The organism is Pantoea rwandensis, from assembly GCF_002095475.1.
In the GTDB taxonomy this organism is placed as follows: domain Bacteria; phylum Pseudomonadota; class Gammaproteobacteria; order Enterobacterales; family Enterobacteriaceae; genus Pantoea; species Pantoea rwandensis.
Genome location: NZ_MLFR01000006.1, coordinates 115343 through 172232 on the forward strand (window position 1 = coordinate 115343; position 56890 = coordinate 172232).

The 56890-nt window shown below is 52.7% G+C and carries 48 protein-coding genes and 4 pseudogenes (1 of these 52 only partly in view); 24 read left to right on the forward strand and 28 right to left on the reverse strand.

The annotated features are described in order from the left end of the window. From HA51_RS08995 to rstA, 6 genes are all read right to left on the reverse strand, one after another. Nucleotides 1–232, reverse strand: partial view of a trypsin-like serine peptidase gene (locus tag HA51_RS08995; RefSeq protein ID WP_084934199.1) — the beginning only. The gene continues 575 nt to the left of window position 1, outside the view; only the first 232 of its 807 coding nucleotides appear in the window; its start codon is at nt 230–232; its stop codon lies off the left edge, out of view. 116 nt (nt 233–348) lie between these two features. After that, the gene (ydgU, locus tag HA51_RS27825) at nt 349–429 is read right to left on the reverse strand and encodes a small membrane protein YdgU (protein WP_021506117.1); all 81 of its coding nucleotides are present in this window, start codon (nt 427–429) and stop codon (nt 349–351) included. Between the two features lie 81 nt (nt 430–510). Beyond that, complete coding sequence (gene asr / locus HA51_RS09000) at nt 511–828, reverse strand: acid resistance repetitive basic protein Asr (protein WP_084934200.1); 318 nt, start codon at nt 826–828, stop codon at nt 511–513. A gap of 169 nt (nt 829–997) precedes the next feature. Then, entirely contained in the window at nt 998–2485 is a 1488-nt protein-coding gene (locus tag HA51_RS09005) for a carboxypeptidase M32 (protein ID WP_084934201.1), read from the reverse strand. A gap of 12 nt (nt 2486–2497) precedes the next feature. Further along, nucleotides 2498–3808: a two-component system sensor histidine kinase RstB gene (gene rstB, locus HA51_RS09010; RefSeq protein ID WP_084934202.1), complete on the reverse strand. Its 1311-nt coding sequence runs from the start codon at nt 3806–3808 to the stop codon at nt 2498–2500. Beyond that, nucleotides 3805–4530, reverse strand: a complete 726-nt coding sequence (gene rstA / locus HA51_RS09015) for a two-component system response regulator RstA (protein WP_084934203.1) — start codon at nt 4528–4530, stop codon at nt 3805–3807. The genes rstB and rstA overlap by 4 nt, the downstream gene beginning before the upstream one ends. Before the next feature lie 176 nt (nt 4531–4706). On the opposite strand from rstA, the gene HA51_RS09020 reads away from it, so the two are divergent. After that, entirely contained in the window at nt 4707–5120 is a 414-nt protein-coding gene (locus HA51_RS09020; protein ID WP_084934204.1) for a hypothetical protein, read from the forward strand. On the opposite strand, the gene HA51_RS09025 is transcribed toward HA51_RS09020, so the two are convergent. Both HA51_RS09025 and ydgH read right to left on the reverse strand, forming a co-directional pair. Beyond that, complete coding sequence (locus tag HA51_RS09025; protein ID WP_084934205.1) at nt 5121–6512, reverse strand: amino acid permease; 1392 nt, start codon at nt 6510–6512, stop codon at nt 5121–5123. 211 nt (nt 6513–6723) lie between these two features. Next, entirely contained in the window at nt 6724–7680 is a 957-nt protein-coding gene (gene ydgH, locus HA51_RS09030; RefSeq protein WP_084934206.1) for a DUF1471 family protein YdgH, read from the reverse strand. A 539-nt stretch (nt 7681–8219) separates the two neighbouring features. On the opposite strand from ydgH, the gene pntA reads away from it, so the two are divergent. Continuing rightward, complete coding sequence (gene pntA / locus HA51_RS09035; protein WP_084934207.1) at nt 8220–9752, forward strand: Re/Si-specific NAD(P)(+) transhydrogenase subunit alpha; 1533 nt, start codon at nt 8220–8222, stop codon at nt 9750–9752. A gap of 11 nt (nt 9753–9763) precedes the next feature. Next, complete coding sequence (gene pntB / locus HA51_RS09040) at nt 9764–11152, forward strand: Re/Si-specific NAD(P)(+) transhydrogenase subunit beta (RefSeq protein ID WP_084934208.1); 1389 nt, start codon at nt 9764–9766, stop codon at nt 11150–11152. Nucleotides 11153–11204: 52 nt separating this feature from the next. On the opposite strand, the gene uspE is transcribed toward pntB, so the two are convergent. Then, nucleotides 11205–12155, reverse strand: coding sequence for a universal stress protein UspE (gene uspE / locus HA51_RS09045; protein WP_084934209.1), 951 nt, complete (start codon nt 12153–12155; stop codon nt 11205–11207). A 118-nt stretch (nt 12156–12273) separates the two neighbouring features. Continuing rightward, on the reverse strand, nt 12274–13026 hold the full coding sequence (locus HA51_RS09050; RefSeq protein WP_084934210.1) for a fumarate/nitrate reduction transcriptional regulator Fnr: 753 nt from the start codon (nt 13024–13026) through the stop codon (nt 12274–12276). Between the two features lie 295 nt (nt 13027–13321). On the opposite strand from HA51_RS09050, the gene smrA reads away from it, so the two are divergent. Then, a complete protein-coding gene (smrA, locus tag HA51_RS09055) occupies nt 13322–13888 on the forward strand; it encodes a DNA endonuclease SmrA (RefSeq protein ID WP_084934211.1) in 567 nt (188 codons plus the stop codon). Here the strand turns inward: smrA and HA51_RS09060 are convergent, their stop codons facing one another. Beyond that, nucleotides 13889–14809, reverse strand: a complete 921-nt coding sequence (locus HA51_RS09060) for a LysR substrate-binding domain-containing protein (RefSeq protein ID WP_084934248.1) — start codon at nt 14807–14809, stop codon at nt 13889–13891. A gap of 319 nt (nt 14810–15128) precedes the next feature. Here HA51_RS09060 and HA51_RS09065 point away from each other — a divergent pair, with 319 nt between their 5' ends. Beyond that, the gene (locus HA51_RS09065) at nt 15129–16463 is read left to right on the forward strand and encodes an MFS transporter (RefSeq protein WP_084934212.1); all 1335 of its coding nucleotides are present in this window, start codon (nt 15129–15131) and stop codon (nt 16461–16463) included. Nucleotides 16464–16551: 88 nt separating this feature from the next. Beyond that, nucleotides 16552–17889, forward strand: coding sequence for a 2-oxoadipate dioxygenase/decarboxylase HglS (gene hglS / locus HA51_RS09070; RefSeq protein ID WP_084934213.1), 1338 nt, complete (start codon nt 16552–16554; stop codon nt 17887–17889). A gap of 68 nt (nt 17890–17957) precedes the next feature. On the opposite strand, the gene HA51_RS09075 is transcribed toward hglS, so the two are convergent. Then, entirely contained in the window at nt 17958–18392 is a 435-nt protein-coding gene (locus HA51_RS09075; RefSeq protein ID WP_084934214.1) for a DoxX family protein, read from the reverse strand. Nucleotides 18393–18584: 192 nt separating this feature from the next. Between HA51_RS09075 and HA51_RS09080 the strand changes: the two genes are divergently transcribed. Both HA51_RS09080 and HA51_RS09085 read left to right on the forward strand, forming a co-directional pair. After that, complete coding sequence (locus HA51_RS09080) at nt 18585–20102, forward strand: carboxylesterase/lipase family protein (RefSeq protein ID WP_084934215.1); 1518 nt, start codon at nt 18585–18587, stop codon at nt 20100–20102. 213 nt (nt 20103–20315) lie between these two features. Then, nucleotides 20316–21992 (forward strand): methyl-accepting chemotaxis protein, encoded by a 1677-nt coding sequence (locus tag HA51_RS09085; RefSeq protein WP_084934216.1) that lies wholly within the window; start codon nt 20316–20318, stop codon nt 21990–21992. On the opposite strand, the pseudogene HA51_RS09090 reads toward HA51_RS09085, so the two are convergent. Then, nucleotides 21950–22830 (reverse strand): annotated as a pseudogene (locus HA51_RS09090) (LysR substrate-binding domain-containing protein). The gene HA51_RS09085 and the pseudogene HA51_RS09090 sit on opposite strands and share 43 nt — an antisense overlap. 128 nt (nt 22831–22958) lie before the next feature. Between HA51_RS09090 and HA51_RS09095 the strand changes: the two are divergent. Further along, a pseudogene (locus tag HA51_RS09095) lies at nt 22959–24124 on the forward strand (methionine aminotransferase). Between the two features lie 14 nt (nt 24125–24138). Next, nucleotides 24139–24918 carry a transporter substrate-binding domain-containing protein gene (locus tag HA51_RS09100; protein ID WP_084934217.1) on the forward strand — a complete coding sequence of 260 codons (780 nt, stop codon included), beginning with the start codon at nt 24139–24141 and terminating at the stop codon, nt 24916–24918. Between the two features lie 105 nt (nt 24919–25023). Here the strand turns inward: HA51_RS09100 and pepT are convergent, their stop codons facing one another. Continuing rightward, nucleotides 25024–26250, reverse strand: a complete 1227-nt coding sequence (gene pepT, locus HA51_RS09105) for a peptidase T (RefSeq protein ID WP_084934218.1) — start codon at nt 26248–26250, stop codon at nt 25024–25026. A 113-nt stretch (nt 26251–26363) separates the two neighbouring features. Here pepT and HA51_RS09110 point away from each other — a divergent pair, with 113 nt between their 5' ends. Beyond that, a complete protein-coding gene (locus HA51_RS09110) occupies nt 26364–27959 on the forward strand; it encodes an ABC transporter substrate-binding protein (RefSeq protein WP_084934219.1) in 1596 nt (531 codons plus the stop codon). Here the strand turns inward: HA51_RS09110 and HA51_RS09115 are convergent, their stop codons facing one another. Then, complete coding sequence (locus HA51_RS09115; RefSeq protein WP_084934220.1) at nt 27960–28886, reverse strand: LysR family transcriptional regulator; 927 nt, start codon at nt 28884–28886, stop codon at nt 27960–27962. Nucleotides 28887–29034: 148 nt separating this feature from the next. Between HA51_RS09115 and HA51_RS09120 the strand changes: the two genes are divergently transcribed. Both HA51_RS09120 and HA51_RS09125 read left to right on the forward strand, forming a co-directional pair. Beyond that, nucleotides 29035–30456, forward strand: coding sequence for a M20 family metallopeptidase (locus HA51_RS09120; RefSeq protein ID WP_084934221.1), 1422 nt, complete (start codon nt 29035–29037; stop codon nt 30454–30456). Further along, complete coding sequence (locus HA51_RS09125) at nt 30453–31727, forward strand: MFS transporter (RefSeq protein ID WP_084934222.1); 1275 nt, start codon at nt 30453–30455, stop codon at nt 31725–31727. The genes HA51_RS09120 and HA51_RS09125 overlap by 4 nt, the downstream gene beginning before the upstream one ends. Nucleotides 31728–32383: 656 nt before the next feature. On the opposite strand, the gene aldA is transcribed toward HA51_RS09125, so the two are convergent. The 3 genes from aldA to HA51_RS09140 form a co-directional block, all read right to left on the reverse strand. Further along, the gene (gene aldA / locus HA51_RS09135; protein ID WP_084934223.1) at nt 32384–33820 is read right to left on the reverse strand and encodes an aldehyde dehydrogenase; all 1437 of its coding nucleotides are present in this window, start codon (nt 33818–33820) and stop codon (nt 32384–32386) included. A 199-nt stretch (nt 33821–34019) separates the two neighbouring features. After that, on the reverse strand, nt 34020–34118 hold the full coding sequence (locus tag HA51_RS26915; RefSeq protein ID WP_139810660.1) for a YoaK family small membrane protein: 99 nt from the start codon (nt 34116–34118) through the stop codon (nt 34020–34022). A gap of 14 nt (nt 34119–34132) precedes the next feature. Further along, entirely contained in the window at nt 34133–34456 is a 324-nt protein-coding gene (locus HA51_RS09140) for a hypothetical protein (protein ID WP_084934224.1), read from the reverse strand. 366 nt (nt 34457–34822) lie between these two features. Here HA51_RS09140 and rhaT point away from each other — a divergent pair, with 366 nt between their 5' ends. After that, entirely contained in the window at nt 34823–35857 is a 1035-nt protein-coding gene (gene rhaT, locus HA51_RS09145) for an L-rhamnose/proton symporter RhaT (protein ID WP_084934225.1), read from the forward strand. Between the two features lie 29 nt (nt 35858–35886). On the opposite strand, the gene rhaR is transcribed toward rhaT, so the two are convergent. Continuing rightward, on the reverse strand, nt 35887–36753 hold the full coding sequence (gene rhaR, locus HA51_RS09150; RefSeq protein WP_084934226.1) for an HTH-type transcriptional activator RhaR: 867 nt from the start codon (nt 36751–36753) through the stop codon (nt 35887–35889). A gap of 14 nt (nt 36754–36767) precedes the next feature. Continuing rightward, nucleotides 36768–37589: an HTH-type transcriptional activator RhaS gene (gene rhaS, locus HA51_RS09155; protein ID WP_084934227.1), complete on the reverse strand. Its 822-nt coding sequence runs from the start codon at nt 37587–37589 to the stop codon at nt 36768–36770. Between the two features lie 287 nt (nt 37590–37876). Between rhaS and rhaB the strand changes: the two genes are divergently transcribed. The 4 genes from rhaB to rhaM are packed head-to-tail and all read left to right on the forward strand — an operon-like array spanning nt 37877 to nt 41755. Next, a complete protein-coding gene (gene rhaB, locus HA51_RS09165) occupies nt 37877–39358 on the forward strand; it encodes a rhamnulokinase (protein ID WP_084934229.1) in 1482 nt (493 codons plus the stop codon). Continuing rightward, nucleotides 39342–40598, forward strand: a complete 1257-nt coding sequence (locus HA51_RS09170) for an L-rhamnose isomerase (RefSeq protein WP_084934230.1) — start codon at nt 39342–39344, stop codon at nt 40596–40598. The genes rhaB and HA51_RS09170 overlap by 17 nt, the downstream gene beginning before the upstream one ends. 10 nt (nt 40599–40608) lie before the next feature. Continuing rightward, on the forward strand, nt 40609–41451 hold the full coding sequence (gene rhaD, locus HA51_RS09175) for a rhamnulose-1-phosphate aldolase (protein ID WP_084934231.1): 843 nt from the start codon (nt 40609–40611) through the stop codon (nt 41449–41451). Further along, nucleotides 41441–41755, forward strand: a complete 315-nt coding sequence (gene rhaM / locus HA51_RS09180; protein ID WP_084934232.1) for an L-rhamnose mutarotase — start codon at nt 41441–41443, stop codon at nt 41753–41755. The genes rhaD and rhaM overlap by 11 nt, the downstream gene beginning before the upstream one ends. Nucleotides 41756–41798: 43 nt before the next feature. Here the strand turns inward: rhaM and HA51_RS09185 are convergent, their stop codons facing one another. Beyond that, nucleotides 41799–42452: a TetR/AcrR family transcriptional regulator gene (locus tag HA51_RS09185; RefSeq protein ID WP_084934233.1), complete on the reverse strand. Its 654-nt coding sequence runs from the start codon at nt 42450–42452 to the stop codon at nt 41799–41801. A gap of 293 nt (nt 42453–42745) precedes the next feature. On the opposite strand from HA51_RS09185, the gene bhsA reads away from it, so the two are divergent. Beyond that, a complete protein-coding gene (gene bhsA, locus HA51_RS09190) occupies nt 42746–43003 on the forward strand; it encodes a multiple stress resistance protein BhsA (RefSeq protein ID WP_084934234.1) in 258 nt (85 codons plus the stop codon). Nucleotides 43004–43062: 59 nt separating this feature from the next. On the opposite strand, the gene HA51_RS09195 is transcribed toward bhsA, so the two are convergent. The 3 genes and pseudogenes from HA51_RS09195 to HA51_RS09205 all read right to left on the reverse strand — a co-directional run bounded on the left by HA51_RS09195 (nt 43063) and on the right by HA51_RS09205 (nt 46290). After that, nucleotides 43063–44247 carry a sugar transporter gene (locus HA51_RS09195; protein ID WP_084934235.1) on the reverse strand — a complete coding sequence of 395 codons (1185 nt, stop codon included), beginning with the start codon at nt 44245–44247 and terminating at the stop codon, nt 43063–43065. Between the two features lie 364 nt (nt 44248–44611). Further along, nucleotides 44612–44868 (reverse strand): annotated as a pseudogene (locus HA51_RS09200) (hypothetical protein). 165 nt (nt 44869–45033) lie between these two features. Beyond that, complete coding sequence (locus tag HA51_RS09205; RefSeq protein ID WP_084934236.1) at nt 45034–46290, reverse strand: MFS transporter; 1257 nt, start codon at nt 46288–46290, stop codon at nt 45034–45036. 94 nt (nt 46291–46384) lie between these two features. Here HA51_RS09205 and HA51_RS09210 point away from each other — a divergent pair. The 4 genes and pseudogenes from HA51_RS09210 to HA51_RS09225 all read left to right on the forward strand — a co-directional run bounded on the left by HA51_RS09210 (nt 46385) and on the right by HA51_RS09225 (nt 50989). Then, nucleotides 46385–47280: pseudogene (locus HA51_RS09210) on the forward strand (LysR family transcriptional regulator). Between the two features lie 134 nt (nt 47281–47414). Further along, on the forward strand, nt 47415–48632 hold the full coding sequence (gene mlc, locus HA51_RS09215; RefSeq protein ID WP_084934237.1) for a sugar metabolism global transcriptional regulator Mlc: 1218 nt from the start codon (nt 47415–47417) through the stop codon (nt 48630–48632). A gap of 105 nt (nt 48633–48737) precedes the next feature. Continuing rightward, on the forward strand, nt 48738–49442 hold the full coding sequence (gene bioD, locus HA51_RS09220; protein WP_084934238.1) for a dethiobiotin synthase: 705 nt from the start codon (nt 48738–48740) through the stop codon (nt 49440–49442). A gap of 176 nt (nt 49443–49618) precedes the next feature. Beyond that, nucleotides 49619–50989: a nucleobase:cation symporter-2 family protein gene (locus HA51_RS09225; protein ID WP_084934239.1), complete on the forward strand. Its 1371-nt coding sequence runs from the start codon at nt 49619–49621 to the stop codon at nt 50987–50989. A gap of 249 nt (nt 50990–51238) precedes the next feature. Here the strand turns inward: HA51_RS09225 and osmV are convergent, their stop codons facing one another. The 4 genes from osmV to HA51_RS09245 are packed head-to-tail and all read right to left on the reverse strand — an operon-like array spanning nt 51239 to nt 54691. After that, complete coding sequence (gene osmV, locus HA51_RS09230) at nt 51239–52375, reverse strand: osmoprotectant ABC transporter ATP-binding protein OsmV (protein ID WP_084934240.1); 1137 nt, start codon at nt 52373–52375, stop codon at nt 51239–51241. Continuing rightward, nucleotides 52375–53022, reverse strand: a complete 648-nt coding sequence (osmW, locus tag HA51_RS09235; protein ID WP_084934241.1) for an osmoprotectant ABC transporter permease OsmW — start codon at nt 53020–53022, stop codon at nt 52375–52377. Before osmW ends, osmV begins: the two co-directional genes overlap by 1 nt. Nucleotides 53023–53031: 9 nt before the next feature. Beyond that, complete coding sequence (locus tag HA51_RS09240) at nt 53032–53958, reverse strand: glycine betaine ABC transporter substrate-binding protein (protein ID WP_084934242.1); 927 nt, start codon at nt 53956–53958, stop codon at nt 53032–53034. A 16-nt stretch (nt 53959–53974) separates the two neighbouring features. Next, nucleotides 53975–54691: an ABC transporter permease gene (locus HA51_RS09245; RefSeq protein ID WP_084934243.1), complete on the reverse strand. Its 717-nt coding sequence runs from the start codon at nt 54689–54691 to the stop codon at nt 53975–53977. Between the two features lie 383 nt (nt 54692–55074). Between HA51_RS09245 and HA51_RS09250 the strand changes: the two genes are divergently transcribed. After that, nucleotides 55075–56535, forward strand: coding sequence for an MDR family MFS transporter (locus HA51_RS09250; RefSeq protein WP_084934244.1), 1461 nt, complete (start codon nt 55075–55077; stop codon nt 56533–56535). Nucleotides 56536–56890: the final 355 nt, after the last annotated feature.

Genomic DNA, 56890 nt, shown 5'->3' on the forward strand with positions numbered 1-56890 from the left:
TTAACGCCAGATGTGCTGAAATAAGGGTTGCAGTACAGAGGTTGCCGCTTTCGGTTTCTAACTGGCCGATCGCGTCCCAAGGCGCGGCACTCACATCCGTGATCGCCTTGCGATGGTCTTTGCCAAAGAATAGCGTCTTGATGTCTTCCGGGCTTGGCCCATCTTCATCATCGGCATGTGCTGCGAGGTTAAAACTGAAAATACCAACAAGAAACAGGATAGCCAGGCGCATAGTTCTCTCAATGGCGAGAATAAGTAGGGGATATTGTCATCACGCTTGAGCGATAACTATAGTCGGAGAGCGGGAAAAAAGGGAGAAATATTGGAGTAATCAGCACGCTACAACGACTAGATAAAAAAACTGGCTGCAATAATGCCGCAGAGGATCATCACAATCAGGATAATTTCGAAGCGATAGCGACGCACCATTTTTCGCTACTCCAGTAAATAAACACCCGGCATAACCGGGTGTTTTAAAAATTAATGCGGTATTGGCGCTAAGAGACAGACTTATTTAGCTGCTTTTTTCGCTTTTTTGTGGTGCTTTTTAGCAGCCTGGGCTTTCTGTGCAGCTGGCTTGGTTGCTTTTTTGTGGTGCTTTTTAGCAGCCTGAGCTTTCTGTGCAGCTGGCGCTTTCTTCTCTACTTTTTTGTGTTTCTTAGCGGCCTGGGCTTTCTGGGCAACTTTTTTATGGTGAGCAGCTTTATGCTTCACTGGTGCAGCAGTAGTAGCGGCAGCAGTAGGAGCAGCAGTAGTGGTCTCAGCAGCGAAAGCAACAGAAGACATACCCATAGCAGCGGCGATCACCAGAGCAACTAATTTTTTCATCGCAAATCCTCGAACTATTTTTTCATGTGTAGCCCACTGCGGGGCCGGTGAAATCACTATATGAAAAACAATTCAGGCTTTCCGTGAGGGATTGGTATCGGCGTGTAACGGAATGTACAAAGTAAGGTAAAGGATGTGAAAAGGGCGGCCAGTAAGGCCGCCGCGCAGTTTACTCAGAGAGATAACGTTGTTCAAGATGCTGGCGGAAATAGTGCGGATTCAGCTTTTCGCCAGTGGCATTGACCAGTAATGTCTCCGTTGGGAAGCGGCTGCCGTGCTGCCAGATGTTCTGCTGTAGCCAGTCAAACACCGGCTGCAACTCGCCGTTAAGAATCAGATCGTCCACCTGCGGGATGGCTCGCTTTACGGCCTGGAACAGCTGTGCCGCATACATGGCGCCCAAGGTATAAGTCGGGAAGTAGCCAAAGGCACCGTCGGTCCAGTGAATGTCCTGCATGCAACCATCGCGATAATTACCACGCGTATCAATACCCAGCGACTGCTGCATCTTCTCATCCCACAGCGCAGGGATATCATCGACTTCAATTTCACCTTCAATCAACGCGCGTTCAATTTCATAACGCAGAATGACGTGTGCGGGATAGCTCAGCTCATCGGCATCAACGCGAATAAAGCCAGGCTTCACTCGCTGCGTCTGGCGAATGAAATTATCCAGCCCTAAAGCGGGCTGATCGCCGATTAGGGCGACAACTTGCGGGTGGATATGCTGCAAGAACGTTTTGCTGCGCCCTAACTGCATCTCCATAAACAGGCTTTGAGATTCATGGATCGCGGTGGATCGCGCAAGGGCTACTGGCTGCCCACGCCACTGCTGTGGCAGATTTTGCTCGTAACGAGCGTGGCCCGTTTCATGGATCACGCCCATCATAGCGCTGAGGAAATCATTCTCGTTGTAGCGGGTGGTAATGCGCACATCTTCGGGCACACCGCCGCAGAACGGATGAGCACTGACGTCAAGGCGGCCATGATTGAAATCAAAACCGAGGGTTTTCATCAGGCTCAGGCCCAGTTGCTTCTGTGCTTCGATAGCAAAAGGCCCAACGGGTGCTTCAATGGCGCTTTTCTGCTGTTTGGTGACGGCACGCTGCAACAGGTCAGGCAACCAGCTTTTCAGGTCGCCAAAGGTTTGGTCAAGCTGTGCACTGGTCATGCCAGGTTCGAACACATCTAAGAGTGCGTCGTAACGGGAAACGCCCAACGCCTCGGCACGCAATTGCGCCTCTTCGCGGCTGAGCTTCACCACTTCTTTCAGGTTGGTCGAGAAGCCTTTCCAGTCATTCGCTGGACGCTGTTGACGCCAGGCATGTTCACAACGAGAACCTGCTAACGATTTGGCTTCCACCAGCGAGGCAGGAAGAAGGGTTGCCTGTTGCCAGGCGCGTTGCATTTCACTGAGATTTGCTTGCTCGACGTCGTTTAAAGACTCTTGCTGTGCGGCATCAAACAGACCGCCGAGGCGCTTATCGGTCAACAGTTCATGCATAAACACACTCAACTCGGCCATGGCTTCACCGCGCGCCTGGCTGCCGCCTGGAGGCATTGTGGTTTGCATATCTACGCCAGCAATTGCACCAAGATGGCCAAAGCGAGAGAGACGCTGGAAAGTACGACTAAGCTGCTGATAAGCGGATGTCACGATAAAAGCTCCTTATGACGGTAAACGTGGCGTAATGTCTCGCAAGGGTAGATCAACCGGCCAGCAGAAGCGAACGCACGCCCCGCCTAATGGGCTGCTCTCAATAGAGACCTGCCCTTGCAGCGCCTGCGCGATGGAGTGCACAATGGCCAGTCCCAAACCGCAGCCGCCTGTGGCCCGGTCACGGCTGGGATCGAGACGGACAAAAGGTTCAAACACGCGCTCGCGTTCTTCCTGAGGGATGCCGGGACCATCATCTTCGACCTGCAAATTGCCGATGGCACCATCAAACCACAGACTGACTCGCAATCGCTGTTGCGCATAGCGCAGCGCATTGTTGACCAGGTTGTCCAGCACACGCTCCATCAGGCGGGTGTCAGCGGAACCGACGTTCTCCAGTTGCGGGATATCCAGCGTAATTTGTGCTTGAGGGTTCATGGTTTGCACATCATCAATGTGGAGGCGTAACCATTGGGCGAGATCAAACGACTGGAGATTCAGGTCAACGCGTGGGCGGTCAAGCCTTGCGTAGGTTAACAACTCTTCGATCAGGCTCTCTAACTGACCCACATCGCGATTGAGCGCAGCCGATTCGGTTTCACTCAAATTGTCACTCATTTCTAATCGGTAGCGCAGACGCACCAGCGGAGTCCGTAATTCGTGGGCGATACCGTCTATCAACTGCTTCTTGCTGGCCACCAACGTGTTGATGTTGTCTGCCATCTGGTTAAATGCGACCCCCAGACTGTGCAGACTGGACGTGCTTTCGAAATGCGTACGCACATCCAGTTCACCGCGACCAAAACGTTGCGCTGCCTTTTCGAGGCGCTGCATCTCCTGCCAGTGAGGTCGTAACCAGATAAAAACGGGCAACGCCAGCGACATGCCAATGAAGGCCAGCAGCGCGATATCGAGGATTCGCATCTGGTGGAGGTAGAACAGGTAAGGAATCGGCCCCACTGACAAAACATAGTGGCTGCGCGGAATGTGCTGCAGAAAAGTGTACTGATCATCCTGCGCGACAATCTCACCTGCGCGCAGGCGTCTCATGTCGGCCTCATCCAGCTGATATTTGCTCATCGGCTCGATATGCAGTTCAAAAGACAAATCGAGATCGAGATTGCGGATGGTCTTGTTCCAGTCTCGCGGGGGGATCTCGCGCAGTTCGCTACGCATCAAGAACAGCGAGCTGGCCATCAGATCGTTCATTGACTGACGTCCCGCGCGTTCTGCGGTGAATTTGTACACCAGCCCCACCAGCAACGTCATCACCAGAAAACAGACAAACAGCAGCAGATAGAACTGAATGAAGAGCTTTCTCATGCGGAGCGGGTATCCCAAGCCTGAGGTGCGAACAGATAACCTTTATTACGAATCGTTTTAATGCGGAAGGGCTCGGTGGCACTGTCGTAGAGCTTTTTACGCAGGCGAGAAATCGCCACGTCAATGCTGCGATCCATGCCGTCATAGCTCACGCCACGCAGCGTCTTCAGCAACGCATCACGATTCAGGATCTGGCCGGCATGTGTTGCCAGCTCCCACAGGAGATCGAAATCTGCGGTGGAGAGGGTGATATTCTCATCGAACAGCGTCACCTGGCGATTCAGTGAATCAATGGTGAGTGAACCAAAGCGTAAGACACGCTGCGAGCTTTGCACCGCTGGCGCGACTTCTGGCTGGACACCCTGAGCCTGCCGAAGATGCAGGCGCAAACGCGCTAATAAAACCGCCGGAGGCGTCGTTTTCAGGATGTAATCATTAGCCCCCATTTCTAGCGCCAGAATATGGTTCATGTCGCTGTCGAGTGAGGTCAGTAACACGATCGGCCCTTGCCAGTGCGCGCGCAGGTCGCGGCACACCGTCATACCATCTTTACCTGGCAACATAATATCCAGCAGAACCAGATCGGGATCGGCCTCAAGGATGGTGGCTTCAGCGCGGTCACCGCGCGTTTCAACAATCACTTCAATATCGTGGCGGCCAAGATAAGCGGCGATTAATTCACCCACCTCTGGCTCATCTTCCACATAGACAATTCTGTTCATATTTCTCTGCAAGTGATGAGAATGACAGCAGCATAACTTTTCCTGGACCTGAGCTCTACGCTATCGCACGAAATATCCCTGCCTGACTGGTATGTTCCTGGTGAAATGTGCCATTATTAGCGGCGCGTTGTAGCGCAAGGTTCGGAACCGTAATGAAAACCAGGAGGAGTGCGAGGGTGTCTGATAAAGAGCTGGCTTCAGCCAGATACAGTGACCGCATCTGCTTCAATTACAGCGATTTTCTTTCCGCTTCCTGCAAAAAACGCTGGAGTTTTGTTGACGCCATTTACGGTGTCATGCCGATTTTTGGCATGGTGACGCGGAAATCTGCTCAAGGCCTGGCGGCGAGCGACGAACACCTGAAAGAATTAGCATTACAAATCATTTCTACTCAGGTCAGTGATGAAATTAACATCGCGCGACTGATCACCTTGGCTGAACAACAACACATCAGCCGGTTCGATATTCAGCTGCCTTATCCACTGTCAGCCGAGCAACTTGACGCCATTCATCATGAATATCGTAAAGCGCTCAACCTGACACAGCAGGATGACCTGCTGTGTGTTTCCATCCCGATCCAACCCCACTAATTATTGCGTAAGCTGCCACATGGCGGGCAGTGACGCAGCAATCAGCAAGACAATCGCGATGCGTTCTAGCTGAGACAGTAACGTCTTGCTTCGGCCGCCGCGTCGCGCATAGAGAAACAGCAATAAACCTGGCGCATACAACACCACGGAAAGCAGCAAGTGCAGTGGGCCAGAGGCGTAAAGCAACCAAAGGCCGTAGGCACTGGCACCGATGCCCGTCAACATCGCCAACGGTTTATTCTGCCCGCGTACCACTTTGATCAAATACAAACCCACCAGCAGATAAGGCACCAGAATCATCTCTGAAGCGATGGTCAGCAAGGTATTGTAATCTGCGCCCGTCAACGCAATGAGGATTAGACACACCTGCACGCTACCGTTGGTGAGCCATAATGAGGCGGCAGGCGAGTTGTGGCGATTCTGTCGCGCAATGCTGCGCGGGAAAGCCCCTTGTTGTGCCGCGAGAAACGGTACTTCGGCGGCCATGATGGTCCAGCTGAGATAGGCGCCGCACACAGAAATGATCAAGCCCACCGCGATGACCGCGTCACCCCAATGCCCGAGCAAATGTTTCATCAAGCCCGCCATGGAAGGATTGCGCATTTGCGCCAGTTCCGCGCGGGGCACAACGCCCAATGCCAGTAATGTCACCAGCAGATAAACCAACAATGCCGCGATGACCGCCATCATGGTCGCGCGTCCTACATCTTTCTTATGACGCGCACGCGCAGAAACGACCACCGCACCTTCAACGCCAATAAACACCCATAAGGTGATCAGCATAGTTTGTTTCACTTGCTGCCACAGTGGCTGGCCAAGTGCCAGCCCGCTGAAATCGAAAGTAAAGCGATCATAATTGAATGCTATCAGTGCCAACACCACAAACAGCAGCAGCGGGACTAATTTTCCCAGTGTGGCTAACAAATTGATGCTGGCGGCTGTTTGTACGCCACGCAGTACCAGACAATGCACCAACCATAACAAAACCGAGGCCCCCAGCATTGCCTGCCAGGTGTTGCCATCGCCAAACACCACATGATCGGGGGTATCAGTGAAGAAACTCAGCGCGGAGAAAACGATCACCAGATAGGAGACGTTAGCGATGACCGCACACAACCAGTAACCCCATGCAGAACAAAACCCAACCAGTTCGCCAAAGCCTGCGCGAGCATAGGTGAAGATGCCGCCATCCAGTTCGGGCTTTAAGCGCGTCAAAAGCAGCATTGCCAGCGACAGAAAAATGATACCCACACCGGTAATCAACCAGCCAAGCAGCAAGGCGGCCGGACCGGCAACGGCAGCCATATTTTGTGGCAGGCTAAATACGCCTGCACCGAGCATTGAGCTAAGCACCAGCGCCGTGAGCGCACCAAGACCTAATTTTTTATCCAAAACGCCATTCCTGAACAGCAGACTATGCTGGGTGGTGATTATTCCGCTGGAGTGTAACGCGGTATTTGGCCGAGTTTAAAACGGAATACCCTGAAAACAGGCGAAGGATTTTACGGAGAGCAAATAGGGAAGGCAATGCGGGATTATGCAGATTTGCGCAGAGATTATGCAAACAGAAGAGCGGGGCGATGCATCTCGCCCCGCATCAGTATTATTTGAACAGGTCAGCAGTGACGGTGAGGTTACCGCCGCTCTGGCTCGACCACTGACGGGTGATGTGGTAATACTTCGCGCCTTTATCTGCAGCGCGTTTGGCAACGGCTTCAGACACTTCTGTAGGCGTACCGAAGTGATCAGAGAAGGTCACCGTATCAAATGGCTGCATTTGCGCTGCCGTGATGGCATTGACTTCCTGCACACTACGGCCATCGGCCAGTTTCACCGTGTAGCGCTGCCCCGTAGAGCTTTGCGTTTCAAAGAAGCGACCTACGCTACGGCTTGGTGTATCGGAAGAGGCAACACCCGGGATGGCCACTTTTTTCGCTTCCGCACCGCCAGCCGCCAGCGCCGCTTTACCTGCATCAGAATCTGCTGGGATGGAGTCGGAGACGTTTTGTACCTTACGCTCAGGCGCATCAGCTTTGTAAACATAAGCGGTAATGTATTGGTTGCCGCCGTTGTTGGCATCAACCTGACGCACAATAAAGAAGGAAGCAGCACCTTTGTCTTTTGCCTGTTTGGCAATGGCATCATTCACATCTGGCTGGCTAGAGAAGAATCCGCTGACAGAGACGGTATCGAATGGCTCTAAACGATACGCCTCTGCTTTCGGCAGCTCTTTAACACCATTGAACGTACGGTATTGGGTGGTGTCATCCGCTTTAGGTGCATTAGCTTTGTACAGGTCTGCCGTTACGCGCCAGTTACCACCATTACCGTTGGTGTCATTGATGCCTTGCACATAGAAAGAGTCAGCGCCTTTTTCATCGGCTGCTTTTGAGATGGCATCAGTGGCATCACCAATGGCATTAAAACGACCGCTGATATTAATACGTTCGAATGGCTTCAACGCGGCCGCTTGTTCTGGCGTCAACTCTTTGGCGGCAAATGCATTTGCTGCCAAAAGGGATAACAAGGTGGTCGCCAGAATGGTGTTCTTCAGCTTCATAAAAATGATCCTTCGCCTTACGCAAAATGAGTACGAAAACGTGCTGGACTCTTGATGTATAACAGATTAGCCGCTGATTATTGCATGTAATAATCAGCCTGTCTCAGCCAATTTATGCGCATAAGATTGACAATCTCCGCAAATTATTCATTGAGATGTCATTTGGTTATGTTATGGCGATTTTTTAATCAGGTTACCACTTATTGTGGTAACACATAGTACTATAATAGTTAACACATTGTTAAATATAGGTTTTTGAAAACACTTAATTCGACATGACACGATTTTGCGCAGCAGAATATTTTTTAATATGCCGTAAAACTAGTGGCAAAACGTGGCATTCAATCTTTGCATCTGAATATTTGTGTGAATGTCATAAGTGTGCGTTATCGCTGTGGATCACTTTTCACATTTTCAGTAGGTTATAAAGACTTTGTTACATTGCGCATTTTGCTCATAAAAGGCTGAAACGCTGTTTCAGTCTTATGAGCTTGTGCCACTTACAGAACCTCATCCTTTAATTGTTGAAAGGAAACAGTATGTTAATTGGGATACCCAAAGAACGGTTAGCTAACGAGTCGCGCGTCGCAGCTACGCCCAAGACCGTTGAGCAGCTGATCAAGCTGGGATTCAGCGTGACTGTCGAGCAGGGCGCAGGAATTCGTGCCAGCTTTGATGATGAAAGCTTTATCGCCGCCGGTGCTGCTATCACCAGCACCCACGAAGTCTGGCAGTCCGACATTGTGTTGAAAGTTAACGCGCCTGACGATCAAGAGATTGAACTGACGCGCGCGGGTAGCACCTTGGTGAGCTTTATTTGGCCAGCGCAAAATCCGGCACTGCTGGAAAAACTGGCGGCACGCCAAGTTACCGTGATGGCCATGGATTCTGTGCCACGTATTTCCCGTGCACAGGCATTGGATGCGCTGAGTTCAATGGCGAACATCGCGGGTTACCGTGCGATTGTAGAAGCGGCACACGAATTTGGTCGCTTCTTTACCGGTCAAATCACGGCGGCAGGTAAAGTGCCACCTGCCAAAGTGATGATTATCGGTGCAGGCGTAGCGGGTTTGGCGGCAATCGGCGCGGCTGGCAGCCTTGGGGCTATCGTTCGTGCGTTCGATACCCGTCCAGAAGTGAAAGAACAGGTGCAGAGTATGGGCGCCGAGTTCCTTGAACTGGACTTCGAAGAGGAAGCAGGCAGTGGTGATGGCTATGCCAAGGTGATGTCAGAAGCCTTTATTAAGGCTGAGATGGAACTGTTCGCGGCACAGGCTAAAGAAGTCGATATCATCGTGACCACCGCATTGATCCCAGGCAAACCGGCACCGAAGCTGATCACGGCCGAAATGGTTGCCAGCATGAAGCCAGGCAGCGTGATTGTCGATTTGGCGGCGGCCACCGGCGGCAACTGCGATCTGACCGTGGCCGATCAGGTGACTTTAACCAGCAACGGTGTGAAGATCATTGGTTATACCGATCTGCCTAGCCGTCTGGCTACACAGTCCTCTCAATTGTACGGCACCAATCTGGTGAACCTGCTGAAACTGCTGTGCAAAGAGAAAAACGGCGAAATCACCGTCGACTTCGAAGACGTTGTCGTACGTGGCGTTACCGTGATTCGCGACGGCGAAGTCACCTGGCCGGCACCGCCGATTCAGGTTTCTGCTGCACCGAAAACCGCACAGGCGGCCATTCAGCTAAAAGCTAAAGTGGAAGCCAAACCGGTTTCACCGTGGCGCAAATATCTGTTGCTCGCGCTGGCCGTGGTGCTGTTTGCCTGCCTCGCTAATGTGGCTCCGCCTGAGTTCCTCTCCCACTTTACTGTTTTCGCGCTCTCCTGCGTGGTCGGTTACTACGTGGTATGGAACGTCAGCCATGCATTGCACACACCGTTGATGTCTGTCACCAACGCCATTTCCGGCATTATCGTGGTGGGAGCGGTGCTGCAGATGGGGCACGGTGGCTGGGTCACCTTCCTTGCTTTCGTTGCCGTGCTGATTGCCAGCATCAACATCTTCGGTGGTTTCACCGTCACCCAGCGCATGCTGAAAATGTTTCGTAAGAATTAAGGGGTAACAACATGTCTGGCGGATTAGTGACTGCAGCATACATTGTTGCCGCGATTCTCTTTATTTTCAGCTTGGGCGGTCTCTCTAAACACGAGACGTCCAAGCAAGGTAACATCTTTGGTGTCAGCGGCATGGCGATTGCGCTGCTGGCGACCATCTTCGGACCTAACAGCGGCAACGTTGCGTGGATCCTGTTGGCGATGGTGATCGGGGGTGCGATTGGCGTCCGTCTGGCGAAGAAAGTCGAAATGACTGAAATGCCAGAACTGGTGGCGATTTTGCACAGCTTCGTCGGTCTGGCTGCGGTGTTGGTGGGCTTTAACAGCTACCTCGACCATGCACCAGGTCTGGTACCGGTCATGGAAAATATCCATCTGACCGAAGTGTTCCTCGGCATCTTCATCGGTGCGGTGACCTTTACCGGTTCCATCGTGGCGTTTGGCAAACTGCGCGGCAAGATCTCTTCTAAAGCGTTGATGCTGCCGCATCGTCACAAAATGAACCTGGCGGCCTTAGTGGTCTCTTTCCTGCTGATGCTTTGGTTCGTACAGACCGATAGCACGGGTTCACAAGTGGTTGCCTTACTGCTGATGACCGTCATTGCCTTGGTATTCGGCTGGCACCTGGTTGCCTCAATTGGTGGTGCAGATATGCCAGTTGTGGTTTCGATGCTGAACTCCTACTCCGGTTGGGCGGCGGCGGCGGCAGGCTTTATGCTGAGCAACGATTTGCTGATCGTGACCGGTGCGCTGGTGGGTTCTTCAGGTGCGATTCTGTCTTACATCATGTGTAAGGCGATGAACCGTTCGTTCATTAGCGTCATTGCTGGCGGTTTCGGTACTGACGTGAGCGTAGGCGGCGAAAGCGAAGAAGAGGGTGAGCATCGTGAAATCACGGCGGAAGACACTGCAGAGCTGCTGAAAGGTTCTTCTTCTGTGATCATCACACCTGGGTATGGGATGGCGGTCGCCCAGGCACAGTACCCGGTCGCGGAGATTACCGAGAAACTGCGTGCTCGCGGTATTAAGGTCCGTTTTGGTATCCACCCGGTTGCGGGTCGTTTACCAGGTCACATGAACGTGTTGCTGGCGGAAGCGAAAGTGCCTTATGACGTGGTGCTGGAGATGGACGAGATCAACGATGACTTCAGCGACACGGACACTGTTCTGGTGATCGGTGCCAACGACACGGTTAACCCGGCAGCGCAGGAAGATCCGCGTAGCCCAATTGCCGGAATGCCGGTGCTGGAAGTGTGGAAAGCGCAAAACGTTATCGTGTTCAAGCGTTCCATGAACACCGGTTACGCAGGCGTTCAGAACCCACTGTTCTTCAAAGACAACACACAAATGTTGTTTGGTGATGCGAAGGCCAGTGTTGAAGGCATTCTGCGCGCCCTGTAACTGAGTACAGAGGTAAAAAGAAGGGCGACCCTTGTGGTCGCCCTTGCTGTTTTTAATCGTCTTCGTCTTCTTCGTAATCGATCGGCGATTTGAAGTCATCCGGTTTAATCGCCAGTAAATCACAGCGCAGATGGTCGATCACCTGCTCAGCGGTATTGCCTAAAAAGGCGGCTGAGAGTCCGGTGCGGCCAATCGTCCCAAGCACGACAATCCCCGCTTCCAGCTGTAACGCGATATCGGGGATCACTTCCTCCGGCAAACCTTTCGCCACGTGGGTAAACTCTTCACCGATGGAGAATTTCTGTCGCAGCGCTTTCATCGCCACCAGATGCTGGCCGCGAATGGCGTCGTTATAAACGCTGGGATCAAAGTCAGGCAGTTCAATCGCAATATTGATGGGCGTGATGGGGTAAGCACCGACCAAGTGCACTTCGGTGTGATTGACCATATCCGCCAGAAGAGCCGTTTCACGAATCAACTTCTGATTCAGTTCATCATGATGGGGTTCTTCACTCGCCAGGTTCACCGCCACCACCGCTTTACCGCCTTCAGGCCAGGGCTGATCTTTTACCATCCAGACCGGTGACGGACATTTGCGTAACAGATGCCAGTCAGTAGGCGTGAAGATCACGGCCTCCAGACGGTCGTGCTGATGGGCCATCTTCAAGACCAGGTCGTGCTGGTGTGCCAGCACTTCCTGAATAATCGCTTCATAGGGGCGGTTGTGCCAGACCACTTTAATTTCAATATCGACACCGGCCTCAATGTACGCATGGGCCTGCTGGCGGATCCACTCAGTCCGCTGGCTAATGACACCTTTGCGCATGTTAGAGCGTTCATCCGGTGACAATAAGGTGGTCATTTCATAGGAGAAATCATAGATAGGCAGGAAAGCTTTGATTTTTCCGCCGATACGTTGGTTCAGATACACTGCACGACGCAGCGCGGGTTGATCATCCTGCTGTGCATCAATCGCAACCAGAATATTTTGGTACCGGGACATAAGGCAATCTCCTCAAACCAAAGCAAGTTGGATTAAAGATAGCCTAAGTTTGCGCAGGGCAGAAGGGGAAAAGTTGTTGCCGGATCAATTAAATAACAATTATTGACCCGGCTCTAAATCACGCTGCTTGTTCTGTCTGGCCAGCCAGTTCTGCCAGCAATGCGTGGTTCTCGATAGTGATATATTTGCCTTTCACCGCCAGCATGCCACTTTTCTGGAAGCGGCCCAGTAGACGACTGATCGTTTCTACGGTAAGTCCCAAATAGTTACCAATGTCGCCGCGCGTCATTGTCAGGCGGAATTCACGCTGGGAGAAACCACGCTGACCAAAACGGCGCGACAGATTCCAGACAAAGGCTGCCAGACGCTCTTCCGCATTCTTTTTGGAAAGTAGCAGGATCATATCCTGATCGCCTTTAATCTCGCCGCTCATCAGACGCATCATCTGTTGGCGCAGGGCAGGCATTTTACCGGAAAGGTCGTCGAGGGTTTCGAAAGGAATTTCACACACCATGGCCGTTTCCAGCGCTTGCGCGAAGCTGGGATGTTGCGCACCCACAATGGCATCAAAGCCCACTAAATCACCCGCCAGGTGGAAACCGGTAATCTGCTCATCACCCTGTTCAGTGATGGTATAGCTCTTGATGGTGCCGGAACGAATAGCATAAAGTGATTTCAGTTCATCACCGGCTTTGAACAGCGTCTGGCCTTTCTGAATAGGCTTTTTGCGCTCAATGATATTATCCAGCTGATCCAGCTCGTGCTCGTTCAGCGTGAAGGGAATACACAATTGGCTGATGCTGCAATCCTGACAATGGATGGCACAACCGCCTGACTGAATACGTCGAATGCTGCGTTTTTCCGGGATCATAGGGGCTCGCTCGATGATTATTGACTGCCGTCAATTTTAACATTTTTATCTGTTTAGGGAACTCATCCGAGCAGTAATTATCATCAATCCCTTACAAACGTCAGGTATTCCTGTATTTGCGCATTGCTCAAGGTGCTAAGTTTATTGATCTGGCACGTTTTCTTTACATATTTACATCTGTTCACAAAGAGTCGTAGCGCAAAAAGTGACAGATGTGATGCCAAAAATCCTTTGCTACTATTTTGTCTTTGAGCGGCATTTTGCGCTTAATAAACCACCAGGCGCGAGAAAAACCATGAACCTTGACGATGAAGACCTTTTCCGGGATGCCATGGGCGATGTAACGCCATTGAAAGATTGCGCCAATACCCAGTGGTTGCGCGCGCCCTCTACCAAAGAGCCACGTGCTGCGCAGCGAGAGGATGAAGAAGAGAATTTCCTGACACGGGGCTTTCTTGACATCATTCCGCTCAACACGCCGCTGGAATATAAAACCGATGGCATTCAGCAAGGCGTAGTTGAGAAATTACGTTTGGGAAAATATCCACTGGACGCCAGTCTGAATTTACTGCGGCAGCCGGTAGAAACCTGCCGCCAATCGTTGTTCAGCTTCATGCTGCAAGCGCGAAAACAGGGACTGCGCAATTTGCTGATTATTCATGGTAAAGGGCGAGATGATGAATCACATGCGAATATCGTGCGTAGCTATCTGTCGCGCTGGCTGCAGGAGTTTGATGAAGTGCAAAGTTTCTGTGTGGCGCAACCGCAGCACGGGGGGGCAGGCGCGCTCTATGTCAGTTTACGCAAAACCGACCAAGCGCGACTGGATAATCGTGAGCGCCACGCCAAACGTAGCCGCTAGCTAGGTGTGAAATTTACGAATGGTCGCCAAAAGTACTTCGGTACTCAGATTGAGGCTCTTGCCGCTGCGCGTAATGATGCCAACGGGTTCACCCGGACCTGGCGAATTTATCGGTAAGGCTGCCACGGCATTGTGGTTCAAATCCTCTTTTATAGCGCCAGAGGGCACAAACCAGACATAGTCGTAACGCAATGCCAACTGGCGCGCCAACGATGTTGAAGACGTTTCTACGCAGTTTGCCGGAAGTGAACAACCTTGCTCATCCAACATATGTTGCGCGATTCGGCGCGGAGCGGTGCCTTCAGGTGAAATCACCACTGGCCACTGCATGGCGCGAGATAACGTGACGTTGTCACTGAGTAGGGGGTGCTCAGGGCGCACCACGAGTTTAAGTGATTCCAGGAATAACAACTCGTAGGTTAGTCCGGCCATCATCTCGCTATCAGCCATGCGCCCAATGCCAATATCAAATTCACCCGCGCGCAGGCCCGCGAGCAACACGTTGTTGTGCAACGTGGCGACCTGAACAGTGGTATTAGGTTGCTGCTCATGGAAGCGATCAAGTATTTGCGGCAGCATTCCCATTGCTGCGGTCGTCAGGGCGCCAAGACGAATAATTACTGGGCGACCTGACTGCGGCGCATTGAAGCTCTGTCCTGCATGATTAAGTGCATCAAGCACCTTCACTGCATGGACCAAAAATTGTTCACCTAGGGTGGTCAGTTGCGCGCCAAGACGTCCGCGTTCAAAAAGCCGCGCTCCGGCAAGTTCTTCTAGTTCATTTAAGGTCTTCGACAGCGCAGGCTGGCTGAGGTTTAAGGTCTCTGCCGCGCGCCCAAGCGTCCCTTGCTGCGCAACGGCGACAAAGGTATGTAAGTGGCGCAAGCGAATGCGCTGATTGAAAAGGTTTTTTTTATCCATAACCTTTAACATAATGAGTTTTACCGGGCGACGGCAACGGTTAAAAAGAAATAATGTTAACTTCCCTGCAAAATTATCTTAACAAAACCGCGGTTTTATCAGTCGGTGGCTAAGTTACTGTAATTCCTTGTTTTGTTAAATACGTGCTGAATTGATAAAACCTCTACCGTTGTAGTATCAATCGCTTAATGGCAAAAAAATGGAATAATTCTCACTTACACTCAAAAATCCTGCCCGTTATTGTTAACGATGAGCTATCATTAGCGCCGTTTTTTTTACCAAAACTGATGATAGGCGATGAAAGTGCAGGAGTTAATCCGTGACCAGCGTTGAAGCCGTAGATGTCCGCCAGCTCATTAATCAAAGTGCACTCAGCAGCTGGCAAAAACGCTTGATTGTACTCTGTTTCATCGTCGTGGCGCTGGATGGGATGGACATCGCGTTAATGGGCTTTATCGCGCCCACGCTAAAAGCCAGTTGGGGCGTGAGCAATCATCAGCTGGGCATGGTTATCAGCGCGGCGTTAATTGGACTTGCGCTCGGCGCAATGGTTGCCGGGCCGCTGGCCGATCGTTATGGTCGTCGCATGATGATATTGCTCAGCGTGTGCTTCTTTGGCCTGTGGACGCTGGCAACGGCAATGGCGCAGAACATCGAACAGATGATGCTGTTCCGTTTCCTCACGGGCTTGGGGCTTGGTGCCGCCATGCCTAATGTTGGCACGCTGGTGGCGGAGTATGCGCCAGAGCGCCGACGCTCCTTTATTATCACCGTCGTGTTCTGCGGGTTCACCTTTGGCGCTGCATCTGGTGGCTTTGCTGCCTCATGGCTACTGCCTCGCTATGACTGGCATTCCGTCATGCTCATGGGTGGTATGCTGCCACTGATTGTCCTGCCATTCCTGATACGGGGTCTCCCTGAATCCGTTCGCTTTCTGATCAGCCGTCGTGCGCCTGCTGCACGCATTCATGCCATTCTCGAACGTATGCTGCCTGGCGTCGTTCAGCCGAATAGTGATTATCTGTCCAGCGAGCAGCCGCAGGTTCGGCGCGGTGCCGTCGCGACGGTCGTCTCGCCACGTTATCTGTTTGGTAGCCTGATGCTGTGGGGCGGCTATTTTATGGGCTTGTTCCTGGTCTATTTGATTGGAAGCTGGATGCCCTCTCTGATCAATAAACTTGGCATGACAGTCACCGAAGCGGCTATCGTGACGGCGATGTATCAGGCCGGAGGTACGTTAGGGTCGCTGTTTGCTGGCTGGCTGATGGATCGCATCAATGCCAATATCGCACTTGCAGTGATTTACTTCTGCGGCGGTATTGCGATTGTTGCGCTGGGGTTTTCGCCAGCAGAAGTTGGCCTGATGAGCGCCATCGCCTTCTTAAGTGGCTTCTGTTTCAATGGCGCGAATACCGGCATGAATGCCTTATCCGCCAGCTTCTACCCGACACATGCTCGAGCGACTGGTTCCAGTTGGATGCACGGTGTGGGTCGCATTGGTGCGATTGTGAGTGCGTTTGTCGGTGCAGAACTCCTTTCTCTTGGCTGGTCCTTTAGCCAAATCTTCTTGTTATTGGCAATCCCGGCCGTACTCACCACCATTATGCTGACGCTGAAATGCCGCTTTGGTGACCGCTCAAACGAAGTTGAGTGAAAGGGCGATCACAGTTCCATGAAATTCTTCCACGGCAATAAAGGGTTGATCTACATTAGCAACAACCCTTTAGCCCGAGGTGATGACCATGGAAAATTTTCTAACCCGTGACGCAATTCGTACGTTGTTTTCGCAAGCCATGTCCAGTATGTATCAGCAGGAAGTGCCGCAGTATGGTGTCCTGACGCAGTTGGTGACGGCGGTAAACGAGCGCACGCTTGAGGCCAATCCGGCATTGAAAAATCGGCTGGCGGCGGCGGATGAGCTGGCCCGTTTGAGCGTCGAACGTCACGGTGCAATTCGTGTGGGCACGGCTGATGAACTGCGTACTCTACGCCAGATGTTTGCCGTGATGGGCATGGAGCCTGTCGGTTATTACGACCTGTCACAGGCCGGTGTGCCCGTGCACTCCACCGCGTTTCGTCCGGTGAGTGACAGCGCATTACGCCGGAATCCCTTCCGAGTCTTTACCTCACTGCTTCGGCTTGAACTCATCGACGACGTAACGCTGCGCGAGAAGGCCGCTGCGATTTTAGCGGCGCGCGATATCTTCACGCCAGGCTGCCGCGCTTTGATCGCCAAACATCAGCAACAAGGTGGTTTGCATGCTGCTGATGCGGCTATTTTTGTTAAAGAGGCGCTGGAAACCTTCCGCTGGCATGCCCACACCACAGTGGATAGCAGCACTTACCGTGCGTTAAGCCAGCAACATCGCTTAACCGCCGATGTTGTGTGCTTTCAGGGCTGCCACATTAACCACCTGACGCCACGCACACTGGATATCGATCGCGTGCAAAAGTTAATGCCAACGCGGGGTATCGATCCTAAAACTTTGATTGAGGGGCCGCCTCAACGACAGGTGCCCATTCTGCTGCGCCAGACCAGTTTTAAAGCGTTAGAAGAAGCGGTGCATTTTAATGACGGCACGCCAGGAACGCACACGGCGCGATTTGGTGAGATTGAGCAGCGGGGTGCGGCATTAACGCCAAAAGGACGTGAGCTTTACGACCGATTGTTAGCGCAAGCGGGAACCGGTAGCGATAATCAACTTCATCAACAACACCTGACGGCGGTATTTCGTGATTTCCCCGATGATGAGGACGCGCTGCGTGAACAGGAGCTGGCTTGGTTCCGCTATCGCTTAACAGACAAAGGTGAACACCAGCGCCCACAGCAGAACGAGAGTGTTGCACAGTTGCTCGCCGAGGGGCGATTGCAGGCGGAACCGATTGTCTATGAAGATTTTCTGCCGGTAAGTGCGGCCGGAATCTTCCAGTCTAATTTGGGGGATGTAGCGCAGGCGCGAAGTGCCGGAAATGCGAGTCGTGCGGATTTTGAGGCCGCATTGGGGGCTGTAGTGCAGGATGAAATGACGCTCTATCAGCAGATGCAACAACGTAGTCTGGCCCGCTGTGGTATTCATTAGGACCAAAGTAAAGCCGGTCTGTGAAGTGGCAATACCACTTCAGCAGACCGGCTATTTTTCTTTTATTTTTATTGCAGGCGCGAATCACGCACCAGCGTGTACTTCCCGGCACCCAAAAACATGATGGCGAGCGCGCCCAGCAGATAAAGTGCCTCCGTTTCCAGAGACCAGGCGCCCACATCCGTTCGATGCCAAATGGCGCCCATTTTTACCAGCAACGTCGCGACGATCATATTCACCGCAATAATGAAGGCCGCAGGGCGCGTCATTAAACCGATGATCACCATCACAGGTGCCACTATTTCCCCGATGTAAGCACCGTAAGCGATGAAACCTGGCATGCCTTTGACAGTCAGCATATGGGCTATCCAGTCGACGCCGTGCATCACCTTGAACTCACCATGAAACAACAGCAGACCGCCAAAAGTTAGACGCAACAACAGTTTACCGAAGTCCGGGTGATCGCTCATCCGGTTAAACATCTGGTTTATTCCACCAAACATCGCACTTCTCCGTCTCGCCAGGTTAACTTGCAACATTAAAACAAATCACCATGCCAGGGTTAGCCAAAAATTTTGATGGTGTTGTTCAATGGATCGAAAGCTGATTCGGCTTATTCTGCAAATGCTTTCGGAACATGGACATTCGTGCAAGGCCTGCAAATAATGGAACGATGCATAAGCAGGGAACCCGTGATGAAAAATGAACGACGTCTGGGGATCATGACCGCAGAGGGTGAACTCAGAGGCATGATTGATGAGGATCTCTTTGTCTTCAAAGGAATACCTTACGCAGCGCCACCCGTGGGCGCTTTGCGCTGGCGTCCTCCTCAGCCGGTGAAACCCTGGCAAGCGGTGCGAGATGCTACTCAATGGGGTGATGCCAGTTGGCAAAACCGTGACTATTGTGTGGCGGTAGGCGGGGGTGATCCGGGACGATTTAGTGAAGATTGCCTGTACCTCAACATTTGGACGCCTGACGTCGAACCGTCATGTCCTCTCCCGGTTATGGTGTGGCTACATGGTGGGGGCTTTACGATTGGGGCGGGCAGTCTCGATCCTTATCGGGGCAAATCGCTAGCGGCACAAGGCGTGGTTGTGGTCACGCTCAATTATCGCTTAGGGCATTTCGGCTTTTTCTCTCATCCCGCGCTGGATGCGGAATACCCGGTTGACGCCGTGGTGAATAATTTCGCACTGCTTGATCAAATTGCTGCGCTGCAGTGGATCCAACGCAATATTCCGGCATTTGGCGGTGATCGTCATAACGTAACTTTATTTGGTGAATCCTCCGGAGCACGCAGCGTGCTGTCGCTATGCTGTTCGCCGCTGGCAGAAGGATTATTCCATAAAGGGATTGTACAAAGTGCCTACAGTCTGCCAGATGTACCCCGAAAAAAAGCACAGCAAATAGGTAAGCAGGTCGCAGCACACTTTGGTCTGCCCGAGCAGGCCAGTGCCGAACAACTTCGCCAGTTACCCGCCGATCAATTTTGGCCGCTGCAGCGGCCGCTGGGGTTGGGCCCGGTTGCCATCAGTGGCGATGCGGTGCTGCCGAGACCGATGCTGGAGACGTTTATGGCTGGGAAACAACATCGCGTACCCTTAATGGTCGGCAGCAACAGTGATGAAGCCAGCGTATTGGACTATTTTGGCGTGGATGCCGCGAAGGTGTTACAGCAGATCCGCAGCAAAAACCGTTTCAGTTACCGCTTAATGAAATGGCTCTATGATATCCACGACGACACCTTGTTAGGCCGCGCGGTGGCACGTGATATGGCGTTTACCGTGGTGCCACTGCTGGTGGCACAGTCACAGCACAGTATTGGCATGCCTGCATGGCGTTACTGGTTTGACTATGTTTCGGAGAACGCCCGCGATCTCTATCCTCATGGTACCTGGCACGGTAATGAGATCCCTTATGTTTTTAATACGTTGACTACGCTGCAACCACTTACTGATCGTGCCTACACCGAGGCGGATAAAGCCTTCGCCAAGCGGGTAAGCCGTTATTGGGTGACCTTTGCGCGTGATGCCAGCGAATTTAGCTATCAACTCACGGGGGAGACGGACTGGCCGATATGGCGACCACGTGAAGATCTGACATTAGCCTTTGGCCTCAATGGTCAACCTTTGGCTGTTCTCAAGGCGAAGTTCATGCGCGGGCGCTTGCGGTTGTTCCGCCTGATGATGCGCAGTCACGTCAAACTTTGATGATCGCGCTAATAGTGAAACTGCGCAAATGTTTTATTAAGCCAAATCATAATGCAACTCACTGATTAATTGATAATTCTCCATTCATTGCTGTTAAGCAGCCAGCAATTAATTAGCTTATTAAACCGTTACATTTTCCTGATCCACTGCCGATAAACGCAATATGCCCTATTTTATTGGGCCTCCTTCGCGTTTCACACCAAGGGATTATGTATGGGTATCTTAAAAAACTTCACTATTCGCGCCGTTATGCTGACCATTTTGGGGCTGTTTTGCTTGTTGTGGTGTGGTGTTGGGTTATTCAGTGTGCACTCACTCAATGCGCTCGGCGATGGGAATGAGATTGACCGCCAACTGGTTAATCAAATGACGGTACTGAGTAAAGGGAATGATCAATATTTTCGTGTGGTGACGCGACTCTCTCGCGTGATGGAAGGGCGCGCAAGCGGCGCCGTTGTCAGTGCTGATGCCTTCGCACCGGTGCAGCAGGCGTTGGACAACATGAAAGCGCAGTTAGCGCAATTTAAAGCGATGGCGCCAGGCCCAATGGATAGCGAGACGGCCAACAGCGTGATTGCCAACTGGCAAAAGTTGTTGGACGAGGGCATTGCCCCCCAAGTGTCGTTGGCACAGCAGGGCACGCTTGAGGCTTATCGCGCGCAGGCTAACAACGTGACGCCCGCTTTAAGCCGTGCCTTTGGTGGCAGTGCAGAAGCCTTTAACCAGGCGGCAGGAAGCAAACTGGATGAGACTCGCGTCAACGTCGATAAACTCACTAACCTGACCAAAATGATTATTCTGGTGGCGGTCGCGTTTGGTTTGGTGATTTTACTGTTCACCGATCGCTATCTGGTGGCGATGCTGGTGAAGCCACTGGAGCGTGTACGTAATTATTTTGCGGTTATCGCCCAGGGTGACCTGAGTCAACCCATTGAAGATTTCGGTCGTAACTGCGTCGGTAAACTGGTGCCGCTGTTGCGTGCCATGCAGGACAGCCTACGTGATGCTGTGAGCGCGATTCGTAGCGGGACAGAAAATATTTATCGCGGTGCAGCAGAAATATCATCTGGCAATAATGACCTTTCCTCACGCACCGAAGAGCAGGCTGCTGCGCTTGAGCAGACGGCGGCGAGCATGGAACAGTTAACGGCTACGGTGAAATTTAATGCCGATAATGCGCGTCAGGCCAGTGTACTTGCGGAAACCGCCACCAGCACCGCGCAGCAAGGGGGCCAGCTGGTGGGTGAAGTGGTGACAACCATGCAGGGGATTTCTGGCAGTTCGAAGAAAATTGCTGAGATCACCAATGTCATCAACAGCATCGCCTTCCAGACCAATATCCTGGCACTGAATGCTGCGGTAGAAGCAGCGCGCGCGGGTGAACAGGGGCGTGGTTTTGCCGTTGTCGCCAGCGAAGTGCGCAACCTCGCTCAACGCAGTGCAGGCGCGGCTAAAGAAATTGCTACGCTGATAGAAGATTCGGTTCAGCGTGTAGACAAGGGTTCTGCGTTGGTGAGTAACGCGGGCAGTACCATGAATCATATTCTTAAATCCGTTCAGGATGTGAATGAGATCATGAAGCACATTGCCGCTGCGTCAGAGGAACAGAGCAAAGGTATTTCACAAGTTGGCACTGCCGTGACAGAAATGGACAGCGTCACCCAGCAGAATGCTTCATTAGTCGAAGAAGTATCCGCTGCAGCCAGTGCGCTTGAGCGTCAAACTGAGGAATTGCAGGCATCGGTAGCCAAATTCCGTTTAACGGAGAGTGCGCCGGTGAGCCAGGCAGTGGCTGTACCGGTTAAGCCGGCGTTGCGCCGCCCCGTTCTTTCTGCCACGCCTGCTGCTCAGCCTAAGCCCGCCAGCGCCGACGAGTGGGTTTCATTCTGAGGCTGACATAACCACGCCACCAGTTCCGGCAGGACGGTGGCGCATCCTGTTTTCCCCGCTGTAATAAGCTGTAGGCGGCCCCGGTTGCGACGTGCTCTGCAAACGGGGCAATCAATCGGCCTGTCGCCAAATCATTCTGGACTAGCGTGACATCTGCCACCGTCACACCAAAACCCTGTATTGCTGCGCTGATCGCTAAATCCATGGTGGCAAAGTGCTGGTTGCGCGCCATCGGCAAACTCACATCTTGCTCATTCAGCCACAGCTGCCAGTCGCGGGAATCGTTGGTGGGGTGCAAAAAAGTGAATTTTGCAAGGTCACGAATATGCGTGGGCGGTGAAACGTGACTGCCCAACACAGGCGTCAACTGCTCATCAAACAAATGGATCGAACCTGCAGGTGGGGCGCCAAATACAATCGCCGCATCATAATTTTCCAGCTGCGAAGCATGGTCTAGCGTGGTGGTCAGCGCCACGTGGATCTCTGGCCGTTGTTGCTCCAACGCCACCAGGCGAGGAACCAGCCAGCGCATGGCACAAGTGGGTGCTTTCAGGCGAATGGATGTATTACTACGGCTTGCCTTTTCGGTGGCATTCACCAGCATGGCATAACCCTGCTGCAATTCGGGTAACAGGTTTACCCCTTGCTCGGTGAGATGCAGGCCACGCGCATGGCGTTCAAAAAGCGAGAATCCCAGCCAGCTCTCCAGCGTTGCAATTTTTCGGCTAACGGCACCTTGCGTGATACATAGCTCACTGGCTGCATGCGTCAGGTTAAGATGACGGGCAGTGACCAGAAAAGCATGAATGGCATTGAGCGGCAGAGCAGAGCGGGGCATGGGGGAACCTCAAGCTATGATTTTTAGTCATGGCTATTATGACAACAATTCGCTTGTAGACTCAAGCAACAGGTCGTTGAATAGATATCTACTTTACTTACGTGGTTATGCAACCTTGCGGAGCAACGATGACCCTGAACAGCAGTGTTAACATCTCTTCCAAACAGCCCGATGTCGGCACCACCATTTTTAGCGTCATCGGCCAGCTGTCTGCGCAGCACAAAGCCATCAACTTGTCACAGGGTGCGCCGAACTTCCCCTGCGCTCCGCTTCTGGTTGAATTAGTCAGCAAAGCGATGCGCGAAGGTCATAACCAGTATGCGTCAATGACGGGGTTACCGGACTGCGTGAGGCACTGGCCGAGAAAGTTCAGACGCTGTACGGTCAGCAATATGATGCGGGCAGTGAAGTGCTGATCACGGGCAGCGCGAGCCAGGGCATTTATATGGCGATTTCTGCACTGGTGCATCCTGGCGATGAAGTGATTTTCTTCGAACCGGCCTTCGACAGTTACGCGCCAGTGGTGCGTTTACAGGGTGCGACGCCGATTGGCCTGAAATTGCAGGTGCCTGATTTCGCCATTAACTGGGATGAACTGCGTGCCAGCATTACGCCGCGCACGCGCATGATCATTATTAACACGCCGCACAACCCGAGCGCACAGGTTCTGACGCCAACCGACTTGGATCAACTGGCGGCCCTGACGCGCAACACCGATATTGTGGTGCTGTCAGATGAAGTCTATGAGCACATTCTGTTTGATGGACGAACTCACTGCGGCATGGCGACGCATCCTGAACTGGCACAGCGCAGCGTGGTGGTCTCCTCATTCGGTAAAACCTTCCATGTCACCGGCTGGCGTGTTGGCTATGCGCTCGCACCGGCGGCCTTGATGGACGAAATTGTGAAGGTGCATCAATTCATGATGTATGCCGCTGACACACCGATGCAGGTCGGCTTTGCACAGTATTTGCAGAACCCCCAGAATTACCTGCAGTTGTCCCCGTTTTATCAGGAAAAACGCGACCGTCTGTTGGCACTGATGCAGGATTCACCTTTTAAACTGCTGCCGAGTGCCGGTTCCTTCTTTATGTTGGCCAGTTACGGACATTTCAGTGACGAAAGCGACAGTGAAATGGTAAAACGTCTCATCGTCGATCACGGTGTGGCAACCATCCCGCTATCGGCGTTCTATATGGACGGCACTGACAATAAATTAATTCGCCTGTCATTTGCGAAAGACGATGCAACACTGCTGGCTGGCGCGGAAGCGCTGTGCCGGGTCAAAGGGTAATTAGGGGAAGAATAATGAAAAAACTTAACGCACTGTTTGTGGCTCTTGGCATGCTGACCTCCGCGCACGCGCTGGCGCAGGAGACCTTGCGCTACGGTCTGGAATCACAGTATCCACCGTTTGAAAGCCGCAACGCACAGGGCGAGCTGGAAGGTTTCGATATCGAGCTGGGTAAAGCCATTTGCCAGGTCGGCAATTTTGATTGTAAGTGGGTGGAGAGCAGCTTTGATGCGCTGATTCCGGCACTGCAGGCGAAAAAATTCGATGCGATTAACTCGGCGATGAACATCACCGAAGCTCGTGGCAAAAGCATCGATTTCACCAAACCTATCTACCGCATCCCAACGATGCTGATCGTCAAACAAGGCGAGAAACTGCTGCCTACCGCAGAATCACTGAAAGGCAAAAACATCGGTGTGTTGCAGGGTTCTATTCAGGAAACCTATGCCAAGAAACACTGGGAACCACAGGGTGTGACGGTGACGTCTTATCAGGATCAGAACCAGGTTTATAACGACATGGTCGCCGGCCGTCTTGACGGTACGCTGGTGATGTCAGCGGCCGGTCAGTCGGGCTTCCTGGATAAGCCACAAGGCAAAGGTTTCGCTTTCGTGGGCAAACCGGTTGAAGATGACACCATCCTGGGTTCCGGTATCGGTTTCGGCCTGCGTAAGGGCGATGCCAAGCTGAAGGGCGAACTGGATGCGGCTATCACTAAAGTGCAGACCGACGGTACGGTCACCAAGCTGGCGGCGAAATTCTTCCCAGGTATTGATGTGACTGCGGCGAAATAAAACCATCGCTCATTGATGTGGCTGTGGCGGAATAAAGCCACCGCTCATCGTAACGGCGCCATTTATTGCATGATGAATGGCGCCGCTATTCTCCGTTAACTTGGCCTATTTAGCAGCCAGATAACATAACGCTTCCGCAACCTGATACGACTTCACAAATGACGGAACCGGCAAGAACTCAAAGCGTGAATGGAAATTGTGCGCACCGGTAAAGAAATTCGGCGTTAACAATCCTTTTGCGGACAACGCGGCACCATCTGTACCCCCACGCATGGGGATGACTTTCGGCTCTACGCCAACCTGTTGCAGTGCAGCAAAAATCAAATCGATCGCACGACGATCTTCGCCCAGCGCATTGCTGATGTTGCTGTAGGTATCATTGATGGTTAACGCAACATGTCCGGTGGGATAAAGCGCGGCAATCTCATCAGCGACTTCAAGCAGCTGTTGTTTCTTCGCATCAAAGCCCTTTAAATCAAAATCGCGAATCGACGCTTTCAATACGGCACGGCTGGCATTGGCGTTGATATCGTTGAACCAAATATACCCTTCACGACCTTCGGTATGTTCTGGGGTGGCGAGGCGGTCAAATCGCGAAATAAAATCATGCGCCATTAGTAGCGGGTTAACCAGCACACCTTTGCCTGACATCGGATGGGCAGGCACGCCGGTAAACACCAACTCGGCAGATGCGCCGTTAAAGCATTCGTAAACTACCTCACCCAGTTCGCAGCAGTCGATAGTCCAGGCAAAATCCACGTTAAAGCGAGCTTCCAGATCGAGCGCTTTAGCACCGCGCAGGCCAATCTCCTCATCCGGTACAAACGCCACCACGATGTCGCCGTGATCGCCTTTTAGGTTTTCCATTAATGTCATCACCACGGTCACCGCCGCTTTGTTATCGGCACCGAGCACGCTGGTTCCATCGCTGAAGATGATCTCTTGACCGACATAGGGAACGATTTCAGGGTGTTCTGCAACACGCAGCCAAATATCTTGTTGGCGGTTAAGGCACAAATCTTCACCAGCAAAGGTCAAGGTCTGCGGGTGGATATCCGGTGACAGACCGACGTCCACGGTGTCAATGTGGGTGATAAAGCCAATGCGCGGCGCCTCAGGGCGATTGCCGGGCTTCACTGCCGTTACCGTAGCGTGCTGATCGATCACAATATCCTGCAGGCCTAATTCAAGCAGTTCCTGCGCCAGAAGTTCGGCCATGGCATGTTGTGAAGGGGTGCTGGGCAGCGTAGTGGATTTGGCATCGCTTTGGCTGGAAACCGCCAGATAACGGTAAAAGCGCTGGGTCAGTTGGCGAGCAAGTTGGTCTGTCATCACAATTCCTTATTAGCTTTGCGCGATGTGGATTACACACACTTAATAAATCATGTTATTTATCAATAAATACCGATGCTGACTCATGGAAGTCAATAAAAACGAGGTTAACAATGAAAAAGATGATGATGAAGTTCACACTCAGCGCGCTGGGCTTAGCGCTGGCAGGCGGCGTATCGGCGAAGACGCTGGTGTATTGTTCCGAAGGGTCGCCGGAGAACTTCAACCCACAACTTTATACTTCCGGCACCAGCGTAGACGCCAGTGCGGTGCCCGTTTTCAACCGTTTGGTCGATTTCAAACCCGGTACAACCGAATTGATCCCCAGCCTTGCGGAGAGCTGGGACATCAGTCCAGACGGCACGATCTACACCTTCCATTTGCGTAAGGGGGTGAAGTTTCAGAGCAACAAGCAGTTCAAACCTTCACGTGACTTGAATGCGGATGACGTGATTTTTTCCTTCATGCGTCAAATGGACCCTAAGAACCCCTACCACAAGGTCTCTGGCGGAAATTACACCAATTTTGATAGCTTAGAGTTGTCGAAGCTGATCAAGAATATTGAGAAGGTTGATGACAATACGATACGCATCACCCTGGCGCACGCCGAAGCCCCGTTCCTGGCTGACTTAGGCTGGTATTTTGCGTCAATTCACTCTGCCGAATATGCCGATCAGATGTTGAAAGCGGGTACGCCGGAGAAGGTGGACATGGAGCCGATTGGCACCGGGCCTTTCGAGTTGGTGCAGTATCAGAAAGACTCTCGCATCCTCTACAAAGCCTTCCCTGATTATTGGCAGGGCAAAGCGAAACTGGACCGCATCGTCTTCTCCATCACGCCTGATGCCTCGGTGCGTTACGCCAAGCTGGAAAAAAATGAGTGTCAGGTGATGCCGTTCCCAAACCCGGCCGATCTCGACAAGATGCGCAGTAACCCGGATTTGACCCTGGAGCAGAAATCCGGGCTCAACACGGGTTTCCTGTCATTCAATACCACCAAAGCCCCGCTGGATAACGTTAAAGTCCGCCAGGCGCTGGCGATGGCCATCAACAAACAGGCGATTATCGACGCCATCTTCAAAGGCACCGGCACCGTGGCGAAAAATATTCTGCCACCGGACGTGTGGAGTGCGGATAAAGACCTGAAAGATTACGATTACGATCCGCAAAAAGCGAAAGCGCTGTTACAGGAAGCCGGTATTAAACCTGGCACCGAAATCTCACTGTGGGCCATGCCGGTTCAGCGCCCTTACAACCCGAATGCGCGACGTATGGCGGAGATGATTCAGGCGGACTGGGCACAGGTCGGCATTAAAGCCAACATCGTGAGTTACGAGTGGGGGGAGTATCTCAAACGCGTGAAGGGTGGCGAGCATCAGGCCGCACTGATGGGCTGGACGACCGCGACCGGCGATCCGGATAACTTCTTTGGCCCGCTTTTTAGCTGCACCTCGGCGAACGGCGGCTCTAACTCGTCAAAATGGTGCTATCAGCCGTTTGAGAAAATTATCACCGAAGCACGAGCCGAGCAGAACCATGACAAGCGTGTCGCGCTGTACCTGCAAGCGCAGCAGATGATGCATGACCAGATGCCAGCAGTGATGATTGCCCATTCGACAATATTCGAGCCGGTCCGTAAAACGGTCAGCGGCTACACGGTTGATCCCTTTGGCAAACACATCTTCTACCCGGTGGATATCAAGAACTGATCAGGGTTTCCAATATTGACGTAAGGGTTCTTCTAGCGCGGTTAACTGCTGCAAGATAAACGTAAGAAACACATTCAGGGCGGCACTGCGGGGCCGCCCTGATTGCGCCTGTAACTGCAGATTGCGCTGAGTTAATTGATCAATAGCGACAGAGCGCAGAATGAGTCCGTGCGCTTCTGCTTCCTGCAATACCGTAAAAGCGCTACAAATCGTGACCGCTAAAGGGGTGCGCAATAGAAAGTGAAACAGCGTTGAGAAGTTATCGCAGGTCAACACCGGCTCGACCAGATTACCGCTCATATGGCTGGCCAGCTCAAAGAGCTGCCGCACCGTGGTGTTTTGCTGCGGCAATGCGAGCGGGTAGGGGTTGATATCGCTCAATGTCACCTGCGGTGCATCAGCCAGTGGATGTGACTGATGCATGACCAGCAGCACCGGAGCAGGCCAGGAACCGAGCACATCCACTCCCCGTTCAGCATGCAAGCTAAACTGGAGCGCGACATCACATTCACCGCTGCGTAAGAGTTCGCCCACGCCTTGCGTACTCGCCACTTTGATATCAAACAGCACGCCAGGGTTCTCTGCACGAAACTCTGCAATCATGCGCGGCAGCAGCGTGAAGGCCAAGCCATCGGTGCAGGCGACGCGAATCAACGTGCGACGCACTGCTTTCAGGCCTTTAATTTCCGCCAGCGCATACTCCATATCCAGCATGTTTTTACGCACGTGGTGCGCGAAAATTTCCCCAGCCTCATTGAGCACCATACCGCGTGCATGACGCTCAAACAGGGGCACACCGACTTGCGCTTCCAGTCGCTGAATTTGCCGACTGATAGCTGATACCGCAACAAACAGCTGCTCGCTTGCTGCGCTCAGCGAACCACTGTTAGCGACAGCGAGAAAATAGCGGATTTCATTGCTTAACATTGGGGCGCCTCAAACTGGTGCATGCCTCGAAAATGGGCAATCAAGCTTTGCTTTAAAAGCAAATCATACTCGATAAATTGATAATTGTGGCAAAGCAGTGTTTCGGCAAAGATGTCAGAACTAAAAATCCAATAAAAGATAAGCAAACATGACAGCACAACAAGCGGTACAACAGGCGACAGCCTGGTTTGATAGCGGGGAATTTCATCGGATACTGGCGCGACGCGTGGCGCAGCGCACCGAAAGCCAGCGGCAGGATCGCGACAGTGAATTGCAGCGTTATTTACAGGATGAGATTGGGCCCCAGTTAATTGCACTGGGTTTTACGCTGCATTTTATTGAGAATACGGAAGCGGCGCATCGTCCCTTCCTTGTGGCCGTGCGTATTGAAGATCCATCATTGCCGACCTTGCTCAGCTATGGCCATGGCGATGTGGTCTTTGGCGATGATGAAAACTGGCGCGAAGGATTATCTCCCTGGCAGTTAGTGGAAGAGGGTGATCGCTGGTACGCGCGCGGCAGTGCGGACAATAAAGGCCAGCACTGCGTCAACCTGGCGGCGCTGGAGCATATTTTCCATGCGCGCGGTGGACGCCTCGGTTTCAACTGCAAAATGCTGTTTGAGATGGGTGAAGAGATCAGCTCACCGGGTCTGGCACAGCTTTGCCAGCAGCATGGTGATTTGTTGCAGGCTGATTTGTTCATCGCCTCTGACGGTCCGCGTTTGAATGCGATTCGACCCACACTCTTTCTTGGATCGCGCGGTGCGGTGAATTTCCGCCTGACGGTCAATGCCCGCGATAATGCCTATCACTCCGGTAACTGGGGCGGCTTGCTGACCAATCCGGGCACACAGTTGGCGAATGCCATTGCCTCGCTGGTTAGCGCACAAGGCGTGTTGCAGGTTGAGGCACTGAAACCTGACTCCCTGACTCAGCAGGTGCGTGACATCCTCAGTGATATCGAAGTCGGTGGCATGCCGGGCGACCCTGATATCGATGCGAACTGGGGCGAACCTGCATTAACACCGACTGAGCGCTTGTATGGTTGGAATACGCTGGAAGTGTTGTCGTTTTTGACGGGCAATCCCGCACGTCCTATGAACGCCATTCCGGGTGAAGCCACGGCGGTGTGCCAGCTGCGTTTTGTTGTCGGCACTGACTGGCAGAACCTTGCGCATCACGTTAGCGAGCATCTTGCACAGCAGGGCTTTGGTTATGTGAAAGTGGAGTTCATGCGGGGATCACCGGCTACCCGACTGGATCCTACCGATCCGCTGGTGGATTGGGTGCTGTCGAGCATGGCCGAAACCAGCGGCAAGAAACCTGCACTGTTACCGAATCTGGGTGGTTCATTGCCGAATGAGGTGTTCTCGGACATTCTCGGTCTCCCCACTTTGTGGGTGCCACACTCTTATCCCGCATGCGGTCAGCATGGTGTGAATGAGCACATGCTGAAATCGATTGCGCGCGAAGGGCTGCAAATCATGACCCGATTGTTATGGGATCTGGGTGAGCAGGGTGAAGAGTTGATCGCTAAACACCGTCAACACGCGGGAGGTGCGGTATGAGCAGCTACAACACCGCCGCCGCATTGAACGTCAGCAAACCCAATCTACATAAAACCCTGTTTGCGACCTGTATCGGCAACGCGTTGGAATGGTTCGACATCGCGGTCTATGCCTTTTTTGCCAATTACATTGCGCATGTGTTCTTCCCTACCAGCGATGCATCCGTTTCAATGCTGTTGACGTTTGGCAGCTTCGGCGTCTCTTTCTTAATTCGCCCGCTGGGTGCCATTGTGTTGGGTAATTATGCCGATCGTCATGGCCGAAAAAAGGCGTTGTTGTTATCTATCAATCTGATGATGCTGGGCGGGGCGATCATTACTTTTATGCCTGGCTACGAAAGTATTGGGTTGATTGCACCGTTACTGGTACTGCTGGCTCGTCTGATTCAGGGCTTCTCCGCCGGTGGCGAGTTTGGTAGCTCGACAGCATTTCTGGTCGAACATTTCCCTGAGCGTAAAGCCTTTATCGCCAGTTGGCAGTTCGCCACACAAGGTGCGAGCACGTTGATGGCCTCTGCGTTTGGCTTGGGGTTAACGCAAATCCTTACTGAGAGCCAGATTCAGGAATGGGGCTGGCGTATTCCCTTTGCATTCGGTCTGCTGATTGGTCCTCTGGGGATTTACATTCGCCGCCACGTGCATGAGCCTGCCAGTTTCGAAGCACAGCAACCTGAAGCTGCACCCCTTAAGCGCCTGTTTGGTCGCCAGAAAGAGTTGATGTTGCTGGCCATTGGTCTGATGGTCATCTCAACAGCAGTCAACTACATGCTGAATTATGTTCCAACTTATGCGACCAAAAACCTGCATTTACCAAGCTCAACTGCCTTTGCCGCGACCTTGCTGGCGGGTGTGATCTTGACGGTGGTTACGCCGATTATGGGGCTGTGTGCGGAGCGCGTTGGACGTGTACCACTGATGTGGGGTTCGCTGATTTTGCTGATCGTCACCATCTACCCGGCATTTAGCCTGGTGGTGAATCACCCTACGCCCACCACGTTGATTATTCTGGTGTGCTGGATGGCCTTACTAAAATCGATTTACTTCTCGACGGTGCCTTCAGTGATGGCCGATCTGTTCCCGATAGGTACGCGTGCCAGTGGAATGGCGATCAGCTATAACGTGGCGGTCACGATATTTGGTGGCTTTGCCCCGTTGATCTGTACGTTGTTGATCAACGCCACCGGCACCAGCCTGGCACCGGGCTATTATTTGATGGCAATGTCGGTGTTAAGCGGACTGGCATTAATTCGCAGCCAGAAGCGTGTGAGTTAACCACCGGGGGCGCTTAAGACGTAATGCGCACAGGGTGATAACGCAGTCTGGTGCCGCTCAGGGGCTGGCGGTCCTCGCGCCGCTGACGCGGTGCCTTCACGCCATTCATCTGCCTTTACGGACCGGTGGGGATGGAACATCCCTGTTCCAGCCCCACCTTTCGCCCGCGTCCTGCGGGCTCTCCTGGCAGACTCACTCTGTTCAGCGCTGCGAAATGCCATCCCCTAAGCGGCCCCAGCCTGCTTGCTAATCTCCGTCTACGCTGTTGGAAAGGGCTCGATGGCTCAGGCGATAGCGCTTTTAATGCCACAAAGGGCACAATGTCTGAGGCCACAGCGCCTCTGCTGCTGCAACGGGCTATTCGCAGCGCTGAGGCGGAGACGTTGTGCCAGGAGCCTGTCGCATGGATGCGACAGGCAGTTCGGGTTGGCCTGGATGGCCTTACCCGAACGGTCGTCCGGCACGACGTTGCAGCCGAAGGCACCGCGCAGCGGCGCGAGGACGGCCCGGCAGCGGCAGAGGTGCTGTGGCCCGCACTGAATCGCGTAAAAGAAAAGGCTGCCACTCCTTAAAATGACAGCCTTACTGGAACAGGACATTAAAGAGCAGACGCTAAGCCCTATATGGCGGCCTTACAAACTCGCAACGGTTCGATTTTACGAAAACTGCAAATACGCCACATGTGTTTGCAGGTACTCTTCCAGCCCATGACGGCCATCGGCACCGCCAACGCCCGACTTACGCCATCCTGCATGGAATCCTTGCATCGCCTCGAAATTCTCACGGTTAACGTAAGTCTCGCCAAACTTCAGCTTACGCAAGGCAATCATTGCGGTGTTGAGATTCTGAGTATAAATCGATGAGGTCAGGCCATATTCGCAGTCGTTGGCCAATTCGATGGCCTCGTCCAGCGTTTTGAACGCCATCACTGGTAACACTGGGCCAAAGATCTCCTCCTGCATGATCTCCATCTCCTGACGTACACCCGTGATAATCGTGGGTTCAAAGTAGAAGCCTTGATTACCAACACGTTTACCGCCCAGTACCACTGTGCCACCCTCAGCCACGGCGTTGGCGACTTTCTTCTCTACGCGTCCTAGTGCCGCTTCGGTGATAAGAGGCCCCATATCAATATCGGTTTGTTCAGCCGGATTACCGAACTTCACTTGCTTCATCGCCGCTGTAAGGGCAGTGATGAAACGGTCATAAATGCCTTCTTGGACATAAACACGTTCGGCACAGTTGCAGACTTGCCCGGTGTTGATGACACGAGAGCTCACGATCGCCTTCACGGCCAGATCCAAGTCAGCGTCATCCATGACAATGGCCGGCGCTTTACCGCCCAGTTCCAGCGACACTTTCGTGACATTCTTGGCGGCTGCTTGCATGGTGGCGATACCGGCACCGACGCTGCCGGTCAGGCTGACCAGGCCCACCGCAGGGTTAGCTGCCAATTCTTGTCCCACTTCCGGGCCATAGCCATACACAAAGTTGATCACCCCTTTAGGCAGACCGATTTCATGAATGATCTGCGCAAAAATGGCGGCATTATTGGGTGTTAATTCGCTGGGTTTGATGGCGATAGTATTACCGGTCACCAGTGCCGGGGCGGCTTTACGCGCAATCAGGAAGAAGGGGAAATTCCAGGGCAGTATGCCGGTCGTGACGCCAATGGCTTTCTTAAACACGAAAATATTTTCATTCGGGCGATCGCTGTTAACGATTTCGCCTTCATAACGACGCGCCCACTCCGCCATATATTCCAGGTAATCGGCCGTAAACAGCACCTCGGTTTGCGCCAGCCCCTGTGTTTTACCGCCTTCTGCCACAATCGTGGCGGTAAGCTCTGACTCATGATGGCGAATACCTGCTGCGATCTTACGTAACCAGTTTCCACGCTCGATGGCAGGCAGGGCTTCCCATCCTGGCTGTGCCGCTTCGGCGGCGGCAATCGCCTGTGCTGCATCGTGCTTGGTGCCTTCTGGTATACGTGACAGCAGCGCTTCAGTCGCGGGATTGATCACCTCAATCCACTTGTCATGCTGATCGGCCACAAACGCGCCATTAATATAATGTTGATGGTGTGTTGTCATCTGTAGGGCTCCGCGATCGGTTTCGTTAACTTTGTGTGAAATGCAGAGTGAAACAGATCAAGGTGTAGCACCTTTTTGTCATTGCCAATGCAGATGCCGGGGTGGCAGAGAAGGGAAGAACCGCACGCTGAACGCAGCATTCCTGGCGAAATGCCGCGCATTCAGCGGGTTAGCACAGCTAAGGTATTGTTCTGAAAAGTCAGGAACCGGGCATTGCCGCGCCGCTGGCAACAAACCAGGCAAGGAAACTGACGCCAGCAATAATAATGGCAATAGGGAAAAGTATTCCGATTTTCATAATGATCCTGAGTGTTAAGCGAGTTGAACAATAGCGCGGTGTGTTTTCATCATACTAAACAGTTGAAACTGCGTTGCATCATCCACCTGCCGCAGATGCTCACCTTTCTGATAATGAATACGGTGGACGTGCCCGAGTTGACGCCACACCACAATCGCGGATGCCAGTAAGGCGCAGGTCTCTTCACTCTGAATACAGTCGAGCGTGGCATAACGATCCTCATCCAATCCATTGATGAAAACGTTCAACGCCTGCGGCGGTACGATGGCGCGAATGTCATCCAACATTACGCGACTCACGGGCTGTGACAGCAATAGCGTCAGCCTTTTGGTATTCATCTCAATCCTTCGTTCCGATGATTTTTCCGGCGTTAAACGAATTTAGCGCGCCTGATGCAAACAAACCGGGTGGCTTTGTGTGAGTGCCATGTTACTCAGCATGTTGGCAGTCAGTCAAAAACTGTGTTGATCAACACAACAAAAATTAAAAATATCTAGAATAATAAGCGACTTATAAAAAATAACCGGTGTAACGCCTGCAAAAGCGAATTTGTGATCCTCATGTTGAAAACCCGCCTGATTTTGCCAGCCCTTTGCGCTTTCCGGCAGCCATTCAAAGGCTGATGAAAAGCAGCACGCCGTAGACTGCCAGTAATCGGGAGACTGTCCGTTTCCTGTGGGCCTCAACCTTACGAAGGAATAACAATGAACAGTGCCATTCTTGCCGGTATTTTCTGGCATCTGGTGGGTGCCGCCAGTGCCGCATGTTTTTATGCTCCGTTTAAGCAGGTAAAAAAGTGGTCATGGGAAACAATGTGGTCAGTGGGCGGCTTGATGTCGTGGCTGATCCTGCCTTGGGCGGTGAGCGCGGTGCTGCTCCCCAACTTCTGGGCCTACTACGGCAGTTTTAGTGCTTCACAGCTGTTGCCGGTGTTTCTGTTTGGTGCCATGTGGGGCATAGGCAACATCAACTATGGCCTGACCATGCGCTATCTCGGGATGTCGATGGGCATCGGTATTGCCATCGGGATTACGCTGGTGGTTGGAACGCTGATGACGCCGCTGTTACAAGGCCGCTTCGTTGAGCTGTTCAGCTCGCCGGGTGGCCGGATGACCCTGTTAGGTGTGCTGGTGGCGTTGGTGGGGGTCGCGATTGTCTCGCGTGCCGGTTTGTTAAAAGAGCGCGCCCTCGGTATTAACGCCGAAGAGTTTAACCTGAAGAAAGGACTGGTGCTGGCGGTGCTCTGTGGCATTTTCTCTGCCGGTATGTCGTTTGCCATGGATGCGGCGAAACCAATGCATGAAGCGGCAGCGAATCTGGGGATTAACCCGCTGTATGTGGCCCTGCCAAGTTATGTGGTGATCATGGGCGGTGGCGCACTGGTTAACCTCGCCTTCTGTTTTATCCGTTTGGCGGTGAAACCTGAGCTCTCGATTCGTCGCGACTTTTCTGTGGCAAAACCGATGCTCATCGCTAACGTGGCTTTCGCTGTGCTGGGCGGAACGATGTGGTATTTACAGTTCTTCTTCTACGCTTGGGGCCACGCGAAAATCCCGCCGCAGTATGATTTCGTTAGCTGGATGCTACACATGAGCCTGTATGTGCTGTGTGGGGGCTTGGTGGGCTTGATTCTCAAAGAGTGGAAATCCGCAGGGCAACGGCCAGTGCGAGTACTGTCGCTGGGGTGTGTGGTGATTATCATCGCGGCCAACATTGTTGGCTTAGGCATGGCTAACTAACAAAAACAACCCGCCTGGCGCACGGTGCGTCAGGCTTTTTCCCTGTCAGAGAGGGGTTCTCTCTGTGGCAGAAAACGTTGGCGCCACGCACTCGGCGTCAACCCCGTATCCCGCGTAAAGACCACTGAAAAATAGTTACTGTCATCAAAGCCACAGCGTGCGGCCACTTCACTGATTAAACAATCCTGAGTACGCAGTAAATACTTTGCCTGGCATAACTGTAACTGACGTAAATAGTGGCCCACCGTCATGCCGGTTTGCTGGCGAAAAAGGTGCTTTAGCGCGCGCTCACTGAGTTGGTTTTGCTGGCAAAACGTCGCCAGGTCGAAGGGTCGGTTTAACGCGCCCTGTAAGGCAGACATCAATAAATCGAGCTGTTCTCCTTCCGGCAGCGCCCATGGTCGGTCAGCAGCATAGCCGTGCCGGCGCAGTATCAGCGCCAACTGTAGAAAAAGCGCTTCGGAGAGTTGAATCGACAACGAATCACTTTTGCGACTTTCCCGCTCCAACTGGCTAATCACGCCGCGCGCCAATGCCATGCCGCGCGTGGTGAGGCGCCAACAGCCCGGCGCATCAGCATCTTCGGGCGGCAGCAGTTGGCTCCAGTCCAGGCTCAAGTGAAAGCGATCGCGACAGTAAAGAATATTATCGAGGGCCAAATCATTCACGCTGTCGTAACTGTGGCAGTCATTGTCGCGGATATAAAACACATCGCCACAGGTAATTAGCCAAGGGCGATCGTTCAGCACGTGCAAACCATTGCCACGCCATACGATCACAATCTCACTAAATTCATGGCGATGCGGCGGAAAGGAGGGTTGTGGCATACGTTCGGCCACAGCAATCGGTAGATTGGTGGCCGGGAAATAGTCTTCGCGCGTCAAAATCAGCGACATGAGAGTGGCTCCAGTTACATCATCTGCTGGCGCTCCGCTCGGGGCGCGCAGCCAAATTCCCGCCGGAACAGCGTGGAAAAGTGGTTACTGTCACCAAATCCACACTGATAGGCGATGTCCGTTATACGCATATCACTATGACGCAATAAATGCCGTGCCTGCAGCAAACGTAGCCGATTCAGATAACGCTGAGGCGTATTGCCCGTTTGCTGCTTCATTTGGCGATGCAGCGTGCGTAGCGAGAGTGAAAAACGATCTGCCAGTGCCTCCCACGCAATGTCTTCACTGTAGTGTTCATTAAGCCAGTCGAGCAACCGATGCAGCCGTGCTTCCTGATCCTGGGCGTGATCGTTGTGACTGGCTTGGCGCAATAGCACTAACAGTTGTAAAAACAGTTGCTCCTGATGCGCCTGGCGCTCGAGTGACCAAACATCCTGCTGTTTCATCTGCGTCACGATCTGTAGCGCCTGCGCCATCACTCTCTGGTTGATACGCCAGTGCGAAGCATAGTTGCCATCTTCATCACCCGGTAACAGCGACTGTAAACCAGACAGAAAGCGAAAAGCGGCCGGACTGCGATACAGCACATTGGTCAGGCAAAGATTATCGGTTTGCTCGTAAAGATGGCGATCGTGGTCGCGCACAAAGCATACACAGCCTGCACATAACGTCTGTGGCTGACCGTTAAAAACATGGATGCCAGACCCTTGCTCGACCAACACAATTTCATGGAAATCATGATGATGTTCGGGAAACGCCTGTTGCGGCACGCGTGGCTCAATCGCAATCGCGTAGTTTCCTTCCGGAAAGAAATCAGCACTGTGCAAAACGGTCATGATGCGCCTCTCATTAACAACTTTGCAACCGAGTCTACGCAGGCGGACCGCACCTTACCTTGAATTTTGAACCCTCCAGCACAGGAAAATGGCGATTTATTCAAGATTAGCCAAGTGATTGATAGAAATGCGGTAAAGCTCACAACTCTATCCCAATACAGTTCTGTGAGCTTTCTCACGATCATCTTTGCCAGTCTGCCAGCACTTTCACGCGCTGGCAGTAAGGGGAAGGTCGTCGCGTCTAGGGATTTATAGTCTAGAAGCATCTCATCACAGGAAGAAACGCTATGAGTATGCGTAACATTGTTGCCATTGATTTAGGCGCATCCAGCGGACGCGTGATGCTTGCGCAATGGACCTCAGCCAGCCAGCACATTAGCCTGCGAGAAGTGTGTCGCTTTCCCAATCAACGTGTGCGCCGGGCCGGTTACGACTGCTGGGATCTTGATGCGTTGGAGCAGGCGATCCGGGCTGGACTGGCGCAGTTGGATGAAGAAGGCGTGGTGCCAGACAGTATTGGCATTGATACCTGGGGCGTTGATCTGGTGCTGTTGGATGCCAAGGGTGAGCGTGTCGGTGAGGCCGTAAGTTATCGCGACAAGCGCACCGAGGGTCAGATGGCGCAAGCGATAGATGAGTTGGGGAAAGAGGCGATTTATCAGCGCACCGGCATCCAGTTTCTGCCCTTCAATACACTCTATCAGTTACGCGCGCTACACCAGCAACAGCCTGGCTGGCAAGCGCAGGTCAAACATGTACTGATGATTCCGGACTACCTGCACTATCGCCTGACAGGAAAGATGAATTGGGAGTACACCAACGCCACGACCACGCAGTTGCTCAACATCGAAACCGGTGAATGGGATAAAGATCTGCTCAGCTGGGCTGGCGTGGACGCCGCCTGGTTTGGCAAACCCTCAGCGCCAGGCAACAAAGTGGGAGAGTGGATAAACAGCCGTGGAAACGCCATTCCCGTTGTTGCCGTGGCGACTCATGACACCGCCAGTGCGGTTCTCGCCACCCCATTGATGAACGATGATGCTGCATATCTCAGTTCCGGGACCTGGTCACTCATGGGCATTGAGAGTCTGCAACCTTGCACCAGCCGTGCTGCGCTTAACGCCAATATCACCAATGAAGGGGGAGCAGAAGGCTATCGGGTACTCAAGAACATCATGGGATTGTGGCTGCTTCAGCGTGTGTGTGACGAACTGCATATTACCGACCTTTGTACGCTGATCGCTGAAGCGCAGCAGCAGCCCGCATGCCTGGCCCTGATCAACCCTAATCACCACCGTTTTATCAATCCGACCAGTATGGTGCAGGAGATTCAAAATGCCTGTGCTGAACAGCATATGCCCATCCCGCAAACCCCTGCAGCACTGGCCCGAACTATCTTCGATAGCCTGGCACTGCTGTATCGGCAGGTACTCGGCGAGCTCAGCCAATTGCGTAACGTACCCTTACGCCAACTGCACGTGGTGGGTGGGGGCAGTCAAAATCCACTTTTAAATCAGTTATGTGCCGATGCCTGCCAGCTACCCGTTTTAGCCGGGCCGATTGAAGCTTCAACGCTCGGGAATGTCGGATGCCAGCTGATTGCGTTAGGTGAACTGCGTGATGTGGCCGATTTGCGTCGCTGCATTAGCCAAAATTTTCCATTAACCACATTTGAACCTCACTGCTCCAGCGTCTTTGCGGCCCATCAGGCACGTTTTGCAGCGCTGAGCCAACCCGCTAAGGAACTTGCTTATGACAAAGCTGATTGAACAGGCCTATGAACTGGCAAAACAACGCTACGCGGCATCAGGTATCGACGTTGAGCAGGTTATGGCGCAACTGGATGGGATTCCCGTGTCGATGCACTGTTGGCAGGGAGACGATGTCCGCGGTTTTGAAAACCCTAACGGCGAACTGACGGGGGGGATTCAAGCCACCGGTAACTATCCCGGTCGGGCGCGTAACGCCGATGAGTTGCGTGCTGATATTGAGAAAGCGATGTCGCTGATTCCTGGCGCAAAACGCCTGAATCTGCATGCCATCTATCTGGAAAGCGACACCCCGGTGGAACGAGACGCCATTGAACCCAAGCACTTCAGCAACTGGGTAGAGTGGGCTAAAACCCACAAGCTGGGGCTGGACTTTAACCCAAGCTGCTTCTCTCATCCGCTGAGCGCAGACGGTTTTACGCTGTCACACGTAGACAAAGGCATTCGTCAATTCTGGATCGACCATTGCAAGGCTAGCCGTCGTATCTCGGCGCATTTTGGTGAACAACTGGGCACGCCATCGGTGATGAATATCTGGGTGCCAGATGGCATGAAAGACATCACCATTGATCGTCTGGCACCGCGTGAGCGCCTGGCCAGCGCATTGGATGAAGTCATCAGTGAAAAACTCGATGCCAGTCATCATATCGACGCGGTAGAGAGCAAACTTTTTGGTATCGGGGCCGAGAGCTACACCGTGGGTTCCAATGAATTTTGCCTCGGCTATGCCGCCAGCCGTCAAACAGCACTGACGCTGGATGCCGGGCATTTCCATCCAACCGAAGTCATCTCCGACAAAATCTCTACCGCCATGCTTTATGTGCCACGCCTGCTGCTGCATGTCAGCCGTCCAGTACGTTGGGACAGCGATCACGTGGTGTTGCTGGATGATGAAACGCAGGCTATCGCCAATGAAATCGCGCGTCACAAACTGTTCAACAAAGTCCATATCGGATTGGACTTCTTTGATGCCTCCATCAACCGTATTGCCGCTTGGGTCATCGGGACGCGTAACGCCAAGAAAGCACTACTGCGGGCATTGCTTGAACCCAGCGACCAACTGCGCAAGCTTGAGCTGGAAGGGGACTACACCGCCCGCCTGGCACTGTTAGAAGAACAGAAATCACTGCCCTGGCAGGCGGTGTGGGAGGCCTGGTGCTTGCGCCATGATGTGCCCGCTGATGCCAGCTGGTTGAGCGACGTCCGTCATTATGAACAACAAACACTGCGTCTACGTTAAGGGAAACAGCATGCAAAATATTCTCTCCTCCACCTTTGTTCAGGGCATGGTCAAAGCGACCAGCGATATGTGGTTGAAAGGCTGGGATGAACGTAACGGCGGTAATGTCAGTTTGCGGCTGCTGCCGGAAGAGGCACAGGCCTGGTCGGCCGATTTTTACGCCGAACCCCGTTGTATTGAACTGACGAAACCCGCTCCGGCACTGGCAAATGATTGGTTTTTAGTCACGGGTTCGGGCAAGTTTTTCCGTAATGTTCAGCTCGACCCAGCGGATTGTCTGGCACTGTTGCAAGTGGATGACAAAGGGCTGTCCTATAAAATTCATTGGGGCCTGAGCAATGGCGGTTTGCCCACTTCTGAGCTGGCTGCCCATTTCCAGTCTCACAGCGTCCGCAAACAGGTTTCAAATGGCGTAGACCGGGTAATCATGCACTGCCATGCCACCAACTTTATGGCGCTGAGTTATGTGGTGAATTTAGATTCCGCCCGTTTCACCCGCCTGCTTTGGGAAGGAAGCACCGAGTGCCTGGTGGTATTCCCGGATGGTGTTGGCATCCTGCCTTGGATGGTCCCGGGCACCGACCAGATTGGTCAGGCGACCGCCGATGCCATGGCTTCACACAGCTTGGTGATGTGGCCATTCCACGGAATATTTGGTGCAGGTCCAAACCTGGATGAAACCTTCGGTCTGATCGATACCGCTGAGAAATCCTCGGAAGTCGTGGTGAAAGCCTTGTCGATGGGCGGTATTCGTCAAAGTATCACTACTGACCAGCTGGTGGCGTTGGGAGAACGTTTTGGCGTGAAACCCTGGCCTGCGGCGCTGCAAGCGGAGCGTAGTGATGTTGCGTAAAGCCTTTGTGATGCAAGTGCATGCGGATTGCCATGATGAGTACTTGCGTCGGCACTCGCCCATCTGGCCAGAATTGGCGGAAACGTTAAAATCCCATGGCGCGCGGAATTACGCGATTTGGCTGGATGCTGAACGCAATTTGCTGTTCGCCAGCGTAGAAATTGAATCGGAAGCACGTTGGGAGGCGGTGGCAAAAACGGAAGTCTGCCAGCGCTGGTGGGCATCAATGAAAGACCTGATGCCGTCAAATGCGGATAACAGCCCAGTGAGTGCCGCCTTGAAACCCATGTTTTACATGGCGTAATGCCGAATGAGAAGCGGGGCGCACGGAGAGCGTGCGCCCAACTTTAACCTTTGTTCAGTTCACAATACCCAGCCAATGCTGGCCAGATTGCCATCTGTGTATTAACAATCCCATCGAGATCATCCCGTGTGGCACCTTCACGGGCTCGCACTGACATTCCTTGCAACAGGCAGGCTAAAAAACTGGCTAATGTTGCACTGTCTGCGCATTGGGGTAGTTCCCCCCGTTGCTGTCGCAATTCAAGAAACTGCTTTAATGCCCGTTCCTGAGCATGATGCTGTTGCGCAAGCATGTGCGCGATCTCTTCTGAACCGGATGACAGCGCACTTGATGTACAGATAAAGAAACAGCCAGCAGGCTTATCGCATTCGGTAAAACAGGCTGCGGTGGCGCGGAAATAAGCCTCGATAGCACTTTTTACATCGCGCGATTCATCATCAAGTACCGCGTTACGTTGTGCGCTGAAGGTCTCGATATACCGTTGCATTGCGGCACGGAACAATCCCTCTTTGTTCTCAAATTCAGCATAAAGCGTCGGTGCTTTCGCGCCCGTGGCTTCCACCAAATCAGACAGCGATGTCCCTTCGTAACCATGCGCCCAAAACAGCATCAATGCTTTATCTAGCGCATCCTCACGGTCGAACACTTTTGGTCGTCCACGCGATTTACGATTTAGTGTGTCAGTGACTTCCGTCATAGCGCACCTCACTGTGTGTAAAACATGCAATTAAATTACCGATCATTAAATAAAGATGCAAGCGCGGCGGATTTTTCGTTTAAGACACTTTAGCCGTTTGTGCCTTGGCGTAGGGCATGCACTCAAATGGATAAGTTGAAAAGGGCTGCGAAGCCCATAATCACGCCACTTCCAATTAAAATAATGATCGTTAATAAAATGATTGACGAACAGGCCATCTCGGCGTTAGCATTTAATTAACGGTTGTTAACTTAATTCGACCGACCCATTTCATCTGCATAAGAGAGACGATCATGAAAAGCATCAAAATGACACTGGCCGCTGTCGCACTATCTTCCATCGCGTTTGGTAGCATGGCTGCCGATTTAGTCAATCAGGCCCCGCTGAACCAGCAACAAATTGGCGTGATTAGCGCATCGGGTAGCACCAATCTGACATCTTTGGAGAACCAGCTATCGGAAAAGGCGAATGCTGCCGGAGCAAAGTCGTTCCGCATCACTTCGACCTCTGGCAACAACAAGCTAAATGGCACAGCGGTAATTTATAACTAATGACCGATGCGCATTGAAAGGCGCAGGGGCGCACTGAGTGTGCCCCTGGTTATAGGACGTTAACCGTTCGAACGTAATTGGGGATAGCGGCGAAAAATGGTGATGCACCAGAACAGAGCGGCTAAACCAATCAATCCACCCACGTTACCCACATCTGACATTTTCATGTGCGAGCTGACCTGATTACCCAACAGGGCTCCCGCTCCAATCCCAATATTGTAAATCCCTGAAAATAGAGACATCGCAACATCAGTGGCGTCGGGTGCCAGAGACAGCACGCGCACCTGCATGGCCAGACCAATCATCATCATCGCCATTCCCCACAAAATGCATAGCAGGGTGATCGCGGCTGGGCGCACAGCGGCAAAGACCAGCAGGCCCATACTCAGCGTGATAATGGCGATGGCCGTCACAAGCATAGCCGAAGGGAATTTATTGCCCAAGGTGCTAAACAACACGCTGCCGATAATACCGGCAGACCCAAAGAGCAGCAGCAGTAGTGTGGTGAAATTCTCATCGGCGTTCGCCACCACCTGCATAAAGGGTTCGATATAGCTATAAGCGGTGTAGTGAGCGGTAACGACAACGGTGACCAGAATGTACATGGCGACCAATGCGGGTCTCCGAAACAACATCGGTACGCTGCTCAGTGAACCGGTATGCTCACTGGGCAAACGCGGCAAAACGCGAATCAACAGCACTAACAAGACCAAGGCAGATAAGCCAATCATGCCGAAGGTGGTGCGCCACCCGAGATACTGCCCAACAATACGACCGATTGGTACCCCCAACACCATGGCCAGCGCGGTACCGGTTGCCAGCATGCTCAATGCCTGCGTTTTCTTACCCGCAGGGGCGACACGAATGGCCAGCGATGCGGTAATGGACCAGAACACGGCATGTGCCAGCGCAATACCGATGCGGGAAATGACCAGTGAAGTGAAGTCCCACGCAACGGACGAGAGCACATGGCTAACTATAAACAGGATGAAGAGCACCGCCAGCAGTAGCCGCCGTTCGATGTTACGTGTTAGCAACATCAGCGGCAGGGACAGCAGTGCGACGACCCAGGCATAAATGGTTAACATGATGCCGACATCTGCGGTTTTCATGCCGTAACTGGCTGCGATATCTGACAATAGTCCGACGGGCACAAACTCTGTGGTATTGAAGACAAAAGCGGCAATAGCCAGCAAGACGACGCGTAGCCAAGCTGTTTTACGTGAGACGGTGGTTGATTGCATGGAGTTCAAATCGATTTGACGGCGAGTGAGGGGGATAAAATACACCCGTTAAGGTGACCTGAGTCACAAATTGACGCTATTGTGGAGCATTAGTGAGCGGATGAAAACCGTTAATAGGGTTTTTATTACTGAATATTTTTTATCGCTAACCTCTGAGTTAATAGCCTGAGGTTATTGTCATTTCTTGCTGTCTCGGCTGTAGCCACTGAGTGGCTCACTGACGATCTTAGCAAGGCTTAATCAAACTCAGCGTAACGCATTAAGATCCAGCGATAATTAAGCCGACTGTTTCTTTATTAGAACGATGTGACAGCCGTGCTTAACGACACTCCTAAAGCGCTACGCCAATGTTAGACCAGTATTATCAGAGTCTCACCATGTGTTTTAGCGCCACGCTATTCTGAGTGGTCAGGTTTTTTTTACCGATACCGGGCAGCAATGTTCACACCCTAACGCGCTGTTATAGAATTTTCTCGCTTGTTGAATCGCGGCTGTTGCGGTGTAAAAAGTGCCGAGAAAGCGCCGCGCACCATCAGAAGGGAGGAATGGGCAGCCCGTTGCATGTACCACATGGTTGTCGTTATAGCCTGCTTGCTTATCGACATAATAATAGAGTTCCATCTAACGCCCTCATTGCTGTGAAAAAAAAGTCTAACTATTGTTGGAATAGAACGAATTATAGCGGCGAATTTCCGCTTTGTTTTATGTGGAACTGATGGGCCGCCCGATTTTATGAGCTTTGGTGAGCAGAGGGGCCGACTGGCCCCCGAGAATAGATGAAAGGTATTACAGTTTACGGCACTGTAAACGCCAGCCGACAATTAATGCCAGTACAAGCAATACGCTGATAAAAGCGGTCACGCCCATCCAGCCGTAATTGTGCCAGAAGACGCCGCCTAAGGTTCCTGCCACGCTGGAACCTACGTAATAACTGAACAGGTAAAGTGACGAGGCCTGGCCTTTTGCGCGACGAGCACGAGGTCCAATCCAGCCACTGGCTACCGAATGTGCAGCGAAGAAACCGGCGGTAAACAGCATCATGCCGGGCATAATCACCCAAAGGGAATTCGCAACGGTGAGCAGCAAGCCTGCCAACATAATGGCTGTCGCCCCAATCATCACCGGGCCCCGTCCGAAACGGCTGGTCATCGCGCCGGCTTTAGGTGAACTCCACGACCCGGTCAGATAAACCACTGAAAGCAAGCCCACCACCGCCTGACTTAATGACCAAGGTGCACTGAGTAAGCGATAGCCGATGTAGTTAAACAGCGTCACGAACGCGCCCATCAACAGGAACCCTTCAGCAAACAGGAAAGGCAGGCCTTTATCCCGCCAGTGCAGGCGGAAATTGATGACTAAACTACGAGGTCGCAATGAAGCTGGACGGAAATGGCGAGACGCAGGCAATATTTTCCAGAACATCAATGCACCTGCCAGGGAGAAACAGCCGATAACACCAATGGCAATCCGCCATGAGAAGAAATCCGTCAGTACCCCCGTCAATAATCGTCCGCTCATGCCACCAATGGAATTACCACTGATGTAAAGACCCATTGAAAAAGCAATCACACGCGGATGGATCTCCTCACTGAGGTAGGTCATGCCGACCGCTGCCACGCCGCTGAGCGACAGGCCAATCAGGGCGCGCATCAGCAAAATGCCTTGCCAACTGGTCATCATGGCAGAGATGAGTGTGCAGATGGCCGCGAGCATCAATGCCGTTACCATCACGGATTTGCGGCCAATAGCATCGGAGAGCGGGCCTGTGAACAACAATCCCAGCGCCATCAATCCCGTTGAAAGAGATAACGAAATACTGCTTTCAGCGGGTGATACGCCAAATTGTTGGGAAAGCACGGGTAAAATCGGTTGTACACAGTACAGCAATGCGAAGGTGGCTAACCCGGCGGAAAACAGGGCCAGCGTAACACGCATAAACTGCGGCGATCCGCGTTCAATCCATTCTGAAGGGGTTACAGTTGAAGCAGGCTTGGCGGACAACTCGTCTTCATCAAGTATCACAGCCTGGGAAGAGCGACTCACGGAAAATCCTCTCTATAGAATCAGTCTGTTCACTGTAGGAAAGTGAGAATAGGTTGTACAATATATTAATAATCTCAAATAAGACGTTTAAAGTATGAATATTGAGTTGCGCCACTTACGCTATTTCATTGCCGTGGCGGAAGAGCTGCATTTTGGCCGAGCGGCGCAGCGCCTGAATATTTCGCAGCCGCCGCTGAGCCAGCAAATTCTACAACTTGAGCACGAAATCGGTGCTCAGCTGTTTACCCGAACCAATCGCAGCGTGCAGCTCACGCCTGCTGGGCAGCTGTTTTTACAAGATGCGCGTGCGATTCTGCTCCAAGTCGAACAAGCCGCGGGGCGTGCTGCACGCGTACATAGCGGACAGGAAGGTGAGTTGCGCATTGGTTTTACCTCCTCCGCCCCGTTTACCGGTTTGGTTTCTGATGCGCTTTACCAGTTCCGTCAGCGCTGGCCTGAAGTCCACATTCAGATGCAAGAGAACAACACGCGACAGCAGTTAGCACCGCTGCATGAAGGTCGCTTGATTTAGGCGTGATGCGTAACACACCGCTGCCCAGCGATTTGCAACACCGTGTGCTGCTGCGTGAACCCCTTTGCGCCTTAGTTCACTGGGCGCATCCCCTTGCCGATGCGGAGTCAATTTCCATTCAGGCGCTCGCCAACGAACCTTTTGTATTTTTTGATCCGCAAGGCGGCACCGCGCTGTATAGCGAAACCTTGGCGTTGTTACACCGTTATCAAATCAAACCCTTTATTACTCAGGAAGTCGGAGAAGCGATGACCATTCTCGGCTTGGTGGCGACGGGCCTCGGTGTGTCGATCCTACCCGCCTCGTTTCGACGTGCGCGGCTTGCCGACGTGGTTTGGGTTCCGTTACAGGAGAGTGATGCGATTTCTGAAGTTTGGTTAGTCTGGTCTGCGGTGCGCGAACCCAGCGCTCAAATGCGTAATATGATGCAGTTGATGCTGCGCAGTGCGGAGATTTAAATCAACAGGCGAACAATGGCAGCCACTTTATGTGCGATAAATCACATTTCTAATCAAATATTTGACGCTACCTGCCAATCTGCATCACCATAGCTGCTGTTTATTTAGAAGCGCGAAAATAACCGGGAGAAGGCGTGAATCTGGACAGTCAGCCTGGCCATATTGACCAAATAAAACAGACCAACGCAGGTGTGGTTTATCGACTGATTGATCATTACGGCCCGATTTCACGTATTGAGCTCTCTAAACGTGCCCAACTGGCGCCCGCCAGTATCACCAAAATCGTGCGTGAAATGCTGGAAGCGCACTTGGTTCAGGAAACCGAATTCCAAGAGCCGGGCAGTCGCGGACGGCCGGCGATCGGCCTGGTGCTTGATACCTTAGCTTGGCACTATCTTGCCATGCGTATTCAACCAGGGCAGATCACCCTAACGTTACGCGATCTCAGCAGCCGCGCGTTGCAGGAAGATCGTCTGCCATTGCCAGCCAGTTCAGACCAGCCGCTGTTGAAGACCTTGCAGGATATGGTCAATGACTTTTTCATTCGTCATCAAAACAAACTTGAACGCTTAACCGCGATTGCCATCACGCTGCCCGGGCTGATTAATGCGGCGACCGGGGTGGTACATCGTATGCCGGGCTATGACGTGCAAGAGATGCCACTCGGAGAAACACTCTCTACGCTGACCGGCTTGCCGGTGTTTGTTCAGCACGATATTTCCGCCTGGACGCTGGCAGAAGCGCTGTTTGGTGCTTCCCGTGGGGCGCAAGATGTCATTCAGATTGTCATCGATGAAACGGTGGGAGCCGGCGTCATTAGCGGTGGGCAGCTATTACATAAACGTGGGCGCGCGCTGGTTGAAATCGGCCATACACAAATCGATCCTTACGGGCAGCAGTGTTATTGCGGTAATCATGGCTGTCTGGAGACCGTAGCCAGCACCGGTAGTTTGCTGCAACTGGCTGCTCAGCGTTTACCCTCGCAACCGGATAGCCTGCTTCATCAGGCCCCTCTGACTATCGCCAGTTTATGTGAAGCGGCACTGCAGGGTGACAGACTGGCTCGCGATGTGATCGCTGGTGTGGGTCATCATGTGGGACGCATGTTGGCGATGATGGTGAATATCTTTAACCCACAACAAATTCTTATTGGTTCTCCGCTCAATCAGGCTGCAGAGGTGCTGTTTCCTGCCGTGAGCAGCACGATTCGCCAGCAGGCACTCCCAGCCTACAGTCATGAAATTCAGTTAACGCCAACCAGTTTGAGCGATCCCGGTACACATGGTGCTGCGGCGTTAATCAAAGATTCCCTCTATAGCGGCCATTTACTGGTAAAACTGTTGCAAGGATAACCCCAGCTCGCCTTAAGTTTGCGCTAACGCAATCTGCCACGAGTTACATTTCCTTAAACTGCCTTCTTCACAGCTTACACATCGCTTTATTGAAGGAGGAAGAAGGTGAAAACAATCTTTGTCACCGGTACCGACACCGCGGTGGGTAAAACCGTTGTGTCACGCGCGTTGTTGCAGTGTTTTGCCAAGGCAGACCTTTGTGCTGCAGGCTACAAGCCTGTGGCTAAGAGCGCGCAACCTACACCTGACGGACTGCGTAATAAAGATGCCTTGCTGTTACAACAGGCTTCCGGTCTGGAGTTGGCTTATCACGCAGTGAATCCGATCACGTTAGAAGAGGACGAAATCAGTACCAGTCCGGGGGTACGCATTGATTATCCCTTGTTGAGTCGTGGTCTGCATACCTTGCAGGAATGCGCTGCCCGCGTGGTTGTTGAAGGGACGGGCGGTTGGCGCAGCTTGATGAATGATTTGCAGCCTTTCTCGCAGTGGGTTCAACAGGAGAAACTGCCGATCGTTTTAGTGGTCGGTATAAAGGAGGGCTGCATCAGCCATGCTTTATTAACCGCGGACGCGATCGCTCGCGACGGATTGCCCTTTGTTGGTTGGGTGGCAAACCGCATCAATCCAGGGCTGGCGCATTACGCTGAAATTATTGATGTTCTGCGTGAAAAACTCGCGGCGCCGCTGCTCGGCGAATTGCCTTATCTCCCGCGCGCAGAACAGCGGGACCTCAGCGGGTATCTGGATATCTCCTTACTGAATGAACCTACACCGCACGCTCAGAGTGCAAAACCTGCAGCTTTATGAAACAAAGTGATGCAAATGGTGCATGGCTGAATCTAATGGTTCGGATTCAGCTTCGCCTGCATTACTAATAAATCATTTATTAATCATATTTTTACATACCAACTCTTGATCTTAACGACGCAATGGCGTGATTCATGCATCAGCATCACTGATGAATAATCTGTCGGAGCATCTGTATGTCGCCATCTCAAAAAGGTTTGTTATATGGGCTAGAAGCCCGCATTGGTCCAGTGCCTGCATTTTTCGCTGCTCTCCAGCATGTACTGGCGAGTGTGGTGGGCATTATCACGCCGCCATTAATCATTGGTTCAGTGTTGGGATTGCAGACCTACATTCCTTATCTCATTAGCATGTCGTTGCTGGTTTCCGGCTTGGGTACGTTCTTACAGGCTCGCCGTTTTATGGGCATCGGCGCGGGCATGATTTGTCTGCAGGGCACCAGTTTTGCGTTCCTTGGCGTTATTTTGTCTGGCGGATTGATGGTGAAAGCCCGTGGGGGTTCACCGGAAGAGGTTATGGCAATGATCATGGGCTGTAATATGGTCGCTGCCTTTATTCCGATGCTGATAAGCCGCTGTGCCGCATCATTGCGAAAAGTGCTGACGCCCGTGGTGACCGGTACCGTCATTTCACTGATCGGTATCAGCTTAATTAAAGTCAGTATCACCGATTGGGCAGGTGGCCATAATGCCACTGACTTTGGCGCACCTGGCAATTTAGCGCTGGGCGCGCTGACACTGCTGGTGATAATTGTGCTTAACCGCTCCCACAATCGCTGGACTCGGCTGGTGGCGGTGGTGGCCGGTATCGTCGTGGGCTGCACGGCGGCAGCACTGACCGGCCATATGCCGATTAAATCCGTCGCCCATAGCAGTTGGTTAGTTCTGCCCTCATTTTTCCGCTTCGGTTTTGATTTTGACTGGAGCATCTTCGTGCCGATTGCGCTGGTGTCGGTGATTTGTGTGATTGAAGCCGTCGGCGATTTAACGGCCAACTGTCTGATCTCACAACAACCCATCGAAGGGGAGAATTTCCAGCGACGGTTACAAGGCGGCATTCTTGCCGATGGCGTGAGTTGCTTGCTGGCTTCTATGTTCTCTGCATTTCCCAACACGACTTTTGCGCAAAACAATGGCGTCATTCAGATGACCGGCGTCGCCAGTCGTTACGTTGGCATGGTGATTGGGGTGATTCTGGTGCTGCTCGGGGTGTTCCCCGTGGTAGGAAATCTGTTACAGCAGATTCCGTCACCCGTGTTAGGGGGAGCAACGTTGGTGATGTTTGGCAGTGTAGTGGCGGCGGGTATCCGCGTGATGACGCAATCGCCGCTGGGACGCCGCGAAATGTTGATCGTCGCAGTCTCTTTTGGCATTGGTTTGGGCGTGGAGGCAGTGCCTGACGTGCTGAAGCAGTTCCCACTGCTGGTGAGTAACCTGTTTGGTCATGCTGTCACCACTGGCGGCATTCTGGCTATGATATTGAATATTGTGCTGCCATCGGAACGGGGTGATGAGCGGGTGATCAATGCGGTGAATGAAAACCACTGATGGTGAGTCGGTGCGAGCGTTGGAAGAGGTAGAGAACAAAAACCGCTGGCTGTGAGTCGGTGCGTACGTCGAAAGAGGCGGCAGATCGTAAAGACGCCGTAAACCCTCTCTGGGGCTCGGCCCGCGCCATCCCTGGCGCAGGATGCTTTACTCCTCTGCCGCCTCTTCCAACGTTTCATCTATTGTGCGGTTTATCTGCATTCGGGCTGTTGTGCAAATTACCTCAAGTTTCAGCCATCGTGCGATGGGTTATGGATTCAATCGACGACGCGTGCGTCCTGAACTGAGATAGTCCGCGATATAGTCCTGCGAAATCTCACCGCTGTAGCGTCCTTCCTCATCCACGATAGGCATCCAGACGGTGTTGTGCTCATATAGCTTGGATAGCACTACACGCAGATTCTCTTCTGCCTTACCCGTGACCTTAAAAGTATGCAGCATCTCCTCGCAGCGGCCTGTGGCGCCACGCGCTTCACGGCGTTTGACAAAGCCCAAGGGCTTCCCATCTTCATCGACCACGGTTACAGAGCGCATATCGTTGTCATCCATGGTCGCGAAGGCGTCAAGCAGAGGCGTGCTGCGTTGCACGGTGATGGTTGGCTGCTGATCGGTGACATCGCCCGCTTGCACCAACAGCAGGCGTTTCAAGGTGCGGTCCTGGCCGACAAACGAACCGACAAAGTCGTTGGCGGGTTTTGCCAGCAACTCATCCGGGCTGGCGCACTGCACTATCTTGCCCTGACCAAACACGGCAATGCGGTCACCTAGCTTTAGCGCTTCATCAATATCGTGGCTTACCAGCATGACTGTCTTCTTCAACTGCCGCTGCATTTCCAGAAACTCGTTCTGAATCACTTCGCGGTTGATTGGGTCGACGGCGCCGAAAGGCTCATCCATCAACAACACCGGTGGATCCGCCGCCAAGGCGCGAATCACGCCGATACGCTGCTGTTGCCCACCTGACATCTCACGCGGATAGCGATGAAGAAATTTAGTCGGATCCAGCGCCACCATGCTCATCAGTTCGGTAGCGCGCTCGCGACAACGCTTCTTATCCCAACCCAACATGCGCGGCACCACGGTGATATTTTCTTCGATGGTCATATTAGGGAAAAGACCGATCTGCTGAATCACGTAACCAATATTACGACGCAGCGTAACGGTATCTTGTCCGCTGGTATCTTCGCCATTGATCAAAATCTTGCCGCTGCTGGCGGGGATCAAACGGTTAATCATCTTCAAGGTGGTGGTTTTGCCACAACCAGAAGGGCCGAGCAGCACACACATCTCGCCAGCAGGCACTTCAAGGCTAACGTTGTCGACAGCGTTAAAACTGGTGCCGTTCTTTTGGGTAAAGGTTTTCGTCAGGTTTTCTAGCTTTATCATTATCGAATCCCCTTAGGAGTCAGCGCTGACTGCAAACGGTGCAGTAGCCAATCAAGCACAATCGCTAATAAACAAATCATCAGTGCACCGGCAATCAACATACGCACATCACTACCGCTAATACCGTCCAGCAGTTGCAGACCTAAACCGCCAGCACCAATCACTGCGGCAATCGCCATCACGCCTACGTTCATCACCACGGCAGTACGAATCCCGCCGAAGATCACCGGCAAAGCCATTGGAATTTCAACCCAACGCAGTCGCTGCCAGAAGGTCATGCCGATACCGCGGCCGGCTTCACGCAATCCGGGTGACAGGTTTTCCAATGCCGTATGGGTATTGCGCACAATCGGCAGTAATGAGTAGAGAAAGACGGCACAAATGGCGGGCAGGGCGCCAATACCCTGACCGATCATCGAGAACAGCGGAATCATCAGGCCAAACAGCGCGATGGTGGGAATGGTCAGCACGATGGTCGCGATGCCAAGCACCGGTGTTGCCAGCCATTTAAAGCGCACAATTAAAATGCCCAACGGCACGCCAACGACTATCGCGAATCCTACGGCCACCAATACCAGCCAGGTATGCTGCCAGGTCAGCGCCATCAGGGTGTGCCAGTTACTCATGATGTAATGCAAAGTGTCCATGACGCCTCCTTACAGCATATTTTTGGATTTAAGGAAATCACGTGCCACTTGCTCAGGCGACTGGTGATCGATATCGACACGCTTATTCATCTCGGTAATCGCCTCGTTAGTGATTAACGGAGAGAGTTGATTGAGTGCCGCATCCAGTCCTGGATGACTCTCCAGCACATCTTTACGCACGACAGGTGTGACGTTGTAACTTGGGAAGAAGTGCTTATCGTCGTCCAATACTTTGAGTTCAAAGCCTTTGACGCGACCGTCGGTGGTATAAATCAAGCCTGCATCGACAAAACCATCACGCACCGCGTTATACACCAAACCAGGGTCCATCTGACGAATCTGCGGGCGGTCCAGCGGCATGTTGTAAGTTTTCTGCAGCGGCTTTAGACCATCAGAACGACCTGCAAACTCCAGGTCGAGACCCAATTTCCAGTTATGGTCAGGGTCGTTTTTGCGGACTTCTTCGAGTTTGGCAACCAACTGCGACATGGTACTGATGCCCTCTTTTTCCGCACGGGAGCGCTGCATCGCAAAGGCGTAGGTGTTGTTCATCGGCGCAGGATCAAGCCAAACCAGGCCCAGTTTCGCATCCAACTGTTTAACCGTTTTATAGGCATCCTCAGAGGACATTGGCTTATTGATGTGATTGAAGATAATCAGTGAAGTACCGGTATATTCCCACGTCATATCAATCTGTTTATTGATCATCGCGTTGCGGCCAATGGTGGTGGCGATATTGGTTTTAGGCACCACCTGAAAACCTTTTTTCTGTAACCACATCACGGTCATCGCGGAAAGGATGTGTTGCTCGGTAAAGCTCTTGGTGGCCAACACAATCGGTGTCGCCGCAGCCGCAGTTTGGCCGATCGCCAGCGTAGCGGCTAACGCTAATGCGGTGTGTTTAGCCCAACGCGTTAAAGTGTGCATCTTGCCCATCACTGAGTTCCTTGTGTTAAGCCGCAGAGTGCGGGCTGAGGAAACGTCCCAATGCTGCTAACAGCATGTCGAGAATCAACGCAAATAAGGCCGTTGCCACCGCGCCGAGGATCAGCGTCGGGAAGTCATTGAGGTAAATGCCGGGGAAGATCAGCTCGCCGAAACTGCTGGCACCAATCAAGAACGCCAGTGGTGCGGTCCCCACATTGATGGCGGTCGCAATGCGCACACCAGCCAGAATCACCGGCAACGCATTAGGAATTTCCACCTGCAGTAAGCGCTGAAACTTGGTCATGCCGATACCATTGGCGGCTTCAATCAGCGACGGCGGTACCGCACTCAAACCGGCAAAGGTATTACGCACAATAGGAAGCAACGAGGCGAGGAACAATGCAATCAACGCGGGACGATCGCCAATGCCGATGATCACCATCGCCAGTGCCAAGACTGCCAGAGGAGGCAGCGTGTTGCCGACGTTGAAGATCTGCATCACATACTCAGCCCAACGACGGGCGAAAGGACGGCTGAGCAAAATGCCGCTGGGAATCCCCACCAGTAGCGCGAAGAACATTGACCAGAAAACTAAAAACATATGCTGTTGACCGAGGTAAATCAGGTCCTCTTTACGATCACGTAGCGTATTCAGCCCGATTCCCCACACCAGCAGGGCAATCACCACTACAATAGCGAGCAGTGCTAACCCGACTCGGCGGACGGGCGATGCATGTTGCATGCGAGTGTCTCCCTGATTCGAAAATTCGTTTGGTATCGTGGTGTCATTCTCAGGGGGGCGGCGTAAAGTTGGTTAACACGCATACGAAAATCCTTCACCCTGGCAAATTGCAGATAAAATGACTCTTTGCGACGACTTTCTCAGTGAATAACTGGAAAGTGGTTCTAAAAGCTATAGCAATGCTCAGTGTGAAACGCCAGTTTTTACGGCAAAATCAGACAGATAGAAAAGGGTAGAATTCCGGCTTAACCCGCATGAAATAAGGCATTACCTAACAATAAAAAATTTTCATCGAAATAGGTGACGGCGTCACAAACTGGCGCACGCAGAGGAAACTCATCTGATAGAAAATCAGCTAGCCTTGAAGAAAAAAAGGGAAACGTATGACTGAAACTGCTGAATTGAACACGGAACATCGCCTCTGGATCCTCATCGCCTGCATGTTAGCCATGTTTATGGCGGCGATTGAAGTCACTATCGTCGCTACCGCTATGCCCACAATCATTGCTGAACTCGGCGGATTTGCGCAGTTCGGCTGGGTCTTCTCCATCTATTTGCTGACGCAAGCGGTGAGCGTGCCGCTTTATGGTCGCCTGGCAGATATGTGGGGACGCAAACGGCTATTTTTCATTGGTGTGTCCCTGTTTCTTCTCGGTTCAATCCTGTGCGGTTTTGCTCACACCATGACGTGGTTAATTTTGTTCCGCGCGTTTCAGGGATTGGGCGCAGGCGCGATTATGCCTCTCACCACGACCATTGTTGCTGATATCTATTCACCACGTGAACGTGCCAGCGTTCAGGGCTGGCTCTCAAGTGTGTGGGGCGTTGCGGCGATCATTGGGCCGCTGAGTGGCGCTTGGTTGGTGCAGCACTTCAATTGGTCAGTTATTTTTTGGGTTAACGTGCCGATTGGTTTGTTTTCCATGTTGCTGCTGGCGCGTTTTTTACCGGGCCGCGAACACCATAAAGGGGCCACACTTAATCTTACCGGCAGCTGTTGGCTGATGATTTGTGTCACGGCATTGCTGGTCGCGTTATTACAGGCCGATGCCCTGGGTTACTGGCTGCTGGCTTTCCTGTTATTGGCGTTGCTGGCCGGATGGCAGCTGAAACAACATGAACAGCGAGCCGCAGCGCCGCTGTTTCCTCTCGCCATCTGGCGTAGTCGGTTAATTGTTGCGGGTAACGCCGGCAATCTGATTATTGGCGCCACCATGATGGGCATCAGCGCCTTTTTGCCAACGTGGATTCAGGGGATTACGGGCGGAACCCCCCTACAAGCGGGCAGTGCACTGGCGATGATGTCGATTGGCTGGCCACTGGCCAGTACGTTGAGCGGCAGATTGATGTTGGTGACATCCTATCGTTTCACCGCCCAGCTTGGTGCATTTCTGCTGATAGCCGGAAGTGCGCTGTTGCTGCTGTTGCGTACCGACAGTTCAATTATGCAGGCGGGATTAACCGCTTTCGTCATTGGTACCGGTATGGGCATGACCAGCACCACCTTTTTGGTCTCGGTTCAGAATCACGCACATTATGAAATCCGGGGTATCTGCACCGCATCGATTATGTTTAGCCGCATGCTGGGGTCGGCGATTGGCACCGCGTTAATGGGGGCGGTGCTGAATTTCAACCTTGCGCTGCGATTGCCGCAGGCAGACGATCCGATGCAGAAAATTATGTCGCATGAAAGCCGACAGGCATTGCCAGAAGACACTCTGCATAACTGGACTGGGCAGATTGCCACCTCGTTACATTGGGTGTTTGTGGTCGCGCTGCTGATAGCGATGCTGACACTGTGGATTGCGTGGTTAATGCCCCGCCAGCGGCCGGAAGCTGATTAGAAAAGTCAGTTAAGCATTGGGTGATACCGCAGTCTGGTGCCGCTCAGGGGCTGGCGTGGCGGTACAGGTGATAACGCAGTCTGGTGCCGCTCAGGGGCTGGCGTGGCGGTACAGGTGATAACGCAGTCTGATGCCGCTCTGGAGATGGCACGATGACTCAGGCGATAGCGTTTTTACCGCTACAAAGGACGCGATGACTCAGACGATAGCGTTTTTACTGCTACAAAGGGCAAAATTGCTAAGGCGATAGCGCTTTTTCTGCCACAAAGGGCACCGTGTCTGAGGCCACAGCGCCTCTGATGCTGCAACGGGCTATTCGCAGCGCTGAGGCGGAGACGTTGTGCCAGGAGCCGGT

Bases quoted from the DNA above. Each gene is read 5' to 3' on its own strand.
- ydgU (WP_021506117.1), bottom strand. From the start codon at position 429: ATGGTGCGTCGCTATCGCTTCGAAATTATCCTGATTGTGATGATCCTC.
- asr (WP_084934200.1), bottom strand. From the start codon at position 828: ATGAAAAAATTAGTTGCTCTGGTGATCGCCGCTGCTATGGGTATGTCT.
- rstB (WP_084934202.1), bottom strand. From the start codon at position 3,808: ATGAGAAAGCTCTTCATTCAGTTCTATCTGCTGCTGTTTGTCTGTTTT.
- rstA (WP_084934203.1), bottom strand. From the start codon at position 4,530: ATGAACAGAATTGTCTATGTGGAAGATGAGCCAGAGGTGGGTGAATTA.
- ydgH (WP_084934206.1), bottom strand. From the start codon at position 7,680: ATGAAGCTGAAGAACACCATTCTGGCGACCACCTTGTTATCCCTTTTG.
- pntA (WP_084934207.1), top strand. From the start codon at position 8,220: ATGTTAATTGGGATACCCAAAGAACGGTTAGCTAACGAGTCGCGCGTC.
- pntB (WP_084934208.1), top strand. From the start codon at position 9,764: ATGTCTGGCGGATTAGTGACTGCAGCATACATTGTTGCCGCGATTCTC.
- uspE (WP_084934209.1), bottom strand. From the start codon at position 12,155: ATGTCCCGGTACCAAAATATTCTGGTTGCGATTGATGCACAGCAGGAT.
- HA51_RS09050 (WP_084934210.1), bottom strand. From the start codon at position 13,026: ATGATCCCGGAAAAACGCAGCATTCGACGTATTCAGTCAGGCGGTTGT.
- smrA (WP_084934211.1), top strand. From the start codon at position 13,322: ATGAACCTTGACGATGAAGACCTTTTCCGGGATGCCATGGGCGATGTA.
- HA51_RS09060 (WP_084934248.1), bottom strand. From the start codon at position 14,809: ATGGATAAAAAAAACCTTTTCAATCAGCGCATTCGCTTGCGCCACTTA.
- hglS (WP_084934213.1), top strand. From the start codon at position 16,552: ATGGAAAATTTTCTAACCCGTGACGCAATTCGTACGTTGTTTTCGCAA.
- HA51_RS09075 (WP_084934214.1), bottom strand. From the start codon at position 18,392: ATGTTTGGTGGAATAAACCAGATGTTTAACCGGATGAGCGATCACCCG.
- HA51_RS09080 (WP_084934215.1), top strand. From the start codon at position 18,585: ATGAAAAATGAACGACGTCTGGGGATCATGACCGCAGAGGGTGAACTC.
- HA51_RS09085 (WP_084934216.1), top strand. From the start codon at position 20,316: ATGGGTATCTTAAAAAACTTCACTATTCGCGCCGTTATGCTGACCATT.
- HA51_RS09100 (WP_084934217.1), top strand. From the start codon at position 24,139: ATGAAAAAACTTAACGCACTGTTTGTGGCTCTTGGCATGCTGACCTCC.
- pepT (WP_084934218.1), bottom strand. From the start codon at position 26,250: ATGACAGACCAACTTGCTCGCCAACTGACCCAGCGCTTTTACCGTTAT.
- HA51_RS09110 (WP_084934219.1), top strand. From the start codon at position 26,364: ATGAAAAAGATGATGATGAAGTTCACACTCAGCGCGCTGGGCTTAGCG.
- HA51_RS09115 (WP_084934220.1), bottom strand. From the start codon at position 28,886: ATGTTAAGCAATGAAATCCGCTATTTTCTCGCTGTCGCTAACAGTGGT.
- HA51_RS09120 (WP_084934221.1), top strand. From the start codon at position 29,035: ATGACAGCACAACAAGCGGTACAACAGGCGACAGCCTGGTTTGATAGC.
- HA51_RS09125 (WP_084934222.1), top strand. From the start codon at position 30,453: ATGAGCAGCTACAACACCGCCGCCGCATTGAACGTCAGCAAACCCAAT.
- aldA (WP_084934223.1), bottom strand. From the start codon at position 33,820: ATGACAACACACCATCAACATTATATTAATGGCGCGTTTGTGGCCGAT.
- HA51_RS26915 (WP_139810660.1), bottom strand. From the start codon at position 34,118: ATGAAAATCGGAATACTTTTCCCTATTGCCATTATTATTGCTGGCGTC.
- HA51_RS09140 (WP_084934224.1), bottom strand. From the start codon at position 34,456: ATGAATACCAAAAGGCTGACGCTATTGCTGTCACAGCCCGTGAGTCGC.
- rhaT (WP_084934225.1), top strand. From the start codon at position 34,823: ATGAACAGTGCCATTCTTGCCGGTATTTTCTGGCATCTGGTGGGTGCC.
- rhaR (WP_084934226.1), bottom strand. From the start codon at position 36,753: ATGTCGCTGATTTTGACGCGCGAAGACTATTTCCCGGCCACCAATCTA.
- rhaS (WP_084934227.1), bottom strand. From the start codon at position 37,589: ATGACCGTTTTGCACAGTGCTGATTTCTTTCCGGAAGGAAACTACGCG.
- rhaB (WP_084934229.1), top strand. From the start codon at position 37,877: ATGAGTATGCGTAACATTGTTGCCATTGATTTAGGCGCATCCAGCGGA.
- HA51_RS09170 (WP_084934230.1), top strand. From the start codon at position 39,342: ATGACAAAGCTGATTGAACAGGCCTATGAACTGGCAAAACAACGCTAC.
- rhaD (WP_084934231.1), top strand. From the start codon at position 40,609: ATGCAAAATATTCTCTCCTCCACCTTTGTTCAGGGCATGGTCAAAGCG.
- rhaM (WP_084934232.1), top strand. From the start codon at position 41,441: ATGTTGCGTAAAGCCTTTGTGATGCAAGTGCATGCGGATTGCCATGAT.
- HA51_RS09185 (WP_084934233.1), bottom strand. From the start codon at position 42,452: ATGACGGAAGTCACTGACACACTAAATCGTAAATCGCGTGGACGACCA.
- bhsA (WP_084934234.1), top strand. From the start codon at position 42,746: ATGAAAAGCATCAAAATGACACTGGCCGCTGTCGCACTATCTTCCATC.
- HA51_RS09195 (WP_084934235.1), bottom strand. From the start codon at position 44,247: ATGCAATCAACCACCGTCTCACGTAAAACAGCTTGGCTACGCGTCGTC.
- HA51_RS09225 (WP_084934239.1), top strand. From the start codon at position 49,619: ATGTCGCCATCTCAAAAAGGTTTGTTATATGGGCTAGAAGCCCGCATT.
- osmV (WP_084934240.1), bottom strand. From the start codon at position 52,375: ATGATAAAGCTAGAAAACCTGACGAAAACCTTTACCCAAAAGAACGGC.
- osmW (WP_084934241.1), bottom strand. From the start codon at position 53,022: ATGGACACTTTGCATTACATCATGAGTAACTGGCACACCCTGATGGCG.
- HA51_RS09240 (WP_084934242.1), bottom strand. From the start codon at position 53,958: ATGGGCAAGATGCACACTTTAACGCGTTGGGCTAAACACACCGCATTA.
- HA51_RS09245 (WP_084934243.1), bottom strand. From the start codon at position 54,691: ATGCAACATGCATCGCCCGTCCGCCGAGTCGGGTTAGCACTGCTCGCT.
- HA51_RS09250 (WP_084934244.1), top strand. From the start codon at position 55,075: ATGACTGAAACTGCTGAATTGAACACGGAACATCGCCTCTGGATCCTC.